This window comes from Methanoregula sp., from assembly GCF_028712425.1.
GTDB lineage: Archaea > Halobacteriota > Methanomicrobia > Methanomicrobiales > Methanospirillaceae > Methanoregula.
Genome location: NZ_JAQTQD010000019.1, coordinates 1 through 52331 on the forward strand (window position 1 = coordinate 1; position 52331 = coordinate 52331).

Genomic DNA, 52331 nt, shown 5'->3' on the forward strand with positions numbered 1-52331 from the left:
GCGGCAAAAAGTATGGGTCAAGCAGCCCGGTAGTGTAGCGGTCAATCATAGGGGACTCTGGATCCTCTGACAGCAGTTCGAATCTGCTCCGGGCTATTTCTTTTCTTTAGATTTTCACGTTGATGCGGATTGTGCCTTCAGGCGATAACTGCCGACAGGAGACAGGCAAGGAAGATTGCACCAAACATCCCGCTCCCGCCGATGCTGACTTCCGGTATTTCTTGGTCCTGGATACGCGGTAACTGCGCAATTCCCGCACCCAGCAGCGTCCCGGCAGTCCCGGCCACAAAGGCCGTTACCGCGGCAAAAAGTCCTGTTCCCCCCGTGAGCAGAAGCCCGCACAGGATTGCCACAAGGCCGGGCATGAAGAGCGGGGCACGAAGACCGTAGCCCGGGATATACCGCGTAGCAAGCCAGGCAATGATGGCAACGATGATTACACCGGCTAAAACTGGCTGAAGGATCCCGCTTCCTTCAACAACATATGCCTGATACATGAGGTAGGCCGATGCTGCAAGCGGGATCACCGCACCGCCAAGGTTAAGCGAAACCACCGTCTCCCAGACGGGCTGGCGGGCAAAGGAATTTCCTGTCCCGAACAATGGCATTTCGGGGGTATCGACACGGACCATGTCCCGTTTGATCCGGTACAGGGGGATGTTCACGAGACTTCCCATGAGCATGAGGAGAACAACCGCAAGCGCTGCGATCCATGAGAAGCCAAGGCGGGTGAAGGCTGCCCCGACAAGCCCAAGGAACAGGAGCGGAATAATCAGGATAACAAGTGCGATCAGCAGCAGCAGGGCAATGATCGAGAGGGGGCCGACAGAATGCACACGAATACCGTTCATACTTCACGCGTCTCCTTGAGGGGGATTTTACAGACAATGGCTGCATGGTCCTTGTGGTAGGGGGAGAGCCAGGTGCTCTCGATGACCTCAAGTCCGAATGCGGCCAGTCGTTCAATCGTTTCACGGAATACCTCTTCAGGGCTCTTCCGGATATCCACGCTCCGTGTCTTGAGCATCAGGATCACCTTCCCATCAGGCTTGAGGAATACGCAGTTCCTGATGAGAATTTCCGCCTGGTCAGGCTGCGCAACATCCTGGTAGAGCAGGTCGACTGCCTCCATGACGGGTGCATATTGTTCCGGGCGGGATGCATCGGCCATGATCGGGACGATATTCTCCCGCCGCCGTGCCACTTCCAGCAGGTCCTGCATCGGCCGTGGGGCAAACTCAACTGCGTAGACAACCTCAACGTAATCGGCAACATGCGATACGGTTGTCCCGTTCGCGGCGCCGAGATAGAGTACTTTCATCCCCGGTGCCAGTTCAATCCCGGTGCCTGCATAATAAAGCGCTGCAAGCTTGCTCCGGAAGGGATCCCAGACCCGGGCACCAGCAAGCATCCGTTCCCCGTACACCCCGCCCTCGCCACGGGAGACCAGCACCTCACCAATCCGGATCATGATTCTTTTCCTCCCAGCCGGTCGATCCGTTCCTGGGCACGGTCAAGGAATTCAGGGACTGCTACGCCGCGATAATAGTCGAGCCGGGCTGCAATCGCAAGTTTCCCGGCGAGCGCCCGTGCAACCTTCCCCCGGAGTTCGCGGGAGGCATTGTGCACACGGCGGTGCTGGAAGATGATTCCGTGCTTAGGCGGGGGTGACCGTGTCCTCAGGTGGGAAAAGAGTGCCGTCCTTGCCCCGAGCACCTGGATAGCACTGGCCGGCAACCGGCTGAGCGGGAGAAGACCGCCCGCATGTGCCATGAGCCGGGCCGCAACCAGCCCCCCGATGAGAGCGCTGGTATTGGGCATCACGCGGTTGGCTTTTGCCGATACCTCCTTTGCCAGCTCGGTCCTTGCCGCTGACAGCTGGTCAACCTGCTGTGCCACTTTTCCCAGTGCTCCCCTGGTCTTCTCAGCGATACGCCTGACCTGGATATGTGCCGGTGTCCTGCGATACTTCCGGGAGAATGTCGGGTGCCGCACCTGGTTCCATTCTGCCACCCTCTCGGAGAGCAGGTTGATCACCTCGTCCATCTCGTCGAGGGTCCGGACCATCTGGAGGAGTTCGGTGTCCTTTCCCGCATATTCCTCGCGTACCCGCTGCTCTGCCCGCAGAAAACAGACCTCGCGGAGCAGGGAGAGATACCCGGCCCGGTCCGTGCAGGTGCCGCAGGCCACTGCATCTTCCCACCGGAGCGGAATAAAACCGTCCATTGTCGCCTGGAGTGTCTCAAGACGCTTCGCCAGCGCCGCGGGATCGCCGCATGCTGCCTGGCACCTGCCGTCTCCGGCATCCCCAAACCAGTAGGACTGCATACCGGACAGTAAGGACGCGAGGGGCAATAAAGATCGCATATTTCCCCGGGATGGATTCCGGAGGCTTACTCAATCCCCTCCGGGCGGGAGGGAGAGTTCCGGAGATGCCGGAGATCGCGGACAATAGCATACAGCAGGACAAAGAAAATGGCGAATTTCACGGTATAGAAAATAAAGGGGATTGAGGGGAGGGAATTTTCCAGCACCGAATAATCCCAGTAGGGTTTATACACAATCCCCATCAGCGCGGGGGTTTCGAGGAACATGACAACCTGGACCACGTAAAACAGCACAAGATGCCGCAGGGATCGCAGGAGAAATATGGCAAGGAACGGCGTCAGCCACACAAGGTAATACGTGGCCATTACTTTATTGCAGAGGAAAAAGACCAGGACGCTGAGCAACAGGACACAGGTCAGGGTGAGTTCAGAGGTATCCAGGTGCCGGAAATACCAGTAAAGCAGGAGACATTCTGCAAAAACCATGATGATGAGGAACAGGTTGGCAGGGGCCTGGACGTGGAAAAACGAGAAGATCGTATCAAGGTAATACACAAAACTGTGGGCCTCCGGCTGTCGCACGATATGGAAGCGGTATGTCTCGATGAACTTCTCCGTATTGAGCAGGACGAACGGGACCATGCATGCCGCTGCCGCCAGGATGGATACGGCTACTCCCTTCCAATAATTCTTCATGTCCCTTCCGTTTTTCAGGTTGGACAAGAAAAAGACGGGAAAACAGGCAAACGGGAACCATTTCAGCAGGACTCCTGTTGCTGCGGAAAGGTACGATACCATCTCCTTCCCATGGATGAAGCAGCAGAGCGAGAATACCAGGAAAAACGTCGGTATTATGTCAAACAGGATCGGGATGAAAAATGCCGTGGAAAAAGCGGTTGCGTACAGGAGCCCGGCCCGGAATGCATGGGTCTGGCCGAAGAACCGTGCTGCAAGAATATAGACGCAGGCAAGTGTTCCAAGATCGAACAGCAGGTTCATGGTCCCGAATGTGAACAGGAACCCGGTAAAGTCAGGGCTGGAAAGAAGGGGGAGATATGCAATAATCAGCGGGAGAAAGAACAATTGCGGGTATTCTGCATAGAAGCTGATATAGGGTAATCGACCATGGAATATCGATTCGGCATACCAGTAATACAGCGTCATGTCTGCGGTGAGGATGTGCTCAAGTGCCGGAAGGGCAACGGAAATCACCAGCAGCTTGACCACAAGACCGGTAAACGCCAGGATGATGAGGTCGGCTTTCAGTACCTGCCACCCGATCCCTTTGAGAGGGACACCGAAGAACCTGACGGGTGTGACTGGACTGGTCGGGACATCAGTCTCTTGTTCTGGCATGGCCTTTCGAAGATTCCGGTATCCCCACCAGCCAGCAAAAAAGATGAACAATATCCCGACAGGAACAAAGAGTTTTCCGGGCGGGTCTGTTGCAACAGCGTATCTGACAAGGCCCGACATAAGGAAAAGTGCCCCTGAAATCAGGAGGAGCCCCGGCACCCATGCAACAAACTTCCCACCTGTTTTCCAGAAACCATACAGTGTAAGGATAAATGCCCCGACGAGACAGATGGTGGCGACAAGCCATACTACCATACCGGAAATCACTTCGCCCGGCCCATGGCCGGTCAGGATGCTGAGGATTTCCTTTGATAACGGGATGAGCAGGATATCATTTCCCGCCATTACCTGGCACCGGAACATGGCCCACTGGAGAGAAAATGCCTGTTTGGAGCCAGAGGTTTCGATATACAGGGGCAGAAAGAACGCCAGGTAAGGCAGGAGCAGGAGCGGGTTCCGGTCAGTCGCCATGAGAGTATTCTCTCTATTCTTCTCTCTCGGATTGTTCATGATTGTATCTGCTTTCACTCTTGGGAGGAGAGGCGGACTATGGTATGACAAAAACACCGGTTCTTTCAGTTCTCCCTCGTCAGGCCCACGTAATCCCAAACGACCACAATATGACCGGAATCATGATCGATCCCATACAATAAACTGCCGGCAGGTTTATGAAACGCGGCACAAGACCGACTGCCGTTGCGAGGATGAGCACGAGAAAGCCGAATGGGCCGGTGAGGAGAATGCTCAGGCCAACCACGAAGGCGATCACAACACGGTTAAGGAGCAGGTTGTCAAGCCTGCCAATCCTGTGGGCAGAGCGGGAGAGCCATACAGTAATGAGGTACGCAGCGCAGGCTGCCAGAACTCCCGCTACCATCAGATCGCCCATGGAAGGCAGGGGCAGTTCGGCAAGAGCCGCTATCACGCCATTCCTCATCCGCTCAAGCGCAAAAAGGGCGGCAAGACCGATGAAGGCGTTTGCGGTGTTCGCTGCATTGGTGGCAAGGAGGTATGCCCTCCGGTCCCTGTCATACCCGATGATGGACGCAAGCACGCCGTTTGCAGAAGCCGTGGAAAGCCCCGGGAGCCATCCAACGGCAATCCCTGCTGCTGTCCCGAGGATGGATGACCGTGCCACCATCCGGTCAGGTATCCGGATACCCCGGAACTGTTGCTCCGGCACCGTCCCCTGCGATGCTGTCAGGAGCACGGAGATGCCAAACAGGCCGCAGAGGAGCGGCATCAGGATCGCACTGCTCCCGGCAAGGGTATGCCAGCCAAGGAAGGCATACCGGAGGGCAAACACGCCAAGGATTCCCGAAACAAGGAAGATCGCAAGCCCCCACAGGGGGGCATCGCTTGTCACCAGCATCCACCCAACCGCGGCTATCAGTAAGATCCCGATCCACCAGTCGAACCAGGGCTGGAGTGACGGAAGGAGAAGAAAACAGACAATAGACAGGGGCACTGCGATGACCATCGCACAGGCACTCCCGAGTGCCGCGATCCGCACCGCTTCCTCGCCATTGCCCTCGAGACAAAGCGCGTGCGCCGGGAGCACGGCAAGCGCTGTATCAGCATCCGGTATGCCAAGGAATGTTGAGGGTATTGCGTCGACAAAGGTATGGGTGATAAGGGCGGAAAAGAGGGCACATGCAAGGGCAACAGGCCCGAGCAGGGAGAGGAAAATGACCTGGAGACCGACGAGGACGCCTGCAAGGGTATTTGCATGGACACCGGGAATGATCCCGCTTATCGTCCCCAGTATCACCCCGGCGAGGACACCCAGCAGGATCTCAATCATCAATGATATATATATGGTATTGTGAATAAAAATTAACCGAAATGCATACCATCATCTCCCCGCGAATACTACACCAAGGCAATCCGCCATGAAGATCGCAGTCACACGCCTGAAAGGAAAAGAGAAGAGCGACGCTTCCCGCTGCCGTGCCTGCGGCCACGAATGCTATAGCGTCCACCCGCTCAGGTCAGAGCTGCGTGAGAAGGAGATCGCCGCCTTCATTGATGCAGCCTCCGCAGGAGAGTTCGACTGCATCTTCTTTACGAGCGCCCTGCCGGCGAAGATCATCGCCCCCCGCCTCTCAACGTCTGCACGGGTGATAGCAATCGGCCCCCAGACTGCAAACGAGCTCAGGGAATACAATGTTGAGTGCGAAACGCTCACCAGTTTCTATTCCCGGGACTTCGTGCCGTACCTGGGCGACTGGATCAAGGGGAAGCGGATCGGTATCCCCCGGGCAGATGTCCCGAACCAGAAACTCCTTGACGCGATAACAAACGCAGGGGGGACCGTCAGCGAGTTCCGGTGCTACGGGCTTGAGCCGACCGGTGAGGACCTCCCCCTTGACGATGCAGACGCAATCCTCTTCACCAGTGCCATGTCCTATACCAGGGCCCGCTGGACTCCCCGGGACGGCCTGCTTGTGATGGCAATCGGCGATATCACTGCCGCTGCCATGCGTGCCGGGGGGACGACTCCCGTCGTGGTCGGCGATGGTTCACTCGAAGGCTCCCTGGCTGCTTTGAACGCATCCCTAGGAAAGACCGGGAGTATCTGATATGGAAGTCCCCCACCTGCCTGAGGGTCCGGAGACGATCCATCTCTGGAGCAAGGCCGGGATCATCGTTGTCGACAAGCCTCGCGGACCCTCTAGCCACGAGGTAGCCGCGTGGGTGGGAAAGATGCTGGGGTGCCAGGTGGGCCACTCGGGCACGCTCGACCCACAGGTATCCGGCGTGCTGCTGGTCATGCTCGGCAACGCCGTCCGCCTTGCCCCGCTCCTGCTCCAGCACGACAAGGAATATGTCTGCCTGATGCGGCTGCACGGGGATGTGGACCGGGAGCGAATCGATAAACTCGCAGAGGAGTTCACCGGCCGGCTCTACCAGCGACCGCCCCGGAAAAGCGCGGTGAAGCGGAACCTCCGTATCCGCGAGGTCCACAAACTGGAGATTCTCGACGTGGAAGGCCGCCTCGTCCTCTTCCGGGTGCACTGCGATGCCGGTACTTATATCCGCTCGATCTGCCACCACATGGGGTTTGCTTTGGGCGTCAGCGCCCACATGGTGGAATTGCGCCGGACCCGCTCGGGCACGTTCCCGGAATCGTCGATGTATACCCTGCACGATGTGCAGGACGCAGCTGTTGCGGCACGGGAGGGAGACCGGTCCGCGTTGGAGAAGATGATTGTATCTGTCGATGCAGCCGTCCCCGAGCTGCCAATCGTGCTTGTCCGCGATGGGGCAATAGATGCGCTCTGCCACGGCGCCTCGCTTGCCGGCGTGGGCGTGGTCAATACGATGGAGTTTGCAAAAGACCAGACCGTTGCCGTGCTCTCGGAGAAGAAGGAGTTCATCTGCCTCGGAAAGGCGCTCGTGCCGTCGGGTTCTTTCAGCCCCGGCGACACCGGGCTTGTCATCGCGCCAACCACGGTCTTCATGCAGCCCGGCACCTATCCCCGTGCCTGGACAAAGTCCGACAAGGTCTACCCGTCAAAAGCGGAGAAGAAGGCAAAACAAAAAGCGGCAAAGCCGAAGTCCCCGCGTCCCGCGGGAAGATCGGGGAAGCCTGCCGGCAAGAAGTCCTTCGGAAGACCTGCCCGGAGACCGGACAACCGGGGCCAGAAGAAGAGATACCATTAAAAAAAGCCCCGGCTAACAAATAGGATACACTTTTTGCTGAGGTAGTCTAGCGGTAGGGCGCAGGCCTGGAAAGCCTGTGGTGCGAAAGTGCCTCGGGGGTTCAATTCCCCCCCTCAGCGTTTTATTATTTTTCTGGTTCGCGTGAGGGGGGTATCAGGGACACCCCCCTGGCGTTCCGGAAAAAATTCGTGCAGACCCCCCCTGCATGCGGGTGGGGGGGTATCCGAAAGACCCCCTCCCCCCTTTGGCCGGAACAGACCCCCCGTTACCAGATTTGAGTGGGCCCGGACTGGCAGTCCTCTCCCGGTACCCTCTCTGAAAAGACCCGTGCAGTATTGCGTACATCCCAGTTTTGAGTTGGGGGGTATCCGGGACACCTCCCCTCCCCTTCCGTTTTCAAAACGATCAGACCCCCACCCTGCCTGACAGGGGGTATCCCGGATCCCCCCCTTCATGTGGCTGAAAAACCGGAAAAAGGGACAACCGGACCGGATAGCGTGATACTCTTTACGTCGAGGAATACAGGTGTACAGGAAATTGGACCGGGCCGTGGGAGGTAGGGGGGTATGCGGGAGACCCCCCCCACCATGAAAATTTTAGTGGGGGGTAGCTACCCCTCCTCCAGCAGGACCCACCCCCCTCCATGCCATTTTCAAACCTGCAGGACAAGACCCCTACCCACCCCTGCCACTGAGGGAGGGGTGGGCTGGGGTCCTTTATTGCACTGGCAGCGAAACCTGTTCACCTGAACATACCGACAGAGCCCTGTTTTTCAGCCAGACCGGAAAACAAAAACGTGGAGGGGTAGCTAGCCCTCCCTTGGCGGGGGGGTGGGTAGGGGTCCCTCATGTGGTGGGGGGGTCCCTGCTGCCGGATCCGGCCCGGGACAATGAGAAGGGTGGGTACCCCTCCTGCATTTTTCCCGCACCGGGGCCCGTCAATAAACCTGCCGAAAGTTTATTGCTCTTCCAGGCAGTTTCTGGCAAAAGCAAGATACTCCGGAACGACCTCGAACCCGAGGAAATGCCTGCCTTCCTGTTTCGCCACCAGCGCGACTGTGCCGGAGCCGAGGAACGGGTCGAGAACGAGGTCGCCCGGATTGCTTGAGTACAACAGGATCTTCCGGACCAGTTCACGGGGGAGCTTCGTGGGCGTCTTCTTCTTCCCCTTCCAGTACTCGCGGTTGATCACCCAGACATCCTCGGGATAATGGTCGATCTTGTTGAACGTGTACTGTTCTGGGTCCTTTGCCACGAAGAGGATGTGATAGTGGCTGGTCACGTATTTCTTCTTCGTGAAAACACCGAACTGGTACTTCCAGATAAGGTGGTTGATGGTGGTGAGCCCCGCATCATCGATCCCTTCGAGAATGTCCCGGAGCCGGTTCCACCCGGAAAAGATGTACATGCTGCCGGCCGGAGAGAGAACACGGGCCGCTTCAGCGATCCACTGGCGCGTGAACTCACCGTACTCTTCTTCCGGCACCTCGCGATAGCCTTCGAGGACATTGGCCCCCTTCCGGTTGTAGTTCAGACGCTGGGCCTTAAAATCGATGGCAAACGGCGGGTCGGTGACGATGAGGTCGACCGTGCCATCCGGGATGCGGGGGAGAAGTTCGAGCGCGTCGCCCTGGTACAGGGTATCCGGCCGGAACGCGCCGGGCTTCTTCATTCAGCTCTTCCCGCCGGCGTCCCGCCCCATCTGGAAGGCCTTTGCATTGATCTCGACCATCTTTTTCGGGACCAGCCGCTTCACTGCTTCGAGCAGGCTCTCCGGTTTTAACGGTATCCAGCGGGAGGCCGCCCCGAGCATCACGACGTTCTGGGAGAGCGGGCTCCCCGCCTCGGTTGCGATGCGATCTGCCTCGACAAGACAGAGGCCGTGTTTTTTGAGTGCGGCGATAATCTCATCCTCGGTCGGGGGAGTGAGTTTCTGGGTATAGACTGAGGTCGGTATGACAAGGTTCCTGCTCACAACCGCAGTTCCCTCCTTTTTCAGGTAATGGGAATACCGCAGCGCCTCCAGGAAGTCAAACGAGATCAGGAGGTCTGCCTGCCCGGGGGCGATGAGGGGGCCGTAGAGGCCGTCGATCCGTATGTGGCTCTCCACGGACCCGCCGCGCTGGGCCATGCCGTGGGTCTCCGCACCCTTGATCTGCCTTCCCTCGATGAGGCTGGCCTCGCCGAGGATATTAGATGCAAGGATCGTGCCCTGCCCGCCTATCCCGACAATCAGGATGTCGTAACTGCCGGTCATTTCTTCCCCTCCTTTGAGATAGCCCCCACAGGACAGAGCTGGGCGCAGACCGCACATCCCATGCAGAGATCATTGATCCGCGCTTTCTCATCGGCGAATTCGATCGCGGGGCAGCCGAACCGGACGCAGGTCCCGCACCCAGTGCAGGCCTCGGCATCGACCTCGTAGCGCCCGCGTTTTATTCCCATACGGCGGGCAGTGATGACGCACATCTGCTTGGCGATGATGACCTTGACGCCCTTCCTCTTCTTTGCCTCGGAGAGGACATTCACCATCCCGGTGACATCGTAGGGATCAACGGTCTCGACAAAGGTCGCACCGCAGGCCCGGCAGATGGCATCGAGCGAGATGGCCGGGGTTTCCACGCCACACGCCGTCAGGCCGGTGTTCGGGTTCGGCTGGTGACCGGTCATGGCCGTAATCCGGTTGTCGAGGATGACAACAGTCATGTTCGCTCCATTGTAGACCGCGTTCATCAGGCCCTGGATGCCGGTGTGCAGGAACGTGGAGTCCCCGATGGTGCAGACCACGTCGCGGGTCTCGCCCGAGTGCGCAATCCCGCTCGCGTTCGTGATCGACGCGCCCATGCAGATGGTCGTGTCCACGGCCCCCAGCTGGAGGCCAAGGGTATAGCACCCGATGTCGCTTGGGTAGATCGCATCGCGGAAGACTTTCTTGATCGCGTAAAACGCCCCGCGGTGAAGGCAGCCCGCGCAGAGGATCGGGGGACGGACCGGCAGGTCCGTGACGGGCGCGGGCGCGGCAAACGGGCTCTTTTTGAGGAAGCCGGCCTTCTCCATGATGCCCGCAACTGCCTGCGGCGATAACTCTCCTTCGTAGGGCGCATACCCGTTCTTCTTGCCAAAGACCGGGACCATGCCTGCCACCTGGCGGACGGCCTCCTCTACTTCCGGCGCCAGCTCTTCAATAACCAGGACCTTTTCGTGCTTTTGGACAAACACCCCGAGCCATTCCTCGTCAATCGGGTATGCCCCAATCTTCATGAAAGAGACCGCATCCGACAGGAGTTCCTGCACGAACGTAGCCCCGATACCGCTCGCGATGATCGCGGTCTTCCCGCGGACCTCGTACCGGTTCAGGCCGAGTTCGACGAGCCGTTTCCTTATAGCGGGTTGTTTCTCGTTGAGTTTCTTGTGGAGGACACGGGTATGGGCCGGAATGACAACGTACTGGCGGGGGTCCTTTTTGAACTCACCCTTCCGCGTGCTCTTTATTGCGTCGCCCAGTTCAACATCCCCCTTCGAGTGGCAGATACGCGTCGTGGGGCGGAAGATCACAGGGATGCCGAACTCCTCGGAGAGGGCAAACGCACGGGGGATCATGTCGTGCGCTTCCTGAACTCCCGCTGGGTCGAGGCAGGGCACCCGCGCAAAGTGCGCATAGCACCGCGTATCCTGCTCGTTCTGGGAACTGTGGGCGAACGGATCGTCCGCGCTCAGGATAACAAGCCCCCCGGTCACACCGGTATAGGCGCTCGTCATCAGCGGATCGGCAGCAACGTTCAGGCCCACGTGCTTCATGGTGCAGATGGCGCGGACGCCGCACCATGCCGCAGCAAGCGCGTTCTCCAGCGCCACTTTCTCGTTCACCGACCATTCAAGGTAATACGGCCGTTCCGGCTGTGCCCGCAGCGTATCGATCACTTCGGACGACGGCGTGCCGGGATAGCCGCAGACAAAGTCCACGCCCGCTTCGAGGCATGCATGCGCTATCGCTTCATTCCCGAGGAGATACTTCCGTTCCATGATCCCAGTTCCGTATAATTACCGTGGTCTTTTTACACATATCCCTATCTAAAGATCCCTTACAGAGATCCGCTATGTCCGCTTGTGGATTCACAACCTATAAAAACTCCGGTGGAGTAGTAATTAGGGTAAAATCCAGCCAACTATCGGGCCCGTAGCATAGCCAGGTGGTGCGCCCGGCTGATAACCGGGAGGTCATGAGTTCGAATCTCATCGGGCCCATCGCATTTTCATTGTTTTTGCTGTTTTTACCATACCTTTACAGCAACGAGACCTGTCGGTCTTTTTCATAAGAATGAAAAAAGGGGGGGCGCAGGATCATTCCTGCTGTTTCTTCCCGAACACGTACCCGATGACAACCTCCAGCGAGGCAAGAAGGGCCTCCTCGTTCTTGAGATAGTCGTGCATTGCGCGGTAGAGCATGAACATGACATCATACCCGTAAAGCTCCAGCGCCTTCTGCGGAGTAACGGGATTGAGACAGGAGTCTGTTAAAAATCCGTCAAAACTGTACATCAGTTCAAAGAAATCCCCGTCCTCCGAGAGGACACAGAACTGGTCGACAACGGGCATCGAGGGATTGTCGGGGCGGAACGCGGAGGGCTGTTCCGACTTCCCGAGGACAATCATCTTCTGGGGATAGTACTGCGGGTCGTAGATCTCTCCCTTGGTGTCCTGCTTGCCCCTCCTGAGCATATTGAGGCCGACCTGTTTCACGACCGGCACCGCCGACGCTGCCATCTTTTTTAAGAGCCGCGCCTCGTTCTCCTTCACCTTCCCCGCGAGCGCCTTCTCGTTCTCCTGCAGTGCGTCAATCTTCTGCATGAGGGCTTCAAATCCCTTCTCGATATCGTCCATTCTCAAAAACTCCCCGGGTAACTGTCTGTATCGAAGATAAGAAATGTTCATGCCCGGGCTATAAAACGACTCCTTTCCGGTTCCTGATCATATCCATGACACCAGAAGTGCCGCAGGAACCGGCGACAGGGCGCTCGCAGGAAATTTTGGTATTCCCCCAAACTTTATCCGCGATCACCGATAACCAACAATAGATGACACCGGTCGACGGGCTCGAACTGGCGCCACGGAAGGTCGCGTTTCTCCGCTTTCTTTCGGAACGGGGCGGCAGTGTGCGGACAACGGAGATCGCCGCCCACTTCGGCGTTGATCCCTCGACAATAACCAAGATTATCGGGGAACTGGCGGAGACGGGATACCTGCACCATACGCCTTACTATGGCGTCAGCCTCACCGATGAGGGAAAGAAGTACGCGGGATTTTTAGTGAAGCGTCACCGTATCCTGAGCCTTCTCCTTGTCAGGAACGGGCTCTCCTGCGAGGATGCCTGCCGGGAAGTCTCCCGGTTCGAGAGTTTCATCTCCCGTAATGCCATCGACACCATGTGCCGGGCCATGGGCCACCCGCAGCAGGGCGCCTGCGGGGAGATCACCCATGACGACGGGTGCATGGCTGACAATGCAGGGCATGAACACGGGAAGAAAGGGAGCGTGCGCTCATGAGCCCGTCCATGATATCGGAGCATATCCCGGACCTCGACCTCATCACCAGCTGCGCCGAGCGGCAGGATTCGGTCTTCTCACGGGCAAGTCCCTGGACCAAGCTCATCCTGCTCATCCTGGTCGTCCTTGTAATCACCCTCACGGCGAACCTCCTCGTCCTTTCTGCCATATATATCGGCATTCTCGTATCCTGCTTTGCTGCCGGACTCCCCATGAGAAAGATTATTGCCTGGTATGCCATGCCCGTGATCTTCGTTCTCTCGCTTGTGGGGATCCTGGCATGGACAGAGCCTGGCATCGCGCTCATCTCCATCCCCCTCGGCGGATTTGTTCTCACGCTTACCGACCAGGGCGTTCTCCTCGTCGTCACCCTGCTATTGAAGGCGCTCATCTCGGTCACGTTTTCGCTCTTCTTCCTCATGACAACGAAGTATGCCCACTTCTCGGCCATGGTCTCCCGCATCTTCCCGTCACCGCTCGACCAGGTCTTCCTCCTTGCCTACAGGTTCCTCTTCCTGACCCTTGCCATGGCCGCATCCCTCTTAAAGGCAGTCCGCTCGCGGGGCGGGGGGCTCATCCGGTCCATCCGGGTCCAGGGGCGCCTCTTTGCCGGTATCTTCGGCCTTGTCTTCATCCGTTCCTTCGAGCGTGCGGAACGCGTTGAGAAAGCGATGGCGGCACGGGGGTATAACGGGTCATTATCCGCCCACACGAAGATACCGGCGCCGGGGATTGCCGGATATTTCCTGATCTGCGCAGGGTGTTCTGCAGTACTTCTGCTGCTCTGGATCTCCCCGCACGCGGCGGGAGGGTGGTGAACCATGACGATCATGCGCCACGATCCCGACCACCTGCACTGCGAGCATGGCGATCCCTCGCGCGAACTGATCCACGTTGACTGCGCCAGCCACACGTATCCTGACGGGAGCGTCGGGATCCACGAGATGTGTTTCCATGTCTTACAAGACGAGATCGTTGCCCTGTGCGGCCCCAACGGCTCGGGCAAATCCACGCTCATCGAGCACCTGAACGGCCTGCTCCTTCCCACGCAGGGGGATATCGTAATCAACGGCAGGTCGGTCACCCGCGGGGAACGCGAGGGTCTCTGGAAAGAAGTCGGGGTGATCTTCCAGCGTTCCGAGGAGCAGTTGTTTGCGCCCACCGTGCTTGACGATGTGATGTTCGGCCCGCTGAACCTCGGCATGGCACCGGATGATGCGAGGGCGGCAGCGCTCGAAGCGCTTGAGGCTGTCGGTGCCGCAGGGCTTGCGGGAAAACTGCCCAATTACCTGAGCGGCGGGCAGAAGAGGCTTGTCTCGATTGCCGGGATCCTCGCCATGAAGCCGCGGATTATTGCCATGGACGAGCCGACCTCCGACCTTGATCCCGTCCACAGTGCCCGGATCGAAAGCCTCATCGCGGACCTGAAAACACGGTATGGCATCAGCGTGGTGATCGCAACCCACGACCTCGAACTCGCGGCCCGGATCGCGGACCGGATCTGCCTTGTGAAAGACGGGGCGGTCTTTGCCGAGGGGAGCCCGCGGGAGGTCTTCTATGACTCCGCACTTATCGGTGAGGCGGGGCTGAAACAGCCGGATACGGTCATGACATGGCTTGAGTACTGCAGATCACACGGCGGGCCGCGGGAAGAGCGGCCCGTGACAAGGGCCGAGCTGGTGCAGTTGCTCGGGGCACATCCCGGCAGGGAACCGGAACAAAAGGACAGGGAACCGTAAAGTTTGGTGTTATACCAAACTTTTGCCCGGGTTTTTAAGCTCCCCGGGATAATGGTTGATCAAGGAAGGAAACCTTCACCCGGGAGAAAAGAGAGCCATGGCACACATCCATCTCGAAGACGGGGCATTTTCGCTCACCTGGGTCCTTGTCTGGTGGCTCCTTGCCCTCGTATGTATCGGGATCGCGCTCTGGATCTTACGGTCTAAGGGGCGAAAGGATACCGGCAGGATCACCCTTGCCGCGTTTGTGACCGCAGCAGCGTTTGCGCTCTTCCAGGTCAATATCCCGCTCTTCGGCGGAGTCCACCTGAACCTCACCCCCCTTGTCGGCATCCTTGCCGGGCCGGTGCTCGGCTCGCTCGTGGTGCTGGTCATCAATATCCTCTCGGCAGCCATCGGCCACGGGGGATGGGGGCTTGTCGGGGCAAATGTGCTCGTGAACCTTGCCGAAGTCCTCGTTGCCTTTGCTGTTTTCCGGGGATCACGTACGTTCCTTCCCGATCTCTTCTCCCGGGCAGGGATTGCTACATTTGCCGGACTCTTCACGGGCAATCTCATCATGATCGGGATCATCCTGGTCTCCGGAGTCCAGGGAGTCACCCAGTCACCAGAACAGGTCCTTGCCGGCCTTTCTCTCATTGTCGCGGTGAACATGGGAGTTGCCGTGATCGAGGCGCTCCTCTCGGGACTTATCGTGCGGTATATCGGGAATGTCCGGCCGGACCTCCTGGGGGAGCAGAAAGGATGAGCGGGCCAATAGAAAAGCGGGGACCAATTCTCTTCTTCCTGATCGCAGCCATCCTCATCGCCGCCGCGATCCTGGCATTCCAGGCAACCGGGCCGCAGGGCATTGAGGAGCGGTTCCATGCGGCCACCGGCCTTTCCCATGGGGGGCATGAGGAAGAGGACGGGCACGGAGGCGATGGGGGAACGGGGATAGCCGTTGAAGGAGACCTGGTGCTGTACGCGATCGTCCTCTGTGGCCTTGCACTCGCCTGCATGGCGCTGTATTATCATTATCGGATATAAGCAGGGAGCTTACGCCATCTGCCCGGAGGTCAGGTCACCCGCTCGCCCAGGAAAAAGTACTTCCGGTCTTTTTTCAGAACAACACGCCCTTCATATCCCGCCGGCAGGTCTTCATTGATGACGATACCCTGGTAGGAGGGGGACCGGGCCATGACGGACCCTTTCCGGATCGTTTCCGTGACGATGAACGAAACCTCCCGCCCAAGCCAGGGCCGGTTTACCTCTGCATAGACCTGTTCGGAACAGGACAGCATGATGCGGGAGCGGTCCTTTTTAACAGAATCCAGGATGTCCTTTTCCTGCGAGAGGGGAGTGAACGGCCGTTTCGAGTACCGGGTCACGTTCACCTTGTTGGGCAGGATGCGGCGGATGAGGTCGAGCGAGGCGGAGAAGTCCTCCTCCGTTTCCCCGGGGAGCCCGGTGATCATGTCGGTCATCACCGTGATCTCCGGGTAGCGTTTCCTGAATGCGGCGATGATCGTACAGAAGTCCCGGACTGTATACTGCCGGCCCATCCGTTCAAGGATGGTATCGGACCCGGACTGTACCGGGAGGTGGACGAACCGGAAGATCCTCTCTGAAGAGAAAGATTCCACGATCGCATCGAGATCATGCCGTACCGTTGCAGGATTCATCATCCCGACACGGATGCGGTAGTTTCCCGGCAGGTCACCGATACCGTTCAACAGGCCGGCAAGCGACAGGCCGATGTCCTTTCCATAGGAACTGACATCCTGGGCCGTCAGCTGGATCTCCGCTGCACCACATGCGGCGTAAGCAGCTACCTGCCGGCGGATCTCGTCCGGCAAAAAACTCCGGAGCGGGCCGCGTGCCTTGCGGGTGATGCAATAGGTGCAGGTGCCGTTGCACCCCTGTGCAAGCTGCACAATCCCCACGCTCCCGGCAGCAACCGTGCCCACCCCGCGATACCACTCCTGGATTGCGTCCGGGGAGATGAACCCGGGATTGCAGACAGAGAGGATCGCCTCCTTCTGGACCTGCGGCATGCAGCCGGTGACATAGAGTTCCCGGTCCCGCAATGCCGAAAGCCGGCGGAGCATCCGCCTCTCTGTCGGCCCTACCACGGTACAGGTATTCACGATGACGATATCGGCGTCGTCTGCCGAATCCGAGATTGTGCAACCATGGCGTTTCAATACCTCGGTGAGTTTGGCTGTATCCCCGAAATTATACCGGCACCCGTAAGTCTCGATACAGACCCTCCGGTTGCAGAGCCCGGGCGGGATGGTCTCATATTCTCGGGATTTCCGGTTACCTGCCGCCATCGTTTCGCCATATGATGTTTCCGGGCACAACACTTAACCGATTGCACCCGTAACCTGTTTACCATGTTACGGATCGGGCTGCTCGGCTGCGGCAATATCGGGCATATCATTGCACGTCATGCAGGCCGGTTCACGATCAAGGCGGTCTATGACCAGGTTTATGAGCGTGCACGCGAGATCGAGGCGATCTCCGGTGCAACCGCATACCAGGAATTCGATTCGTTTATCGGGGCCGAATTCGACATCGTGGTCGAAGCAGCGTCAGTCAGCGCAGTCAGACGGCATGCGCCGGATGTACTGGCCCACGGGAAGGATATGGTGATCATGAGTGTCGGCGCCCTGACCGACCCGGGGTTCCGGAACCTGGTCCGTGCCAAGGCACGGGAAAACGACAGGAAAGTCTACATTCCCAGCGGGGCGATCTTCGGACTCGACAACCTCAAGATCGGGAAATTATCGGCATTCAGTAAGCTCCTGCTCCGGACAACCAAGAGTCCGGCAGCACTGGGAATCGAGGCAGACGAACGGCGGCAGATCTTTGCCGGGAAGGCCAACGAGTGTATCAAGTCCTTCCCGAAAAATGTCAACGTATCGGTTGCCATGAGCCTTGCTGCCGGGATGGATGCCGATGTCGAGCTCTTCGTTGATCCCGCGGTGGACCAGAATGTCCACGAACTCTTCATCGAAGGGGACTTCGGCGAGACCTATATCCGCGTCACCAACATGCCCAGTCCTGACAACCCGGCAACCAGTTACCTTGCCGCACTCTCCGTGCTCTCGCTTCTGGAAAAGATGGACGATCCGATTGTTATCGGAACATAAGGGATGAAGGGGGAATTGTCTTGACGGTTCTCGATGAATTGCTGGGTTTCCTCAGAGAGGACACTCCTGCGGGCGACGTGACATCAGACGCGGTCATTCCCGATATCACCTGCACGGCCGCTATCCGGGCGGAACAGGACGGCATCCTTGCAGGGATCGAGGAGGCGACGCTCCTCTTCACCCACTTCGGTGTCGCGGTGACGGGAGGAAAGCGCGATGGCAACACGGTACGAAGGGACGAGTCCGTTCTCATTCTTTCGGGAACCGCGAGAAACATCCTCCTTGTCGAACGGACCGCGCTCAACATCCTCGGGCGGATGAGCGGTATTGCTACCCGCACAGCGGCCATGGCGGCAATCGTGAGACGCACAAACCCGGCGTGCCGGGTGGCCGGCACCCGGAAGACATGCCCCGGCTTCCGGCGGTTTGACAAGAAAGCCGTGCAGATCGGCGGCGGCGATCCCCACCGGATGAACTTAAGCGACGGTATCCTGATCAAGGACAACCACCTTGCTCTGGTACCACTGGAAGAGGCGATCAGGAAGGCGCGGGCACACTCGGCCTACAAGAAGATCGAGGTCGAGGTTGAATCGGCAAACGATGCGGTTCTGGCTGCACGAGCCGGCGCTGATATCATCATGCTCGACAACATGACGCCGTTGCAGGTGCAGGAGACGCTTGCAGTACTCCGGAAAAACGGGGTACGAGACCGCGTCGTCATCGAGATCTCCGGGGGAATCGACGAGGAGACGCTGGCGGCCTATGCGGCCTGCGGCGTGGACGTGATCAGCATGGGATCGCTCACCCACAGCGTGCGGAACTTCTCCTTCAGCCTTGAGATCCGGCCGGTCACCACCACCTGAACTGATTTTTCCCTTTTTATTCCTTCACCCGCGAAATCCAGGAGAGAAACCATTATCAGGGGTCATCCCAAATGGGAGGTTGTTGAGGGAGCGATGCTGGAGAATGGGGCGGCACCCACGGTACCGGAACCAGCAGGGCCGGCCAGTGTGGAAGACCCGGAGGTGATCGAAGAGCGGCGGAAGCACCGCGTCCGCGGCCTGATCGCCCTGCTGAAGGATCCCAACCTGAATTACCGCTGGAACGCAGCGGAATTGCTCGGGCCCGAGCGCGACCCGGAGGCAGTGGGCCCGCTCATCGAAGCGCTGAAAGACCCGTATGTCGATGTCCAGTGGCTTGCCGCAAAGTCGCTGGGGCAGATCGGCGACAAACGCGCCCTTGAGCCCCTGCTGGAGGCATCGGCATCCGGTGACAAATGGCTGAGGGCAGGTGCCGCGTGGGGCCTCGGGAAACTCAACGATCCAAGGGCGGTTGACCGCCTGCTTGCCCTCCTCAAGGATCTGAAGGCCAAAGTCCGGAAAGAGGCCGCATGGGCGCTCGGGGCAATCGGGGACACGCGGGCAGAGCCCGGCCTGAAAGAAGCTCTCAATGATCCCGATGCGGGCGTCCGCGAGGCAGCGCAAAAAGCGCTCCTTGCCATCGGTGCGAGACCGGAAGAACCGACCGTCCCTCCGGGGCCGGCATAATCACCTCCCCATGCCATAACGATCCACGGGCTCTTTTCCGGTCAGGGAACCGTTGTAACCCGTAAGTCCCCGGCATTACTGATCACGATCTCCTTTTTTCCCCGGTACGTTTCGACAATTCCGAATGCCCGTACCGTGTCGTTCCGGTGGATGACAAGCCCCCGGGCTGCGGATTCCGGGATGAAGAGTGTTGTGTTTGCAACGAGAAGGGAGAGGTGCCCGCCATTCTCGATCAGGTTCACCCGGGTAACAGTCCCTTCGATAACAACCAGTTCGCCATCCGGTGAGTCAGCGGAGAACGGCCGGGCAAACGGCTGCTTGCCAACGATGGTCAGGGCACTGTTTGCCGTGATGACTACTGCCGCAACTCCCACGAGCAGGAGAAGGGCGACACGTTCCTGGCGCATGAGCATGAGATATTGTATAAAAATTAAAGTATAAATAACCGACAAGTTGATATGTTAACGGTGTTAACATCACTTTCATGCAACCAGCAACACTACCACCATCCTCAAAGACGGTGCTCCAGATCCTCGACGACGGCGGGTCGATGACCCACAAGGACATTGTCGAGAGAAGCCGCCTTGCGCCACGGACCGTCCGCTATGCATTAAAGAAACTCAAGGAGCGCGGCCTCATCATCGAGAAGTTCAACTTCCGGGATGCCCGCCAGATCATCTACCAGAACAGGTCTTCCTACGTGGAAAAGCCCCAGAGTGCATTTGCATGACCAAGCACTGCTGTACCCTGATGCACTGCGACACTATGGTCAGGAACCTCCTGCCCCCCATGCGGGCCGAGATGGTCTTCCGCCTGGTGCAGAAGCAGGGGCTGAGCCAGAGCGACGCGGCAAAAAAACTTGGCGTCACGAGAGCGGCAGTCTCGCAGTACCTGAGCAGGAAACGGGGTGCAGGAGAGGTCGAGATCTCCTCGGAACTTGACCTGATGATCGACCGCTGGGCGCTTGCCGTAGTCACGGGGGAGAGCGACATCAACCTCTGTGATGTATGCCAGTGCGCCAAAAAGTAGAATCCTTCCGGACTTTTCTTACCAAACCTTTCCGCTCTGATGGTGCGGCCCTGACCGGTTACCTCCTCCTGCGATAGTACCCGTATCCCAGGAGGGCGGCAACAACCAGCAGCGCTGCCGCGATCTTCATGTAATCCGTGCCGGGACCGGGTGCCCGTACACCGGGATTCCAGTCATCTTCAAACACGGACGCGAAATAGCCGGCAACTCCGGGATGGTCGATGATTACACCGGCCTCCCGGTTGAAATTCGGGGAGTTGCTGTTCCAGTTGATGCTGCTGACAAGCACTTTCCTCCCGTCGACAATGACGCCCTTGTTGTGGATCTTTGCGAGCCGGCTTGTCTCAAGGTCTGCCAGCCGGCCTTCGAGCGGAAGATCTTCAGCCGCTGCAATGCGGTTGATGATTGCAACCATCTCGTCATTGTCATTTTTCCCCTCGGTATTGTACCAATAGGAGTCAAGGAGCACCCGAACACGGACCCCGCGTCGCGCGGCATCGACTGCCGCAGCGAGGAAGGGATTCAGGGTGAACCGGGTCTCGTTCGTGATGTAGGCTTCCTCGATATCGATACTCTTCTCTGCTGAGGCGATCAGTGCCGTCACCTGGCTGCTGGTGTCGGGCGCAAGGACAGGGCGGACGGTTGCACCGGTAAACGTCCGCGGGTGAAATACCGGGATGTGCGTTTCCGTGGAGAGCACTTCGTGCCGCCCGGGCCTGCCGGAGTAAGGGACAACGGAAGGGCTCCGCAGGTCCTCCTGGAATACCGTGACGAAGTATGCTGCCGTTGCAGGATCATACAGGACAACGCCCCACCCCCGGTTCCCCGAGGTGCCTTCCGGTGCAAACCCGTTGTACTTGAAGTTCTCGCTCACGAGAAGGACTGTCGTCCGGTCGATGACAACATACTTGGCATGATCATACCGGTACGGGGCATGTGCGGTCCCTGTCGACACCATTGCATAGACAGGCACCCCGCTCTGGTTCAGGTCCCACAGCGCCGCCTTCTCTTCTTCACCAATGCCCCCGACCGGTCCACCCTCGACAAGGACGGTTACAGCAACACCCCGCGCCCGGGCGCGGGCCAGCGCATCCGCCATGGCCGGGCTCGAAAATTCGTACACGTTGAGCAGGATCTCCTCCGATGCATTGCCGATCACCGACATGAATACCTCATCCGAACAATCCGGGGAGACAAACGCCGTTACGGTAACGCCGGAGAACTCTGCCGGAAGGAAGCGGGACTGCCCGAGCATGAGTGGGCGCGGGTCCCAGGTCCCCCCTTCAAGAAAGTGCACCTGCCCTTCGCGTGCCGCAACATCACGGGGCCAGGCAACACTCTGGACGAGCCGTGCTCCATCGTACAGCATGAGCGAGTCGTTGGCATTAGCCATCCGCAGGGATCTGCTGCTGATCACGCCCGGGACTGAATCCGAAGAGTCCTGCCACTCGAAATCGGGGAACCTCCCGTGGCTCTGGAGATATGCTGTCCCGTTCCGCGCAATGGTCAGGGTACCGGCAATGGAACTGCCCGGGGGAAAGCGGAACCCACTCTTTTCATCAGATACCGTGATCCCGTCCAGCGGGCCGTCTCCCGAGAGGACAAGATATTCGTCGGGATCACCTGCAAGGTAGGGGTCCGGGCAGAACTCGGTGATCAGGACCGAGCCTGCTGCACCCGCTACTGCGGGAATGACAAGAAGAACCATGAGCAGGGGAAGCCAACGCATAACAGGAGTATTTGACGCCAATAAGTATATAATATTTTAAATATTTTTTTCTGGAGGATGTGTTTGATGGAGAGGGGAGAGCGGGAAAGAGCGCTGGTCGTGAAACTCGGGGGGAGCCTGTACGACAGCGTCCCGTCGCTCGTTCCCGCGCTCTCCGCATCTCCGCGCCCGCTCCTCATTGTCCCGGGGGGAGGGCCCTTTGCCGATGCTGTCCGGCAGGCAGATCCTGATGATGAGACTGCACACTGGGCGGCCATCGCTGCAATGAACCGTTACGGGATGCATGCAGCGTCTTTTGGCCTGCCTGTCACAGAACAGCCTGCCCTGCCCGAAAAGACGACAGTCCTCCTTCCGCTGCGCTGCCTCAAAGAGCGCGATCCTCTGCCGCATTCCTGGGACGTCACCTCGGATACCATTGCCGCGTGGGTGGCAGCAGAGCTCGGCCTCGATCTCCTCCTCCTCAAATCCGTGGACGGGATCCCCGCGGCACACGGGATTCTCGAACGGGTGAGCGCGGTAGTGGAGACCGATATCGTCGACCCGCTGTTCATCCCCTTTGTTCTGGAAAACACGGTGGAGACCTTTATCCTGAACGGGAGAGCCCCGGATCTCCTTGCACGATTCCTCCGCGGCGAGCCGGTCCCTGGCACGCGGATCAGTACAACCTTTTAAAGGATCCAAAAGAGATAGTATAGGAATCCTTGGAGGAGCCAACAATGTCAGATAAGAAGTGTACGTCCTGCAATGCTCCGCTTGCAGAAGAGGGCGCAACCGAGTTCGGGTGCCCTGCGTGCGGTGTCGAGATCAGCCGGTGCTACCGGTGCCGGGAGCAGAGCATCCCCTATACCTGCCCCAAGTGCGGATTCGGGGGACCGTAAGTCATGGGCAGTGTCGCAGTCATCATGCGGGTCATGCCCGAGTCGCCTGAGGTCAACCTCGAAGAGCTCAAGAAAGCCTTAAAGGAGAAGCTCCCCGGCATCCAGGATGTCAAGGAAGAGCCCATCGGCTTTGGCTTAAAGTCCATCAAGTTCGCCGCCATTGTCAACGATGCCGGTGGCGAGACGGACATGCTCGAAAAGACAATCGGTGCAATACCCGGTGTCGAGCGGGCAGAGATCGTCGAAGTTACGCTGACATAACCAGTCAGCTATTCTTTTCTTACTGCTGTTCCTGTTCCAGCGTTTTAATAATCGAATCGGTACTTGCGCGGATCTTTTCCACGGACTCGCGGAACGCGATCACTTCCGGTTCATCGAGCCTGATGGTTATCGGAAACACGCCATCGCGGTTGATGCGGGCAGGAACACCGATACAGATGTTGCCGATGCTGTGGACTTCCTTGTGGATGAAGGCAGAGACAGTGAGGATCCGGTTCTCGTCAAGCAGGATTGTCCGCACGATGGTGGCAATCGCTTCCCCCGGCCCATAGACCGTGGAACCCTTGTTCTGGATAATGCGGTGGCCGCTGCATTTCACGGATTCGATGAATTCCCTGACCGGAAGGTGCGAGAACTCCGGCAGGTTCGAGATCTTGATGCCGCCGATGGTCGTCGCAGACCAGAGGGGGACGAGGCTGTCGCCATGCTCCCCGATAATACGGGTATGGACCTCACTGACATGGACATGGAAGTAGGACGCAATCAGGGCTTTTAAGCGCATCGAGTCCAGGTGGGTGCCAAGACCGAAGACCTGGTGGGGTTTTAACTTCGAAAACCGCAGGGCAACGCTGGTCATAACATCGACCGGGTTGGTAACCACAAAGAGCTTGGTGTCCGGGGCGACCTTCCCGATGGTTTCTGCAATCGGTGCCACGATCCGTGCATTTTCCAGTGCAAGGTCAAGCCTGTCCTGCCCCGCTTTCCGGGGGACACCGGCAAGGATTACAACGATATCCGAACCGGCTGCGTCGTGCAGGTCGGTTGTCCAGGTGACACGAACGTCTGTACCCCGTGCTGCAAACGAGTCCATCAGGTCCTGCGTTATCCCCGTCAGGAAGGCTTCGCGCCCGGGCCTGCCATGGAGCAGGATCTCGTCGATATGCGGGATCGATGATATGGCATGGGCTGCAAACATCCCGACGTTGCCTGTTGCGCCGACAATGGTCACTTTAACCATGATAATCGTAAGAGTGGGGACATGTTCTCGGTCGACTGTACGTTTCTGCGTTCACCAAAGCATTCGTCCTCCGCCCCGTTACCCCATGGGCGCCGGATGTCTGCGGTAAGTCTGCTCCCTTCCGGGCCTGAACCGGTCCCCGCAGCAACAGGTCGCCATTCCCTCCGGAATTTTGAACACTGGCCATCGACCTCATGGGACGAGGTTTCAACGTCAGAACACACAGGCTCCCACAGGCCGTTGCAGCCTCGGTCAAACTTCGCCCCCCGCGTACCGACGGTTTCGGGTAACAAGTGACGCCGAGCCACCCGGGCTAGTCCCCATATACTTTTATCCACCGGCCAATAAAGGCTTGTTACCTTACGCGGGTTGCGGGTGACGGAACGCGGTTTCCCGTCACGGGATGAAGACCTCCCCACCGACCCGGTCCAGCCATTCTTTCTGGATCTTTCCGGTTGCCACAAGATCCTTCTTCTCGAAAAGATCGAGTGCAGTCAGGGGCGGCGATCCGGGAACAAGTACTCGCGAAAGCTCGCGGAAATCTCCCTGGTAGACTTCGATGACCTGCTCGCCTTCCGTCTCGGCGATCTTCACCGGCTCTTTCACCACCGGGTGCTTTGCCATATCCTCAATCTGCTCGAAGATCCGAATGCGGCCGACAGAGAGATACTCCCGGTTCACTTCGAGATTGAACGCGGACCAGAACGCCGACGCGTACCAGGCGTCGTTCATCACTACCCGGGGAACGCCCAGGCAGGCTGCCACAAGGCCGAGAGTCCCGACACCGGAACAGGCATCGATGAAGTACGGCACCGGCGGGCTCCCCACGCGCTGCTGCACGGAGCGGATCTTCGGGTAACCGGCCCGCGGGAACTCGATATGGACAAGCGACTGCTGCTTGTACATCACCAGCGGACCCGCTGGAAGGGGGAAGACATCGGCCCGTACATCGCACCCAGCAAGCAGCTCGTAGACCCGGGGGACCGTGCTCACATCAGCGGTGGCAAGCCCCGGCACAAAATCGCCGGTCCTGACAACACCGCGCAGCTCGGGAACTTCCCGCATGAGCCGCTCCGCAGTATTCTTTGTCACCCGGGGGGAGAGGAGGACAAGCGATTTTTCAGGAAGGAACGGCGGCCGGTCTATCGCAAACCCGGGGTGGATAAGGGGAGACCCGGCCGCGATCAGCGGATCGGCGGGTTGGAGATCTCCCTCCTTTACCATGACAACCCAGATATGGGCAAAGACCTCATCGATGAACCGCTTCCCGCAGGAGCAGGGTTCGCCATACTCCATGGATGGGAGGGGGAGGCGTTTGTCCAGCATGCGCATGCTGCATTCCGCGCAGGGAAGAAAAACCGTTGGCAGCGATGAAAGGATGTCCCGTGCGGACTTCACGCAGTCGCTTGCGCACACGGGACACTTCATGGTGCTTTCTATCAAAGTCCCGGAATACAAAGGTTTTCATATCGTATTCCGTAAAAAACCCGTCAGCGAACAACCTGTTGGACAAGAACAGGAAAAACCGGGCAGTGGGCCCGAAGGGATTCGAACCCATGACCGCCCGGTTATGAGCCGGGCGCTCTAACCGGACTGAGCTACGGGCCCCAAGCGCCCCCCACAGGGCTCGAACCTGTGACATTCGGATTAACAGTCCGACACTCTACCAACTGAGTTAGGGAGGCACGCGTCTTCGCGTCCTAATAGATTCTTTCTGAGTACTTTTAAAGGTAACTATAAGGTCGTAGGACCGGTGATCCAAGACGGGGATGCGGGGTATTACCCTCCTTTTATTCCTCGCGTTTCATCAATCCGATCAGACGGATCAGCTCGTCAAGATCCTCGTTCAGGTGCGCAAAGAGTTCAACGGCCCGGGCCGTTGCCACGGCACCTTCCGGAGATGCGCGGATGTACCCCAGCTGCTCCAGCACATGAAGGGAATACCGGATGCGGTGCGAAGGTTCCCGTAACAGTTCGGAGAGCTTCATGATCCCGATCGGCTGGTGATCCGCCACGGCGCGGGCAACCTCAAGATGGCGGCTGATCAGTTCGACCTCGTCCTTCATCTTCTCAAGCATCTTCCCTCACCCATCCACAATGGCCCGGCTTACTCCGGGTTATCCACATCTTCCTTTTTCCCTGGTTGCTGATGAAGCCATGCCTTCGTCAGCTGGTACCGCTTCCGGAAATCCAGCGAGAGGATTGTCGCAACGATCAGCATGACGGCGATCAGGGGCAGGCGGTAGGATTCAAGACGCTGCGGCAGAAGGAATAAGAAGAGGACGGATACGGCGACAAGAAGAATGATGATGTTCAGTTCCACGGCAAGGTGATAAAACTTCCACCGGAACTGGTCTTTCGCATTCTGGTCCATCGCAACAATTGTGCTTCCGGAATAAAAGTACTTGACGTTTCACCGCACATATACCGGGCAGATGGATCCACTTTCCGAGGCAATCAGGAAGAGCGGGGCGGATGCGTACGTGATGTATGCCAACTCGCGCGACGCGGACATGCGCTACATGACGAAGTTTGTGACAAGCGACCCATTCGTCTTTTTCCGGAAAGCAGGAGGCAGGGACACGATCATCATCTCCCAGATGGAGATCGGGCGCGCGTCCCGTGAATCGCCTGCGGCAGTGATGACCCGTGCCGAGGCCCACCTGCCGGAGATCCTGAAAAAAGAGAAAGACCCGCTCCGTGCAACGGCGAAAATGATTGCGGGCCAGGCCGGAAAGAAGATCCTCGTCCCCCCCCAGTTCCCGGTCGGGCTAGCCCGGGCGCTGGAGAAGCACTGCACCGTGATCGTAGATTCCGGGACGGTCCTCTCCATGCGGGCAGAGAAGTCACGGGTCGAGATTGCCGCAATGCGCCGCGTCCAGAAGGTGACCGAGACGGCACTTGGCATCGGCGTGGACCTGATCCGGAAGTCCACGGTAAAGAAAGGCATCCTCCACCGCAAGGGAAAGCCCCTCACCTCGGAAGATATCCGCTTCGCCTTGCACACCCATCTTCTGTCCTGCGGTTGTGCAGCAGTTGACACCATCGTTGCGTGCGGGGAGGACACCGCAATCCCGCATGCCACCGGCACCGGACCCCTGCGGGCAGATGAGCCCATCATCATCGACCTCTTCCCGGTCGAAGAGGCGAGCGGATATTACGCCGATATGACCCGCACGGTCGTCAAGGGCGAGCCCTCGGACGAAATCCGGGAGATGTACGATGCCCTGTGCGCTGCAAAACACCTCGCCACCTCGATGATACGCCCGGGCGTTCCCGGGGCCGCTGTCTACCAGGCTGTCGTGGACTATTTCAAAGACCACGGGTACGAGAGCGATACCCGGGGATTCACCCACAACCTCGGTCACGGCGTGGGATTGCAGGTGCATGAGCTGCCAACCGTGGGACCGGCAGGAAAGGAGCTGCGTGCCGGGAACGTGATCACCATCGAGCCGGGCCTGTACTATCCCGGTACCGGGGGAGTGCGGCTCGAGGACATCGGAGCCGTCACTGCAAAGGGCTTCTCCAACTTCACGCACTTCTCCGAGGAGCTGGTCCTGTGAAGGACGACATCCTGGAGAACTACCGGACCGCCGGTTCCCTTGCATCGCGGATCCTCCGCGAAGGTGCGCAGGGGATCCGGGTCGGGGCCTCCTATCTCGATCTGGTCGAATCCATTGAAGCGCGGGTGAAGGAGGAGGGGGCAGCACTTGCGTTCCCGCTTAACCTCTCCTTAAACGAGGACGCTGCCCACGACACGGCTTCGCCGGGCGACGAGCGGGTCTTCCATAAGGGGGACGTGGCCAAGCTCGACCTCGGGGTGCAGATCGACGGCTACATTGCCGACACCGCTGTGACGGTCGACCTCGGAAACAACTCGCTGCTGCTCGACGCATCGAAAGAAGCCCTTGAAGCAGCGATCCGGGCAATAAAACCCGGTGTGCATGCCGGGACACTGGGGGCCGCCATCCAGCAGGAGATCGAGAGGAGAGGGTATCGCCCCGTTTCCAACCTCACCGGCCACGGGCTGGGCCAGTACGTCCAGCACGGCCCTCCGACTATTCCCAATGTCGGTACGGGTGGGGGGACCGTAATTGAAGAAGGCATGGTCTTTGCCATCGAGCCGTTCGCGACAACGGGAAGTGGTCGCGTAGGGGAGAAATCACGGGCAGAGATCTATTCCCAGATCTCAAATCGCCCCGTACGCATTCCGGCAGGCCGCACTATCCTGGAAAAGATCCGGGACCGCAGGGGGCTGCCATTCTCCCGCCGCTGGCTTTTGGAGAAGAAACTCGATCTCGCCCTTCCCGCGCTCGTCCGGTCGGGGACCCTCCATGCCTACCCGGTCCTTGCCGACATCCCCGGTTCGCTTGTCTCCCAGCACGAGCACACCATGATCGTGACTGCCGATGGCTGCATCGTTACGACCCGGTGAGAACCAGACAAGAAACCTTATGCATGCCGGCGCCGATTAATTAAGGTTACAGCCATGTCCGGAGACTCTGACACCCTGCGTATTATGGAGATCGTGCTGACTGCCGAAATCTTCAACCAGAACCCCGAACTTGACATCAACGACATCACGCCCCTCTGCCGCGATGTCTTTGGTGCCACCGGTTCCGAGATCAAGCGTCCGGTCTATGTCAGCGACGGGCTGATCAAGCGGGCCCTCTCCATTGCCGACGCCCACACGAAACTTGTGGCAAATCCCTTTATTTCGTACGAGGAGTTCGGCCAGCGGCTGAAAATTACAGCCCTCGAACCGGCCGGGCAGTGGTTCCTCAAGCAGGGGGGAAAGCCATTCCTCCAGAAGAACCCGGCGCTTGCCTTCTATTTTGAGAAGATAGGAGGGTCCAACGGGGTGTCCTACAAGGACATCCGGAAGACAAATCCCCCGTTCGAGGACACAAAAGCCCACCTGGACGCACGGATCTCCCGGCTCATCAGCGAAGACGAGAAACTCCGGGGAGCGCTTGACCTCGTCATCCTCAGCGCACCGGACGAGATCGAGCAGCATATCGACGACCTGGTCTGCACGGACGGCCAGATTGCCATCATCGACAAGATCCAGCACGCCCTCGACCACCGCGACTTCCTCCAAAGGCACCGGATCTACGAGATCGGCAAGCTCCTCTTTGTCGGGCCGCCCGGCACCGGTAAGACCTCGCTTGCCCTTGCCATGTCGCGCACCATGCACATGCCGGTCCTCGAGGTCCGCCTCTCGATGGTCACCTCGCAGTACCTTGGCGAGACCTCGAAGAACATCGACCGCATCTTCGACCTCGCAAAACAGCTCTCCCCGGCGATCCTCTTTGTCGACGAATTCGATTTCGTGGCAAAGAGCCGCACCGCCGACGACCACGGCGCCATGAAGCGGGCGGTTAACTCGCTCTTAAAGAACATCGACCGGATCAACCTCATCCGGAACGGCGTCCTCCTGATCGGTGCAACGAACCACCCCCAGCTCCTGGACGAGGCAGCCTGGAGGCGTTTCGACGAGGTCGTTGAGTTCGCCCTTCCTGACGAGGAGATGCGGAAGAATATCCTGAAAAAAGTCACCGCAACCCTCCACTGCGCCGTCGATTATGCAGCCCTCGCAAAGAAGACCGAAGGGTTCTCCGGTTCAGACCTCCGCATGATGATCAAGGAGGCAATCCTCTCGGCGCTCATGGACAAGAGGAACGATATCCGGGAGAGCGATATCGAAAAGGGTATCGCCATGGTCCGGAACCGCGAGGCGATCCGGCACCAGAACTGGTTATAACATGAAGATCACGCTTCTTGGCACCGGTGACGCAGTCGGCACTCCCCGCATCGGGTGCGACTGCTCCCAGTGCACCCATGCGCACCAGTCCGGCGCGACACGTCTCCGCACGTCGCTGTTGATCGAGAACGAGGGAAAGCACCTCCTCGTCGACTCCTCGCCGGATTTACGGCAGCAACTCCTGCGCTGCGGCTCGCCCCATATCGATGCCGTCATCTGGACGCACGGGCACTATGACCACTTCATGGGCTTTGGCGAGTTCTACCGGGTCCAGCAGATCCCCCCGGTCTATGCCGCACCGCAGGTCCTCTCGTACTGCAAGGAATTCTTCCGGTTCCTGAATTTCCCTGCGATCCCCGTCGATCCCTATATCCCGTTCACCCTTTTTGGGATCACGATCACTCCCTTCATGGTCAAACACCCCCCGGCCTTCACCACCGGGATGCTCTTTGAGACCGGGTCTGCAAAAATCGGGTTCACGTCGGACACCAACCGCGATATCCCGGAAAAGAGCCTTGCCCTTCTCTCCGGCCTGGACCTTTTACTGCTCGATGCGCTCGCCCCGTCCCACTACAGCATCGCAAAGCACATGAACTACCTCGATGCCTGCACCCTTGCCGGGGAACTGGCCCCCCGCGAGTTCCGCTGCGTACACCTGAGCCACCATATCCCCTGGGACCTCCCGCACACGGCAAAAGACGGGGATACCTTTACCTTCCCGTAGGCTCTGCTCGAAAGGGCGTTTTTGCCGACCCATACCTTAATGATTTTCAGGTGCCCAACCATAGGTGCATGATTGTAAAAGTACTCGAGCTCGAGAAGGACAAGGTGCGGCTCATCATCCAGGGGGAGGGGCACACGTTCATGAACGCCCTTGTCGAGGAGATTTTAAGCGATCCCGATATTGACGTCGCCCGCTACAATATCGAATTCCAGTTCTCGGACCCGGAACTGCTCGTCACGACAAAGAACAAGAAGAAACCCCTGCCCATCATCAGGAAGGCCTGCAAGCGGATCACCGGCCACTGCGACGAGCTCCTCAAGGGCATCAAGAAAGCAAAGGTATAATACCGGGTCCTTTTTTTTGAATACTTTTTTCTCCGGATTTTTTATCTTCCCTCGGATGGCTTTGCCTGGCAGCACGGGCAGGCAGGAAAGAAACAACAGCAAAAAAGGTATTGGCCGAAGGCTTATTCCGCCCGCTCGGTAAAGACGATGGACCCCGAAATACGGGAGATCCTGATCTTCACTTTCTGGCCGGGTTTGGAATTTGCCACGTACATAATATAGCGGCCCATCTTGACAACCCCGTCGCCCCGCTTCGAGACGGACTGGATCTCGACGTCCATGACCTGCCCCTCTTCGAGGTTCTCCGAGACCGGTTCGGTCCGGGCTTTCCGCTTCCGGATCGGGCGGTGGCTCCCGCAGGCATCGCACCGGAGGAGCGTGACCCGGTCGTCCTTGACAAGCCGTGTGTCCGGCTTGCCGCATTCGGAACAGATTACGAAGTCATCGACATAACTCTTGAAGATGGCCTTGATGAGCTGGATCTCGAACTTGCCGTTGAAGATTGCGCGGTTCCCGTCAATCTTGCCGCTGGTACCGAGTTCGCCGAGCAGGAACTTCATCAGGTGGTCAGGGTCCCGGCGGACCTTCCCGACGATGTCTGCGAAGTTTTCGAGCACGGTCGTCTTGCCTTCCACGTAGGCCTTTGCCTCGGGGACAACAAACCGCTCCGAGGACTCGGTCCTCTCCGTGATGGAGGAGTATGCCTTCTTGAGGAGTTTTTCGTACGGGTCCGTCATAGTGTATATAGAAAGGCGATGGCGGACAAAAAGGCTTTCTCAAAAAAATAAAGTCGTCAGCCGGCGGGTCCGCGGGGATCTGCCTGCTTCCCCGGGCGCAGGCGTCGGACGGTTGTGGTTCAGGTCGTGAGGAGGTCCTTGACCAGTATCTCAATCAGTTCGCGGTTCTTCTTCTCGTTCTCGATGTTCTTCTGGTGGATGCCGCTATTCCCCACGCATTTCATGCCGCGGGCCTCGATCCACTTCTGGAAGACTTCAGCGGTCTGTCCGGGTTTTCCCCCGTGCGTACAGAACGCCGTTGCGCGCTTGCCCTCGCACCCTTTGAGCGCGTCTATCGCCGCATGGATCGCTGGCGTTGGCTTGAACGCCCAGACCGGCGAGCCGAACACCAGCTGGTCATAACCCGAGACATCGATCGAGGCGGGTTCAACGGCTGCCGTCTCTTCACCGCGGGCCATCTTGCACCGGACCAGGAACCCGGTCAGCCGGCCGTATTCCGTCCTGTCGGTCACCTCAACCAGTTGCCCCCGGCACGCCTCCGCGATGTGCTGGGCCACGTGGCGGGTGTTGCCGGTCTCGCTATGGTAAATGATGCAGACGTTCATTGGTGTAGTATTGGACAGTCACAAGGAAAAAGCATCGATAAGGTTGTGTCACAAACAGTGAGAGAAAAGAAAGGAGATTATTTCTTGAATCCCAAGGGACCGCGTTAGCGCTTCGAAGACCGAACGGTCTTCTCATGCTTCGGGGCGAAAGCCCCTCAGCATCTCCGAGCGGAGAAGAAAATAATTCCGTCAGGAATTATTTACGGAACCCCGAGGGTTTACCCGAGGGGTGAAGGAAATAATTTTGTTAAAAATTATTTCCTGAATTGGGGCATCATGCCCCGGACTTCCTTCCCGACTTCCTCGATGAGGTGCTCCTCGTCTGCCTTGGTGAGGGCATTGAACATCGGGCGGTTGACCTGGTTCTCTAGCATCCATTCGCGGGCGAACTGGCCGGTCTGGATCTCTTCGAGGATCTCCTGCATCGCCTCGTATGCCTCGGGGCCGATGACACGCGGTCCGCGCGTGAGGTCGCCGTACTGCGCCGTGTTGCTGATGGACGAGCGCATGTTCGTCAGCCCGCCCTCGTAGATCATATCCACGATCAGTTTCAGCTCGTGGCAGACTTCGAGATATGCCATCTCGGGTGCATACCCGGCATCGACCAGGGTCTCGAACCCTGCCTTGACGAGGGATGTGCAGCCGCCGCAGAGGACGGCCTGCTCCCCGAAGAGGTCCGTCTCGGTCTCTTCGCGGAACGTGGTCTCAAGGACGACGGCACGGGTTGCACCGATGCCCTTGGCATATGCCAGCGCAATCTTGTGGGCCTTGCCGGTGTGGTCCTGGTGGACCGCAATAAGAGCAGGCACGCCCTTGCCCTCCTCGTACTGTCGGCGGACCATCCTGCCGGGTCCCTTCGGCGCAACCATGATGACATCGACATTGGCCGGTGGGACGATTTGGCCGAAGTGGATGTTGAAGCCGTGCGAGAACATGAGGCACTTGTTCTCTTTGATATGGGGGAGGATCTCGGATTGGTAGATGGCCCCCTGGTGCTCGTCCGGAAGAAGGATCTGGATGATGTCGGCGGCCTTTACCGCATCGGCGACCTTCATCACTTTCATGCCATCCTTCGTTGCGGCGTCCCAGCTCTTGCCGGGGCGCAGGCCGATGACGACATCGAGCCCGCTGTCCCGTAAGTTCAGCGACTGCCCTCTGCCCTGCGACCCGTAGCCGACAACAGCGATCTTCTTGCCTTTTAAGACGCCGAGGTCAGCATCTGCCTCATAATATTTTTTCATCATAGATGATCCCTTTCATATCAGCAACAAAGCACATAAATATTATATGAAAAAACTAAAGAGTCACACGAAAAACCCCATGGATGCGATGACTTATTACCCGCACACCATCTGATCAGACCACCGATAAATCATTCACCAGAGAACTGCCGGACATCCAGGCCTCGTCACCAGACGTCCGGATCAACTTAACGCGGGTCGGCGTAAAGAACGTCAAGAAGCTCGTGGAAGTGCACCGGGCGGGAAAACGACCAGTGATCTTCATCTCGAATTTCGATGTCTATGTCGACCTCCCCGGCAGCCTCAAGGGCGCCAACCTCTCGCGCAATTTCGAAGTTATCGATGAAGTCCTCCAGCAGGCAATCGATGGCGACGTCAACCAGATCGAACAGCTCTGCAGCGTAGTTGCAAGGAAACTCCTCGACCGGCACGAGTATGCAGACCGCACGGAAGTCCTGATGCGCAGCGAGTTCATGGTCAAGCGCGAGACCCCGATCAGCAAGACAGCCTGCCACGAGGTCGTCATGGTGCATGCACGGGCCATTGCCCGCCGCACGTTCCGCGCCCCGATCGTGAGAAAGAGCATCGGGGCCGAGGTCACCGGCATGACCGCCTGCCCCTGCGCCCAGAACATCATGAAGGAGCGCGCCAGCCGGGTTCTCGAAGGGCTTGACGTCTCCAAGGACAAGATCGATGCGTTCTTCAGCGAGGTCCCCATGGCCACCCACAACCAGCGCGGCAAGGGATTCCTGTGCATCGAGACCGACGACGACCAGCACGTTGACCTTGAGAGGGTCATCTGGATTCTCAAGGAATCGATGAGCAGCGGTATCTACGAACTCTTAAAGCGCGGCGATGAAGGAGCTGTTGTTCTGGCCGCGCACAAAAATCCCCGGTTCGTGGAGGACTGCGTACGGGAGATGGCACGAAAAGTACTGGCCGAGTTCGAGTACCTTTCCGGGGATTCCGTGGTCACGATCAAGCAGACAAACGAGGAGAGCATCCACCAGCACGATGCGTATGCCGAACGCAAGGCCACGATTGCCGAATTGGTCGATGAATTGAACGGCGAAAAGCACGAGAGCGGTTAAAAACGATAAAATCTTTTTAAAATAATTATAATGGTAAAAAATTCGCATTTATTTTCGCGTTTGTCTTACTTTTTCGTCGAATATTCCAAAACCCCCAGTTTTTGACAGACGCGGCGAAAATAACGCAGATTCAGGCTTTTTTCCGGCGGGAACTCATTTCATAAAGATTATAAAACGGATGGATCAAGATAAGGATGAACGTACTTTGTACGCTCACCAATCTCTAGAGATGAGAGATGTATAGAGTTAATTTTGTACAGAAATTAGAACAACATAACATGAGGCGATAATATTGTCGAAAGTTGTAGAGATTTCCCCAACCACAAGACATGAGGGACACTCCAAGCTGACGCTCAAGGTCAATGACCAGGGCATCATCGAGACCGGCAACTGGTGTTCGATCACCCCGGTCCGCGGAGTAGAGAAGCTTGCAGTCGGCAAGACCCCCGAACAGGTCCCCAAGATTGCATCCCGCGTCTGTGGTATTTGTCCGATTGCTCACTGTCTTGCCGCCACGGAAGCCATGGAAGCTTCCATCAAGTGCGAGATCCCGAACGATGCAAAGCTGCTCCGTCAGATCCTGCAGCTCGCAAACCGGCTCCACAGCCATGCGCTGCATGACATCCTGATCCTGCCCGACTTCTATATCCCGGGCACTGAGACCAAGATCAACCCGTTCACAGCAGAAGAGCCGGTGCGCACCGTTGCAAAGCGCATCCAGCGCCTCCGTGAGATCGGCCAGACCATCGGCCAGATCGCAGGCGGCGACTGCATCCACCCGCGGAACACCCGCATTGGTGGTATGTACCGCAATGTTTCCGAGCAGGCCAAGACCAAGATGTACGACCTGGCAAAGGAAGGACTCGTCCTTGCCCACGCCCAGTCCGAGTTCATGATCGCGGTCATCCGCAACTACCACAAGAGAGACTTCGTGGACGTTGGCGGCATGAAAGTCCCGATGCCCAAGGACCTTGGGTACCACAGCCAGGGTTACCTAGCAACCCACCCATTCTACGGATCCTCGAGCCTCGAGGAGTGCCCCACCTGGGACCCCCGCCGGTTCAAGGAAGCCCGCCCGTGGGACTGGTACATGGGTGAGATGACTGTCGACCTCGAGGAGCCCCGCTACCCGATCGGCGGAACGACCAAGGCAGGAACCAAGGTCAACCCGCAGATGGAGGCCTGCACCGGCATCCCGATGTACGACGGCCAGCCCGTTGAAGTCGGCCCCCGCGCCCGCCTTGTCACCTACAAGAACTTTGACGAGAAGGGCACCCTGGGCCAGAACGTTGCCCGTGAGATGGAATACCAGGACTCCCTGTACGAGATGCTCGACTGCATTGACGAGCTCAACACCGCCGGCAAGGTTGTTGCAGACTACATCCCCAACGGCGACGGCTCTCTCGGCTGGGCATCCAACGAGGCACCCCGTGGAACCGATGTCCACCTTGCCCGCGTCAAGGACTGGAAGGTCCAGTACTTCAGCATGCTCGTCCCGACCACCTGGAACTTTGCAACCTGCAGTGCAGCCCTCCGTGGCGCACCATGGCAGCTTGCCGAGGTCATCATGCGCGGGTACGACCCGTGTGTATCATGTGCAACCCACATGGTCGTACTGGACGAAGACAACAAGTTAGTGGCTCAGAAGCTCATCCAGTGAGTTGCCCCTGATGCTGTATTCGGAGATCGTAATCGTGGGGTGCGGAAACCCCCTGTTCGGCGATGACGGCTTTGGCCCCGCGGTGATCGAGGAGATGGAGAAGCTCACACTTCCCGACAATGTAACAATACTGGACGGTGGCGCTGGCGCCCCGCACTTTATTTTTAATTTCCTCGACCCCGGTGTGACGAAGAAGCTCATCGTTGTTGACATTGCCGATTTTAATGCACCACCCGGGTCGGTATCGAAGATGCCCGGCAAGGAACTGAAGCCGGGCGCCTACATAGATCCCCATTCCTGGGACGGTGTCGACCAGCTCTGCCGTATCAGAGACCAGATCGATACCACCGTTGTCCTGTGCCAGCCGGCAAAGGCGATCAAGAAAGGGGATGCCGAGGTCGAGATGGGACTTTCAGATGCGGTCCAGAACGCGATCCCGAAAGCAATCCAGGTGATACTCGAATCAATTGGAGTGGATTATGGGACTACTATCAATCTTCAAGAAGAAGGACGCGAGCGCAGAGCCGCAAAAGCCCGCTAGCGTAGCATCAAAACCAGCAGAAACTAAAAAGGAGGTTAAGCCTGTGGCAGACAAGATTACATTAGGCTACACCCACCTCAGTGGGTGCACTGGTTGTACTGTAGCATTAGCAGACAACTATGCCGGATTATTAACACTCCTCGACAAGTACGTCGACCTTAAGTATATGCCGACACTTGCAGACGCAAGGCACATCCAGAAGGTAGACGTCTCGTTCGTCGAGGGTTCAGTCTGTATTAACGACAAACTTGCAGTGGAGGAGATCAAGGAGACCCGTGAGAAGTCAGCAATCGTGGTCGCCCTCGGTGGCTGCGCCTGTTACGGCAACATCACCCGGTTCTCCCGCGGCGGCCAGCAGAACCAGCCGGCCCACGAGGCATACCTGCCGATCGGCGACCTGATCAAGGTCGACGTGTTCATCCCCGGATGCGCACCGACACCCCAGATGATCCGGAACGTCGCGGTCATGGCATACCTGCTCCTCAAGGGAACCAAGGAACAGAAGGACCTCGCAACTGCATTCCTCACCCCGCTCATGAAGCTGACCGAGAAGAACGAGGCATGCTTCTGCGAGCTGATGACCCAGGTCATCAACCAGGGCCTGTGCATGGGTTGCGGAACCTGTGCGGCAGCCTGCCCGGTCAATGCAATCACGATGGAGTACGGCAAGCCCCAGGGCGAGCGCGACCTGTGCATCAAGTGCGGCGCGTGCTACAGCCAGTGCCCCCGGAGCTGGTTCAGCTTCGATGTGGTTGAGAACTACGAGGCGATCAACGAGGCCATTATGGCGGCACTCCAGTGAAGGTGATTAACATGGGAGCAGAACTCGGTAAATACAAATCAGTCATCTCAGCCCGGAGCACCGACAAGGAGCTTCTCAAGCACGCCCAGGATGGCGGTATTGTTTCCTCGCTCTTTGCATTTGCACTCGACGAGGGCATCATCGACGGTGCCATCGTTGCAGCAAGCAAGGAGTTTGCAGCAAAGAACCCCTCCAAGGTCATCATCGACAGCAGCAACTTCGACATGATCGAACCCTGGAGACCCATCCCGGCGATCGTCAACACCAAGGCTGAGCTGCTTGCAGCAGCAGGTACCAAGTACAACATCAGCCCGAACGTTGCACTCTTAAAGGAGGCAACCCGTGCATTCGGCCTGGACAAGATCGGTATCGTCGGCACCCCGTGCCAGATGCAGGCTGTCCGCAAGGCACAGTTGTACCCGATCGGCATGAGAGATGTCGGCGCGAGCATTGCGCTTGCAGTCGGTATCTTCTGCATGGAGAACTTCCCCTACCAGAGCATCCTCCAGCTCGTGGAAGACCACGCTGCGATGAAGCTCGAGTCCGTCAAGAAGATGGAGATCGGCAAGGGCAAGTTCTGGGTATACGGCAAGCGCGGACAGGTCGTCCAGCTTCCGCTCAAGGTGACCCACAAGTACGAGCAGCCCGGCTGCCACGTCTGCCTTGACTACGTTGCAAACCTCGGTGATATCTCCACCGGCTCTGTCGGCAGCCCCGACGGCTGGAGCACCGTCTTTGTCCGCTCGAAGATCGGTGACTCGGTCTGGGCCAAGGCAATGGCAGCAGGCGTCTTCGAGACCCAGCCCATGGAGAAGGTCAAGCCCGGTCTTGAACTCGTGACCAAGCTCGCAAACGAGAAGATCACGAAGAACAAGGCAACCCTCGAGGCCCGCAAGACCTTCGGTGTCGGCAAGGCACTCAGGAACCCCTACATTTAAAACTTTTTTTTGGTGAAGGTCATCAGACCTGAACCACGAGAAGAACGCGCTAGCGTTCTTCGAAATTGCGAGGGTCATCAGACCCGAGAAACTAGAAGATTCCGAAGGATTCTTCGCTGTCGTGAGGGTTTGAAGAACCCGAGCGATGAGATGACCCGCCTGTTTTTCTTGCGTTGCTTTTTTTCTCCAGGATTATTTCCTGTCCCGGTCAGTCGGCAGAAGTCCTCTCCCATAGATAATCCTATAAGTTCACAATTGTAATCTCGTTGTTTAACATGAAATGTTCAGTCTGCAATGCTGACCTGCTCATGGGTGAGCGATTAACCGTATCGATTGACTACTGCCCGAAGTGCCGGGACATCTTCCTGACCCATGACAAGCGGATTGACTGAACAGGAGCTGCCTGATGCCGGTACTTGACATCAGTACGGTCTCAGGGCTTTCCGGCAGGGAAGCAGAAGAAAAGATCCATCAGGACGGGTACAACGAACTCCCCACGGCAGACCGGCGGGGTTTGTCCCGGATCATTTTCGAGGTCATCCACGAGCCGATGTTCCTCCTCCTCGTCACAGGCGGGCTTCTCTATTTTGCTCTCGGCGATGTAACCGAGGGGGTCATGCTGATGAGTTTTGTCGTGCTTGTCATCGGCATCACCATCTACCAGGAGCGCAAGACCGAGCGGGCGCTCGAAGCGTTAAAAAACCTCTCCAGCCCCCGTGCCCTTGTCATCCGGGACGGGGTACAGCAGCGGATCCCCGGCCGCGAGGTAGTGACGGGCGATTCTGTCATCCTTTCGGAAGGCGACCGTGTTCCGGCCGACGGACAACTCGTTATCGCCAACAACATATCCATCGATGAATCGCTGCTGACCGGGGAATCGGTCCCGGTCCGTAAGATCGCGTGGAGCGAAGGGGTACAAAAAGCCCGGCCCGGGGGGGACGACCTGCCGTTCGTCTGGTCGGGGACGCTGGTCGTGCAGGGCCAGGGACTCGCCCGGGTTACGGCAACCGGCGCCCGCACCGAGATGGGGAAGATCGGCACGGTCCTCAAAAAAGTCGAACGGGGCGAGACGCGGCTGAAGACCGAGATCGACAAAATCGTCCGGACCGTCGCCCTCATCGGACTCCTGCTCTGTGCAATCATCGTGGTTGTTTACGGCCTGACCCGGTTCACCTGGATCGAAGGGCTCCTTGCCGGCATAACGCTTGCCATGGCAATCCTGCCGGAGGAGTTCCCGGTCGTCCTGACCATCTTCCTCGCACTTGGCGCGTGGCGGATCTCGCGGCGCAATGTCCTCACCCGGCAGATCCCTGCTATCGAGACACTTGGGTCTGCAACCGTGCTCTGTGTGGACAAGACCGGCACCCTGACCGAGAACCGGATGTCGGTTGCACGGTTCTCTGCAAACGGGGTGACCTGTGACTGCGCAGCCTCCGGCACCAGCACGGTGACGGATGCCCACCATGAAGTTGCGGAATACGCCATCCTTGCCTGCAAACAGGATCCCTTCGATCCCATGGAGAAGGCGCTCCATTACCTGCGGGACGGCGACTTCGGGAAGACCGAGCACATCCATGCGAACTGGACGCTCGTGCAGGAATACCCGCTTTCCCCGGAGCTCCTTGCCATGTCCAATGTCTGGCGGTCCCCGGACGGCGACCGGTACATCATCGCGGCAAAGGGAGCGCCGGAAGCGATCGCTGACCTCTGCCATCTCCACGCTACTGCTGCACAGGAACTTGCCGATTCCGTCAACAGCCTCGCAACCGATGGCCTGCGGGTCCTTGGCGTAGCCCGGGCCTCGTTCTCCCTCACCAGCCTTCCCCGGGAGCAGCACGACTTCACGTTTGAATTTGCCGGTCTTGCCGGGTTTGCCGACCCGGTCCGGCCACAGGTTGCCGATGCTGTCCGTGAATGTTATGCTGCTGGTATCCGGGTCATCATGATCACCGGTGATTACCCGCTCACCGCCCAGAACATCGCCCGCCAGATTGGGCTTGTGGACGGCTCCCGCATCATCACGGGCCCGGAACTGGATGCCATGGACGACGGGAGACTGCAGCAGGAGATCCACTCCGTCTCCGTTTTCGCCCGCGTTGTCCCCGAGCAGAAACTCCGCATCGTGAACGCCCTGAAAGCGACCGGGGAGGTTGTTGCAATGACCGGCGACGGCGTGAACGATGCCCCGGCCTTAAAAGCCGCAGATATCGGGATCGCCATGGGCGGGAGGGGGACCGATGTTGCCCGCGAGGCGTCTTCCCTCGTCCTGCTCGACGACAACTTCACCTCCATTGTCGCGGCTGTCCGGCTCGGCCGGCGGATCTTCGACAACCTGAAAAAGGCGATGGCCTACATCTTCTCGATCCATGTCCCCATTGCCGGTATGTCGCTCATCCCGGTCCTGCTCAACATGCCGCTCGTCCTCCTGCCGGTCCACGTGGTCTTTCTCGAACTGGTCATCGACCCGGCGTGCTCGATCGTGTTCGAAGCCGAAAAAGAGGAACGGGATGTCATGGACCGGCCGCCGCGGAAAAAAGACGAGGGGATCTTCACCCGGCGCACCCTCGCGCTCAGCCTGTTGCAGGGATTTGTGGTCCTTGCCGTGGTTCTTGCAGTGTACGGGAGCGCCCTGTACCGTGGGCTGGATGAAGGGGAAGTGAGGGCCCTGACATTCACGACCATCGTTGTTGCCAACCTGTGCCTGATCCTGACGAACCGGTCCTGGACGGAAACCATTGTTACCTTGCTGAAGATTCCCAACCGTGCGCTGTCATGGATCTTTGCCGGTACGCTGGTATGCCTCCTGCTTGTCCTGTTCATCCCTGTCCTGCAGAACCTGTTCCGGTTCTCCGCGATCAGTGCAGCAGATTTTGCAGTCTGCATCATTGCAGGGGGTGCGGGTGTTTTCTGGTTTGAAGGTTATAAGGTCCTCGTCCGGGAGAAGAGAGATTTCATGCATGGAACAGGAGAGAAAGACTGATTTCTGCTGAAACGACAACCGGGAATGACTCGTTCATGAACAAATGGGTCATGAACAAATGGAGATTGATCAGAGGGGCGCAAGACCAGAGAAACGACAAGAATCCGAAGGATTCTTTGCTATGATGAGGGATTAAATCCCGAGTCACGAAAAGAACGAAAAAAATTTCCAATGATTTACAACGAATCGCACCCGCAGGCATCCCCCTGCCCATTGTACCATTTCTCTTTCAGCCATAACGCCACGTTCACGAGCCCGATCAGTACCGGCACCTCAACAAGCGGGCCGATGACTGTTGCAAACGCTGCCGGAGATGCAATACCGAAGACCGCGATGGCGACCGCGATGGCGAGTTCGAAGTTGTTGGACGCAGCAGTGAACGAGAGCGACGCGGACTTCCCGTAGTCAACGCCGAGGCGCCAGGACATCCAGAAACTGGCAAAGAACATGATGACGAAGTAGATGAGCAGCGGGATTGCGACCCGGACCACGTCGAGCGGGACATTCACGATATACTCGCCCTTCAGCGAGAACATGACGATGATCGTGAAGAGCAGGGCGATGAGCGTGATCGGGGAGATCTTCGGGATGAAGGACTGCTCGTACCATTCCTTCGACTTCACGCGGAGCAGGGCGTACCGCGTTATCATCCCGGCAAGGAACGGGATGCCGAGGTAGATGAAGACGCTCGTCGCGATCTGGAGGATCGTGATGTTCACCTCGGATCCGGCACCGATACCGAGCAGGGGTGGCAGGTACGTGATGAAGAACCAGGCATACACCGAGTAGAAGAAGACCTGGAAGAGTGAGTTGAGCCCCACGATCGTTGCGCAGTACTCACAGTCGCCACCGGCAAGGTCGTTCCAGACAATAACCATCGCGATGCACCGGGCGATCCCCACAAGGATCAGGCCGTACATGAAGAACGGCTGGTCGCGGAGGAAGACCACGGCGAGGACAAACATCAGCACCGGGCCCACGACCCAGTTCTGGACAACGGAGAGACCGAGGACCTTCGTGTCGCGGAAGACGTTCCTGAGTTCCTCGTACTTCACCTTCGCGAGCGGCGGGTACATCATGAGGATGAGCCCGATGGCAATCGGGATCGACGTTGTCCCCACCGAGAGGCCGGTGATCATCGCGGGAACACCGGGCGAGAAGTAGCCGATAGCGATACCGGCCGCCATCGCAAGGAAGATCCAGAGCGTCAGGTAGCGGTCAAGAAATGCGAGTTGTTTTATTCCTGTCATGGTTTGGTTCACTCCCCGGTTTTCAGGATAGTTTCAAGAATTTCTGTTGCATCCCGGACCAGGGCCGGGCATTTCGTGACGAAAATTTCCTCATCCCGCGCCTGCGCATACTCCTCCGGGTTGCTCAGGTTGTACCCGAGCAGCTCCGTGCAGTTGATGGACCCGTTCTTCTTCGTGAACTCAGCGATGAACTGACGTGTCAGCGCCCGCGTCTTCCCGGTTGCTGCGTCGTCACCTTCCACGCACTTGCCATACTTCAGGCCGATGACCATGATCGCGCCGGAGACCGCCCCGCAGAGGTTCCCGGTCTTCGATAATCCTCCCCCGAAGCCGCAGGCAATCTTCTTTGCCGTATCCGGATCAAGCCCCAGTTCCCCGGAGAACACAGAGAAAACGGATGCCGAGCAGGTGAACCTCTTCAGGAACAGGCGGTGGGCATCATCGGCTTTGGACATGTCAATTCTCCCGGAATATTGTCACGGTATTGCATTAAACAAACGCCTTACCGGGCAATCCGCTCTTCGATAACCTTCTCAAGGTCTTCGATAAATGCCTTCATTCCTTCACCGGCTTTTGGGTTTACGGCATTCACCGACCGCACGAACTCCCGGATATGGATCAGTCCCGACACTTCCTTGTCGCAGGTCTTCCCGAGCCGGGGTGCCCGGCAGAAGTGGCAGATCCGAAGACCGTAGTGCCGGAGCTGTTCTTCGCTGATCTGTGTCCCGGGAAGTTCCGCGCTTGCCGCAACGGTAGAGCCACAGGGAGATCCCCGGAGTACCCTGACAGTTTCAATTGTTCCGTTGTTCCGGACGTTCACATCGAACTGCGGCTTCCCGAATACCTTTGCGAACTCGTTGATCTCCGGTACCCAGGTATTGTCCTCAAGCGAGCACATGGTCGGAGGTGCAATGATATCTTCGTTGATCGCTTTCGCCTGCCGGAGGAACCCGGGGCCGAAACTGACGCCAAGGATAACCGGCTTTTTCTTCTCAATGACCGCGAGCGCGACATCAGGGTGGCGGACATAGGAGATGTAGAGATCGCACTCCGGGAGGGCGAGTTCGATATCATCGGCAATCGGGCTCTGGATGAAAGGCGCCGGTATCCATTCCGTGGGGAACTTCTCCCGGATGATCTCATATGCCCGGTCGCCGAACTTCCCATCGCTTACAATGCCGATCTTCACAGAAACTCACCTCACCCCGCAAATGAACCGTAGATCAACCCGGCAATCGTGCAGAAGAACACGATCAGCAGCACATAGGCGATGGTCTGCTTTGTCCCCATGAACTTCCGGACCACGAGGATACTCGGCAGGGAGATTACCGGGTCCGCGAGCACGTACGCAAGCAGCGGCCCCTTTGCCATACCGAGGTCAAGGAACATCTTTGCCATCGGGACCTCAACGAGTGTCGGGAAGTACATGAAGGTCCCGAAAAGCACGGCGATCAGGTTGGCCATGACCGTGTTATCACCAAGATACAGGCCGAGGAAGTCCTTCGGCAGAAGGGCGCTGATAACCCCGGCGGCTAAGATGCCAATGAAGAGCAGGGGGAAGATCTTCTTCATGAAGGACCAGGTCTCCTCCAGCCATGCCTTCTGCTCATCCTTCGAGAACCATGTCCGTGCCTCGATCACTATCAGGAGGAGGAGGAGCGGGAGGAGGAGGAACCGGAGCGGGATGCCGATAATCCGGTTCTCCATGAAGATCGCCCAGGTGCCCGCGAAGAGGATAGCAACCAGTGTCGCGATAAACAGAACAACGTGCTTCTGGCTCTTCCCGCTCTCCGGTATATCGGCCGGACCGCACGCGCAGGCAATGGGGGCCGGCGCCGGTGTGGTAGTCTCTGCAAAGAGCTTCGAGATGATCAGCCCGATCATGACGGCGAACGTGACGGAGAGGACGATACGGGCGATGGCAAAGTCAGCCCCGATCACGCTCCAGGTGAATGCAACAGCGAGGATATTGGTTGCAGGAGCCGTGTAAAGAAAGGCGATGGCCGGCCCGATCCCCGCGCCTTTCTTCTTGATCCCGGCAAAGAGCGGGAGGATTGTGCAGGAGCAGACCGCGAGGAGGAGCCCCCCGATGACCGCGACCGGGTATGCCTTGTATGCCGGCGACTTTTCTCCAAGATACTTCGTGATCGCGTCCTTGTTCAGCAGGGCATTGATTGCGCCTGCGATGAAGAACGCGGGGATGAGGCAGGTGAGGACGTGCGCCGAGAGATAATCGACAAGCGCCGTAATGCCCCCGGTAACACCGGCCAGGATCAGGTCTTCGTACACGATGTGATGCTCCCGTTGTCCAGGATCGCCCTGACAACTTTTTCGATCTCCTCGAACCGGACTTCGGCCATACCATTCTTCTCAATCCCCAGTTCGGTGGCGATGATGTGGACATCCGGGGCAAGGCCTGCAGCAGAGAGTTTTTTGGTTGCACAACAATCCGTACACCCGTCGAGGACGATGAGGCGGTCAGATCCAGCCGCCTCTGTCCGCAGGGATTCTGCAGACTGTTTGCAGTTCATGCACTGGAACATTCCCGGCTTTCGCTGCATCAGGATCATCCCGGCCTGGGTCGTGAGTTTTCCGGTATTGGATACGCCGGAACAGGTTACCAGTGCAGATGTCATGATCTCCCTTTCCTTTCCTTTAACAGGTCCCGTTGCACCCGCAGCCAGATCCGCTGTCTTTCCGGCCGGACTTCTTCCCGGAAGGCGCGGCATTCTTTACGCGCCCCTCGCCCTTCCAGCAGGCGGAAACAACCTTCTCGATGTCTTTATCAGTATAATTCTTCGAAGGGCCCTTTGCAATTCCCATCTCTGTCAGGACCAGGTGCTGGCCCGCAGCAACGCCCTGCGCCCCCGCAATCTTCTTTGCGCAGAGCATCGGGCAGCCGTCAAGGATGACGACCTCATCGGCATTGAGGGCATTTGCAATCAGGTTCTCTGCACCGATCCCGAGCAGGGCAACGCAGGCGATGCTGCCATACCCCTCTTCGGTCAGCTGCAGGGCTGCAAGGTTTGTCAGTTGTCCGACATTCGCCTGTCCCGCACAGGGAAAGATGATCCGCTTCGGTTCGTTCGCCCCGCAGGAGCAGGTTGGTTTCTCAGTCATGGTATCACTCCGCCAGCATTTTCCTGATCTCGTTCACATCGGGAACCCGGCCTTCCACCCGCACTTCGCCATTGATGAAGAGCGCCGGTGTCATCATCACGCCCCGGTCAACGATCGCGTCGATGTCATCGACCTTGATGACCTCTGCCTCCATCTTCAGTTCGTTCACTGCCTGTTCAGCATTCGAAAGGAGCCGCTTGCATTTTGCGCAGCCGGTCCCGAGCACTTCAATTGTTGTCATGGTCTTTTTCACCGTCATTGTTTGTTCGTTCTGGTCACGTTCCGGTACTCTTCCATGAGTGCTTCGGCGTTGTGGTTCTCGACCGCGGGCGGGACGTAGTTGTACACCTTCACCCGTTTCATGAGCGCCTCGCGAATCGCGGTATCGCTGGTCAGGCCCTCTGCCCTGACCGTGGTAATGCTCTGATCAAGCATCGTGATCCCGGTCATGATGCCGTTGATCTTCACCTGCCGGATTCGCCGGAGGGCATCCGCAGCGCAGCACGGTTTGTCTTCGTTTTCCATCTCCTTTGCTCCACAACATATCCCGATGTTTCAAATTTTGTTGAAACAGCATGCACAGGGCAAGGTTATATATCTTGTTATTTCAGATTATTTTGAAATGAAACGCGTGACCGGATCCTGCTGCAGTCCGAAACGGAGGAGCGCTCCCGATTATGAAGAGATGGAGATCCCCGAGCAGATCCAGAAAGATCTCGAAGCGTGCGGAGGTTTTGATGCGCTCACCAGGAGCATTCCCGCCCGATCGGAACTCGAAGAAGAGGCCCGGATCCATCACGCGCTCGCTGACCCGCTCCGGCTTACGATTCTCTATCTCATCAGGGATCAGCCGCTCTGCGTCTGTGTCATTAACCGGTTCATGCGCCTGGCAAACTCCAAGCTGTCCTATCATCTCACGATCTTAAAGGAAAGCGGCCTGATCGAAGGCGAGAGCCACGGGAACTGGATCATTTATTCCATCACCGAATGCGGGCGCCGGTTGATGCACTGCAGGGTGGGGGGGTATGATCGGTCCTGAGCGCAACACGGGGGGGTGGTATGCCGGACACCCCCCTCCTCATTTTTGGGAGACGGGCATTATTGCACACGGATTATGGATCATGGCTCCGGCGGAGAGAGGGCATCACTATCCTGCTCAAACCCGGGTGAGGGTGGGTCTCTTCCACTCAATGGGGGGAGGGGGCTCCGGGACACCCCCCCCACCCCAGGAGGGGGGGCGTATGATCGATTTGAAACAAAAGCAGGTGGGGGGTGTGCCGGTTCATTCGTCCGCAGCGGGTACGAGAGGTGGATGCCCGATTGCACGTGATACGATCTCCAGGAGGAGGAGCCCGTAACGCGGGCTGCAGTCACACCCTCCGGTGGTTTGTTCTCATACCAGCCGGTTGACCGTCAAAACAACAATTCCGGCCGGGTATGCGCAGGGAAAACCACCGGGAAAAACCTGCAATGGCTGGTCCGCTGGAAAGACAGGGACACATGGAGGACTCCCCCCGCCCCGGCATCCCGGGTGAAAAACAAACCGGTAAAAAAGGAGAGATTATTCCCGTATTGTTACATACCACGGGATGATCGTGCGTTCCGTCTTCGCATCAGCTGGACAAACTGCGGGTTCCGCGGACATTCGTACGGGTTAATCCCGTGCGCCGGGTCCCATTTCCCTTCATTCGGGTTGAACCGGGCCGGGCACGATATTTCCTCAACGTGCTGCGAATGGATTCCGGGGACCATCTGTTTTAAGATGTGTTCACAATCCGTGCAGAATGCATGAATACTCATTGTCATGACCTGTTGTACATGTTCGTCGGGCATTGCCTGGCAGCATATCCGGGCGGTGTTCATGGATGCTTTATACCACCCTTTTGCCAGAAGACCGGATTGCCGGAAAAGATGGGTATGATTTATGGAATCGCCGGAACAGTAACCGGGATTCACAGGAGTACATTGATAAACGGAGGAGACTTTTTAGAAGTGTTCGTATCTTTCAAGGCGGATCCGGTGTGAGCCATTGCATAACAGTATACCAGAATTCACCGCATCACTCCAAATCCGTAATGGAACGGGGAACAATAAGTAGTTTTAGCTTTGCGCGCAGGTGCTGTGGCGAAGCGGAGATCGCCGGAACAAGAGACCGGTACTCCATAAAGTATTCATACTTTCCTACCGATAATTCTCGATTACCGTACGTAAGTTACAATCACAGGTTATCGATGCACAATGGCTCTTCTCATATCATGTAGTATCCCCGGTACCCGGGTTCCCGGGACAGGCAGGAAGACAATCCCGCCGGTCCCTGTGACCGCTGGCCAACGGTGCCTCACACCGGGGACCGGAATGTACAAAAACCAGATCATACAGTGTTTTCCGGGGTGCAGCTGCCCATGAAGCCGGACCAGAACAGGACAAAGAAATCCGCGATGAAACGGGTAACTCCGGTTGTTCCTTCAGACAATGTCGGGACCCTTCTTTCCGGCATGGCGCAGACCGGCTTCCAGGGGAGGAAACTGGGAGAATCCGTCGCGATCTGGCGGCAGATGCTTGCCGATCCTGACTGCACCATCTTCTTCGGACTCTCGGGTGCGATGATCCCCGCGGGGATGCAGCAGTGTCTCATCGAGATGGTGAAACGCCACTATGTCGACGTGATCGTCTCGACGGGGGCAAACATCTTCCACGATACCTGCGAACACCTCGGCGTCTGCCATTATATCGGTCACCACCAGACCGATGACCACGAGCTGTACAAGCGTGGCATTGACCGGATCTATGATGTGTTTGCCTTCGAGGAGGAGTTCCGGACGGTTGACCGGGGCATAGCGTCCTGGTCTGCGTCCCTTGCGCCGTTCCGCGGCTCTTCGCGGGAGTTCATCTCCCGGCTCGGGAAGTGGCTCAGCGAGGAGAAGCCCGGCGCCGAGTCGCTGACCTCGGTATGTGCAAACGAGAAGGTTCCCATCTTCATCCCCGCGCTTGCCGACTCGTCTATCGGCATCGGGCTCCTCATAGCCCGGCGCCGTGGGCTGGACATCAATATCGACCAGATCGCAGACGCGGATGAGATCACCTCCCTTGTCGAGGAGGCAAAATGTACCGGCGTGATTTATGTTGGCGGCGGCGTTCCCAAGAACTTCATCCAGCAGACGCAGGTGATCGGATCGATTCACGAAAAGGACCTGGGGGGGCACAAGTACGCGATCCAATACACGACCGATTCGCCGCAGTGGGGCGGGCTCTCCGGCTGCACCTTCGAGGAAGGGATCAGCTGGGGCAAGGAATCGGCAACAAGCAGCCAGGTGCAGGCCCATGTCGATGCAACCATTGCCCTGCCCCTTGTCATATCCGCCCTGGTTGCAAGCGGCGCAAAGCGGGTGCGGCGCTCCCGGGGGAAAAAGAAGGTCGTGTACCGTCAGGGTATCGACTGATTCTTCTCTATTTTATAGTGATTCATCGTTCCCGGCTACGACGGTGAATGCGTCACGGGAACCGGCTTTTGGGATTTTTGCGGCATGTGGGGTCTGCCGGCCAGTCAGGCTCCCGTAAACCTGAAATCCCCTTAAATCGTTCCGTTTTCGAATCGGAGGTCATTTTGGAAAACCGGTCTCCGGAGGATCGCACTTTTTGGCGAATTAGAGTACAGTGCTTTTGAACGAGTCGATTTCCGAGGATATTTCCCCCTACAGGGGCGGATATTGCCCCGGAAAAATGACAGTATAGGAACTCCCGGTTTGAGGTTCTGCTTACGATCCAGAGATTGGGGTATGCGGGGGACTGGCGAGGGGGGTTGTACGAGCGGATAATTTCAGATGACCCCAAAATAATAGACTGTAAGAACAGTGTTCCTGCCGGACGATCATTATATGATCGTCCGGCAGTGTATGCACATTAATCAATCTCCTGCGGTGTGAATGTGAAAATCGTGCGCTCAATATACCGGTGTCAGGGGAATATCGACAGATGTATGACCCCTTAGGCCCCTTTATGGCCCCATTCTCCTACGGGGGTTGTTTTAATTTTTTTGAACGTACTTTGTTTTTAAAAATCTTTAGAGAAAGAAAATCTATTGTGGCCCCTTAGGCCCCTTTGTGGCCCCTTTGCTTAAGGTATAATATGTGCCTTTTCCTGTAACACTTCCGGGCTTTTCGAAAATTCCTTTATCGACGAGTTCTTTCAGGTCGCGGCTGGCTTCGCGTTTCAGGATTTCAGTCACTTTCTGATATTCTGTATTCGTTATCCGCCCCTTCTCCTTCACAAACCTAATAGCCTTCATCTGCCGTTCGGAGAGTCCAAGGTTCATCATAGTCGATTCTGTCAGCCAGTCTCTCCAGAGAGTGACTACGAACTGTCCGCCGCGTTGTTCGAAACCCGGTTCCGGAAGACCAGCCTCTCTGCAATACGTGATCATATCGAGCGTTCCGGTACCGGCCTTCTCGATATAATGCGTTAAGTACAAAGGATGGGCGATGAGGGGGTTGCGGGGAATTGAGGGATGCTCTACCTTGAGGCTGTCGGGTGTTAGGTCCGAAGGCAGGACTCCCGGGTTCCACACTTCAATACGGTCTGCGAAAACCATGACCTGAACCGCTGCTTTAGACGTGTAATCCCGATGGACAACAGCATTGACAAGTGCTTCATGAATAGCAGGGACCGGAATCTCGTAGCCGGTATCGCTGGCCGGTGTTTCATCACGGGGAAAAACACGGCGATCGAGTTTTGAAAGAACAAAATCTGCAGCATCGTCCACTTGGTCGAAGAGCGTCCCGATAAAAATCTGATACGAGGGAATTGGTTTCTCTATCTTTGTGCCCCGGAAGCTCAGGCATTTGATCTCTGCTGCAGGTAAAAAGCTGTGGCTGTTTTTCCCGAAGAGAAGTACCGCTGCATGCGTGGGTAGTGATCCATCAAGAAGGTTTAAATGGGATAGGACCCTCTCTGTCGGTGTGCCAGCCCGGAGGGGAAATTTCCGCTCTTTCTTTGAGACCGAAAGGAACCAGGCGATTTTTTCCGGAGAAATATCATCGATCGATGCACCGGTACATATCGATTCTTCAAATGGCTTGTGTCGCAGAAGGCCATTCTCGCTGAGATACTGGACAAGCGCTGCATAGACCTGAGTTTTCAGATCCGAAACATCTGTGAAACGTCGCCGTATTACCTGTCCTGCGGCATTGTTAATGAGGGCAGACATCTTATCGTGTCTTCCCGCGTCGTCGGTACCGTGCACGAAAATGAGCCGATGTTTGCATTGCTCAGTTGCGCGATCAAATTCCCGTTCGGTCGGAGATAGTCCTTCTGCATCTTCAGGACCGTAGTGTTTCCCGTAAATTCCCAGGTATATTGTGCAACGATTGACTTCATCAAGATAGATTTCATCAGGCCGGTGATCTGCAGCAGGAAGATCCTCGAATAGAAACGTATGAAAGAACTGTTTCAGAAGAGGATCGCTATGAATGAATTCACGGATTGAACGGCGTTCATCACTGAATTCCTTCTGTACGCTGCTGATGAAGATGCTTATCATATTGTTGTCCTGCTTGTTGTTGTCGTTATTGTTGTCCTGCTTGTGATCATCCTGATCCGGAAGTCAGAGGATTTTGCTGATATAAATGAGAGATATTGAGTGGTTTATGTAAATATCCTTTTAATTCACCGAGCAAACATCTCGTCCTGATCAGAGTTTTACATATTTAGTATAGTCTAATCACAACATTCCATAGACATTTTTCAACCAGAGTATCCTGAGTTTTTAAAGATAGATATGATCGTCTCTCAGCTCTTCAGGATAATGCGGAGATGGTATGGGCGTTGTGAAACTGGAATTATTGCAGCAACTCCATTCAGGATAACCAAATCCATTTAACATTTTTGCGCACTCCAATTCCAAATTTCCGTGCCCCGATTTTCCTGAATCCCGCGTAAATCTCTCCAATTTTGCTTTTCAAAATTTATTCATCCAAGCAGATAGCCTGCCAGGTTCTACTATTGTATGTCAAAGGGGCCCCGATGACACTAGACAAAATCGAAAGGAGGTCCGGAGGATCTCCTGCAACGTCGTTTGGACCGGGAAACAGTCGAAGAACCCTCACGGGTTCTTCTCCTCTTCCTGGTCGGAGAGGTCATTGACCTCGACGATGAGAAGGGAGGCGGAGCCGACCTTCGAACAAAACCAACAGAACAAACAAAGGAGGAAACAAAAATGGCAGATTTCGTACAGAAAACCGTAGTAAAGTCGGCGGTCCGCAAGCTCGCGGCCCCGATAGAAAATGTGGCAGCGTTCAACACGATCATCCAGTCGGTCACTACCGACAACCCGTTTGCCTGCACAGCCTATG

59 protein-coding genes, 5 tRNA genes and 1 other RNA gene are annotated in these 52331 nt (G+C 57.5%); 33 read left to right on the forward strand and 32 right to left on the reverse strand.

The window, feature by feature from the left end; all coding sequences use genetic code 11:
* Positions 1–23 precede the first annotated feature (23 nt).
* Positions 24–96 (forward strand) — tRNA-Gln (locus PHF39_RS10295).
* A 41-nt stretch (positions 97–137) separates the two neighbouring features.
* Here PHF39_RS10295 and PHF39_RS10300 read toward each other — a convergent pair.
* The 5 genes from PHF39_RS10300 to PHF39_RS10320 all read right to left on the reverse strand — a co-directional run bounded on the left by PHF39_RS10300 (position 138) and on the right by PHF39_RS10320 (position 5487).
* Positions 138–851, reverse strand: coding sequence for a DUF1614 domain-containing protein (locus PHF39_RS10300; RefSeq protein ID WP_300223653.1), 714 nt, complete (start codon positions 849–851; stop codon positions 138–140).
* Positions 848–1471 (reverse strand): fibrillarin-like rRNA/tRNA 2'-O-methyltransferase, encoded by a 624-nt coding sequence (locus PHF39_RS10305; RefSeq protein ID WP_300223655.1) that lies wholly within the window; start codon positions 1469–1471, stop codon positions 848–850. The genes PHF39_RS10300 and PHF39_RS10305 overlap by 4 nt, the downstream gene beginning before the upstream one ends.
* The gene (locus PHF39_RS10310) at positions 1468–2328 is read right to left on the reverse strand and encodes an RNA-processing protein (RefSeq protein WP_300223657.1); all 861 of its coding nucleotides are present in this window, start codon (positions 2326–2328) and stop codon (positions 1468–1470) included. Before PHF39_RS10310 ends, PHF39_RS10305 begins: the two co-directional genes overlap by 4 nt.
* A gap of 65 nt (positions 2329–2393) precedes the next feature.
* Positions 2394–4211, reverse strand: a complete 1818-nt coding sequence (locus tag PHF39_RS10315) for a hypothetical protein (protein ID WP_300223658.1) — start codon at positions 4209–4211, stop codon at positions 2394–2396.
* Between the two features lie 61 nt (positions 4212–4272).
* Positions 4273–5487: a tripartite tricarboxylate transporter permease gene (locus tag PHF39_RS10320; RefSeq protein WP_300223659.1), complete on the reverse strand. Its 1215-nt coding sequence runs from the start codon at positions 5485–5487 to the stop codon at positions 4273–4275.
* Between the two features lie 88 nt (positions 5488–5575).
* On the opposite strand from PHF39_RS10320, the gene PHF39_RS10325 reads away from it, so the two are divergent.
* From PHF39_RS10325 to PHF39_RS10335, 3 genes are all read left to right on the forward strand, one after another.
* Complete coding sequence (locus PHF39_RS10325) at positions 5576–6265, forward strand: uroporphyrinogen-III synthase (protein WP_300223660.1); 690 nt, start codon at positions 5576–5578, stop codon at positions 6263–6265.
* A gap of 1 nt (position 6266) precedes the next feature.
* Complete coding sequence (locus PHF39_RS10330) at positions 6267–7349, forward strand: RNA-guided pseudouridylation complex pseudouridine synthase subunit Cbf5 (RefSeq protein ID WP_300223661.1); 1083 nt, start codon at positions 6267–6269, stop codon at positions 7347–7349.
* A gap of 35 nt (positions 7350–7384) precedes the next feature.
* Positions 7385–7468, forward strand: a tRNA-Ser gene (locus PHF39_RS10335).
* A gap of 838 nt (positions 7469–8306) precedes the next feature.
* Here PHF39_RS10335 and PHF39_RS10340 read toward each other — a convergent pair.
* From PHF39_RS10340 to iorA, 3 genes are read right to left on the reverse strand one after another with little or no spacing between them, the layout of a single operon-like run.
* Complete coding sequence (locus PHF39_RS10340; RefSeq protein WP_300223662.1) at positions 8307–9020, reverse strand: site-specific DNA-methyltransferase; 714 nt, start codon at positions 9018–9020, stop codon at positions 8307–8309.
* Positions 9021–9605: an indolepyruvate oxidoreductase subunit beta gene (locus PHF39_RS10345; protein WP_300223663.1), complete on the reverse strand. Its 585-nt coding sequence runs from the start codon at positions 9603–9605 to the stop codon at positions 9021–9023.
* A complete protein-coding gene (iorA, locus tag PHF39_RS10350; RefSeq protein WP_300223664.1) occupies positions 9602–11371 on the reverse strand; it encodes an indolepyruvate ferredoxin oxidoreductase subunit alpha in 1770 nt (589 codons plus the stop codon). Before iorA ends, PHF39_RS10345 begins: the two co-directional genes overlap by 4 nt.
* A gap of 148 nt (positions 11372–11519) precedes the next feature.
* Between iorA and PHF39_RS10355 the strand changes: the two genes are divergently transcribed.
* A tRNA-Ile gene (locus PHF39_RS10355) sits at positions 11520–11593 on the forward strand.
* Positions 11594–11689: 96 nt separating this feature from the next.
* Here PHF39_RS10355 and PHF39_RS10360 read toward each other — a convergent pair.
* Positions 11690–12229: a hypothetical protein gene (locus PHF39_RS10360; protein ID WP_300223665.1), complete on the reverse strand. Its 540-nt coding sequence runs from the start codon at positions 12227–12229 to the stop codon at positions 11690–11692.
* A gap of 194 nt (positions 12230–12423) precedes the next feature.
* Between PHF39_RS10360 and PHF39_RS10365 the strand changes: the two genes are divergently transcribed.
* The 5 genes from PHF39_RS10365 (at position 12424) to PHF39_RS10385 (ending at position 15659) form a co-directional block, all read left to right on the forward strand.
* The gene (locus tag PHF39_RS10365) at positions 12424–12891 is read left to right on the forward strand and encodes a metal-dependent transcriptional regulator (protein WP_300223666.1); all 468 of its coding nucleotides are present in this window, start codon (positions 12424–12426) and stop codon (positions 12889–12891) included.
* Positions 12888–13709, forward strand: coding sequence for a CbiQ family ECF transporter T component (locus tag PHF39_RS10370; RefSeq protein ID WP_300223667.1), 822 nt, complete (start codon positions 12888–12890; stop codon positions 13707–13709). The genes PHF39_RS10365 and PHF39_RS10370 overlap by 4 nt, the downstream gene beginning before the upstream one ends.
* A gap of 3 nt (positions 13710–13712) precedes the next feature.
* The gene (locus tag PHF39_RS10375; RefSeq protein ID WP_300223668.1) at positions 13713–14630 is read left to right on the forward strand and encodes an ATP-binding cassette domain-containing protein; all 918 of its coding nucleotides are present in this window, start codon (positions 13713–13715) and stop codon (positions 14628–14630) included.
* 97 nt (positions 14631–14727) lie between these two features.
* Positions 14728–15378, forward strand: coding sequence for an energy-coupling factor ABC transporter permease (locus PHF39_RS10380; protein ID WP_300223669.1), 651 nt, complete (start codon positions 14728–14730; stop codon positions 15376–15378).
* On the forward strand, positions 15375–15659 hold the full coding sequence (locus PHF39_RS10385; RefSeq protein WP_300223670.1) for a hypothetical protein: 285 nt from the start codon (positions 15375–15377) through the stop codon (positions 15657–15659). The genes PHF39_RS10380 and PHF39_RS10385 overlap by 4 nt, the downstream gene beginning before the upstream one ends.
* Before the next feature lie 29 nt (positions 15660–15688).
* Here PHF39_RS10385 and PHF39_RS10390 read toward each other — a convergent pair whose 3' ends face one another.
* Positions 15689–16945, reverse strand: coding sequence for a radical SAM protein (locus PHF39_RS10390; protein ID WP_300223671.1), 1257 nt, complete (start codon positions 16943–16945; stop codon positions 15689–15691).
* A 63-nt stretch (positions 16946–17008) separates the two neighbouring features.
* Here PHF39_RS10390 and nadX point away from each other — a divergent pair, with 63 nt between their 5' ends.
* From nadX to PHF39_RS10405, 3 genes are all read left to right on the forward strand, one after another.
* Positions 17009–17767, forward strand: coding sequence for an aspartate dehydrogenase (gene nadX, locus PHF39_RS10395; protein WP_300223672.1), 759 nt, complete (start codon positions 17009–17011; stop codon positions 17765–17767).
* Positions 17768–17781: 14 nt separating this feature from the next.
* Positions 17782–18630 carry a carboxylating nicotinate-nucleotide diphosphorylase gene (gene nadC, locus PHF39_RS10400; protein WP_300223740.1) on the forward strand — a complete coding sequence of 283 codons (849 nt, stop codon included), beginning with the start codon at positions 17782–17784 and terminating at the stop codon, positions 18628–18630.
* 93 nt (positions 18631–18723) lie between these two features.
* Positions 18724–19314, forward strand: a complete 591-nt coding sequence (locus tag PHF39_RS10405; protein WP_300223673.1) for a HEAT repeat domain-containing protein — start codon at positions 18724–18726, stop codon at positions 19312–19314.
* Positions 19315–19355: 41 nt separating this feature from the next.
* Here the strand turns inward: PHF39_RS10405 and PHF39_RS10410 are convergent, their stop codons facing one another.
* The gene (locus tag PHF39_RS10410) at positions 19356–19727 is read right to left on the reverse strand and encodes a hypothetical protein (protein ID WP_300223674.1); all 372 of its coding nucleotides are present in this window, start codon (positions 19725–19727) and stop codon (positions 19356–19358) included.
* A gap of 71 nt (positions 19728–19798) precedes the next feature.
* Here PHF39_RS10410 and PHF39_RS10415 point away from each other — a divergent pair, with 71 nt between their 5' ends.
* Positions 19799–20044: a helix-turn-helix domain-containing protein gene (locus PHF39_RS10415; RefSeq protein ID WP_300223675.1), complete on the forward strand. Its 246-nt coding sequence runs from the start codon at positions 19799–19801 to the stop codon at positions 20042–20044.
* Complete coding sequence (locus PHF39_RS10420) at positions 20041–20343, forward strand: helix-turn-helix domain-containing protein (protein WP_300223676.1); 303 nt, start codon at positions 20041–20043, stop codon at positions 20341–20343. Before PHF39_RS10415 ends, PHF39_RS10420 begins: the two co-directional genes overlap by 4 nt.
* A 58-nt stretch (positions 20344–20401) precedes the next feature.
* Here PHF39_RS10420 and PHF39_RS10425 read toward each other — a convergent pair whose 3' ends face one another.
* Complete coding sequence (locus PHF39_RS10425; RefSeq protein WP_300223677.1) at positions 20402–22072, reverse strand: phospholipase D-like domain-containing protein; 1671 nt, start codon at positions 22070–22072, stop codon at positions 20402–20404.
* A gap of 66 nt (positions 22073–22138) precedes the next feature.
* Here PHF39_RS10425 and PHF39_RS10430 point away from each other — a divergent pair, with 66 nt between their 5' ends.
* Genes PHF39_RS10430 through PHF39_RS10440 form a run of 3 tightly spaced genes read left to right on the forward strand, consistent with a single transcriptional unit; the run spans position 22139 to position 23211 of the window.
* Positions 22139–22744 carry a uridylate kinase gene (locus PHF39_RS10430; RefSeq protein ID WP_300223678.1) on the forward strand — a complete coding sequence of 202 codons (606 nt, stop codon included), beginning with the start codon at positions 22139–22141 and terminating at the stop codon, positions 22742–22744.
* 44 nt (positions 22745–22788) lie between these two features.
* Positions 22789–22950: a zinc finger domain-containing protein gene (locus PHF39_RS10435; protein ID WP_300223680.1), complete on the forward strand. Its 162-nt coding sequence runs from the start codon at positions 22789–22791 to the stop codon at positions 22948–22950.
* A 3-nt stretch (positions 22951–22953) separates the two neighbouring features.
* Entirely contained in the window at positions 22954–23211 is a 258-nt protein-coding gene (locus tag PHF39_RS10440) for an elongation factor 1-beta (protein WP_300223682.1), read from the forward strand.
* Between the two features lie 19 nt (positions 23212–23230).
* Here PHF39_RS10440 and PHF39_RS10445 read toward each other — a convergent pair whose 3' ends face one another.
* The 7 genes from PHF39_RS10445 to PHF39_RS10475 all read right to left on the reverse strand — a co-directional run bounded on the left by PHF39_RS10445 (position 23231) and on the right by PHF39_RS10475 (position 26561).
* Positions 23231–24187 carry a malate dehydrogenase gene (locus PHF39_RS10445; RefSeq protein WP_300223684.1) on the reverse strand — a complete coding sequence of 319 codons (957 nt, stop codon included), beginning with the start codon at positions 24185–24187 and terminating at the stop codon, positions 23231–23233.
* Between the two features lie 13 nt (positions 24188–24200).
* An RNA gene (gene ffs / locus PHF39_RS10450) (signal recognition particle sRNA) lies at positions 24201–24511 on the reverse strand.
* Between the two features lie 72 nt (positions 24512–24583).
* Positions 24584–25615 (reverse strand): hypothetical protein, encoded by a 1032-nt coding sequence (locus tag PHF39_RS10455; RefSeq protein ID WP_300223686.1) that lies wholly within the window; start codon positions 25613–25615, stop codon positions 24584–24586.
* A 105-nt stretch (positions 25616–25720) separates the two neighbouring features.
* Positions 25721–25795: transfer RNA gene (locus PHF39_RS10460), tRNA-Ile, on the reverse strand.
* A gap of 4 nt (positions 25796–25799) precedes the next feature.
* A tRNA-Asn gene (locus PHF39_RS10465) sits at positions 25800–25872 on the reverse strand.
* 105 nt (positions 25873–25977) lie between these two features.
* The gene (locus tag PHF39_RS10470; RefSeq protein WP_300223688.1) at positions 25978–26265 is read right to left on the reverse strand and encodes a hypothetical protein; all 288 of its coding nucleotides are present in this window, start codon (positions 26263–26265) and stop codon (positions 25978–25980) included.
* A gap of 29 nt (positions 26266–26294) precedes the next feature.
* Positions 26295–26561: a hypothetical protein gene (locus PHF39_RS10475; protein WP_300223690.1), complete on the reverse strand. Its 267-nt coding sequence runs from the start codon at positions 26559–26561 to the stop codon at positions 26295–26297.
* Between the two features lie 61 nt (positions 26562–26622).
* On the opposite strand from PHF39_RS10475, the gene PHF39_RS10480 reads away from it, so the two are divergent.
* The 5 genes from PHF39_RS10480 (at position 26623) to PHF39_RS10500 (ending at position 31019) form a co-directional block, all read left to right on the forward strand.
* Positions 26623–27750 carry a Xaa-Pro peptidase family protein gene (locus PHF39_RS10480; RefSeq protein ID WP_300223692.1) on the forward strand — a complete coding sequence of 376 codons (1128 nt, stop codon included), beginning with the start codon at positions 26623–26625 and terminating at the stop codon, positions 27748–27750.
* Positions 27747–28622, forward strand: coding sequence for a type II methionyl aminopeptidase (gene map / locus PHF39_RS10485; protein ID WP_300223696.1), 876 nt, complete (start codon positions 27747–27749; stop codon positions 28620–28622). Before PHF39_RS10480 ends, map begins: the two co-directional genes overlap by 4 nt.
* Positions 28623–28676: 54 nt before the next feature.
* On the forward strand, positions 28677–29951 hold the full coding sequence (locus PHF39_RS10490; protein ID WP_300223698.1) for an ATP-binding protein: 1275 nt from the start codon (positions 28677–28679) through the stop codon (positions 29949–29951).
* A 1-nt stretch (position 29952) separates the two neighbouring features.
* Positions 29953–30675 (forward strand): MBL fold metallo-hydrolase, encoded by a 723-nt coding sequence (locus PHF39_RS10495; RefSeq protein WP_300223700.1) that lies wholly within the window; start codon positions 29953–29955, stop codon positions 30673–30675.
* A gap of 68 nt (positions 30676–30743) precedes the next feature.
* The gene (locus tag PHF39_RS10500) at positions 30744–31019 is read left to right on the forward strand and encodes a DNA-directed RNA polymerase subunit L (protein WP_300223702.1); all 276 of its coding nucleotides are present in this window, start codon (positions 30744–30746) and stop codon (positions 31017–31019) included.
* Positions 31020–31141: 122 nt separating this feature from the next.
* On the opposite strand, the gene PHF39_RS10505 is transcribed toward PHF39_RS10500, so the two are convergent.
* From PHF39_RS10505 to ilvC, 3 genes are all read right to left on the reverse strand, one after another.
* A complete protein-coding gene (locus PHF39_RS10505; RefSeq protein ID WP_300223703.1) occupies positions 31142–31756 on the reverse strand; it encodes a translation initiation factor IF-2 subunit beta in 615 nt (204 codons plus the stop codon).
* 119 nt (positions 31757–31875) lie between these two features.
* Positions 31876–32361 carry an NAD(P)H-dependent oxidoreductase gene (locus tag PHF39_RS10510; protein ID WP_300223705.1) on the reverse strand — a complete coding sequence of 162 codons (486 nt, stop codon included), beginning with the start codon at positions 32359–32361 and terminating at the stop codon, positions 31876–31878.
* A 254-nt stretch (positions 32362–32615) separates the two neighbouring features.
* On the reverse strand, positions 32616–33605 hold the full coding sequence (ilvC, locus tag PHF39_RS10515) for a ketol-acid reductoisomerase (RefSeq protein ID WP_300223707.1): 990 nt from the start codon (positions 33603–33605) through the stop codon (positions 32616–32618).
* Positions 33606–33697: 92 nt separating this feature from the next.
* Here ilvC and mptA point away from each other — a divergent pair, with 92 nt between their 5' ends.
* The 7 genes from mptA to PHF39_RS10550 all read left to right on the forward strand — a co-directional run bounded on the left by mptA (position 33698) and on the right by PHF39_RS10550 (position 41614).
* Positions 33698–34693 carry a GTP cyclohydrolase MptA gene (gene mptA / locus PHF39_RS10520; protein ID WP_300223742.1) on the forward strand — a complete coding sequence of 332 codons (996 nt, stop codon included), beginning with the start codon at positions 33698–33700 and terminating at the stop codon, positions 34691–34693.
* 292 nt (positions 34694–34985) lie between these two features.
* Positions 34986–36353, forward strand: coding sequence for a coenzyme F420 hydrogenase subunit alpha (frhA, locus tag PHF39_RS10525; protein ID WP_300223709.1), 1368 nt, complete (start codon positions 34986–34988; stop codon positions 36351–36353).
* Positions 36354–36363: 10 nt separating this feature from the next.
* Positions 36364–36894, forward strand: a complete 531-nt coding sequence (gene frhD, locus PHF39_RS10530) for a coenzyme F420-reducing hydrogenase, FrhD protein (RefSeq protein ID WP_300223711.1) — start codon at positions 36364–36366, stop codon at positions 36892–36894.
* Between the two features lie 43 nt (positions 36895–36937).
* Positions 36938–37696, forward strand: a complete 759-nt coding sequence (frhG, locus tag PHF39_RS10535) for a coenzyme F420 hydrogenase subunit gamma (protein ID WP_300223713.1) — start codon at positions 36938–36940, stop codon at positions 37694–37696.
* A gap of 11 nt (positions 37697–37707) precedes the next feature.
* Positions 37708–38634: a coenzyme F420 hydrogenase subunit beta gene (gene frhB / locus PHF39_RS10540; RefSeq protein WP_300223715.1), complete on the forward strand. Its 927-nt coding sequence runs from the start codon at positions 37708–37710 to the stop codon at positions 38632–38634.
* 275 nt (positions 38635–38909) lie between these two features.
* Positions 38910–39026, forward strand: a complete 117-nt coding sequence (locus PHF39_RS10545) for a zf-TFIIB domain-containing protein (protein WP_300223716.1) — start codon at positions 38910–38912, stop codon at positions 39024–39026.
* Positions 39027–39040: 14 nt separating this feature from the next.
* Positions 39041–41614: a cation-translocating P-type ATPase gene (locus PHF39_RS10550; RefSeq protein WP_300223717.1), complete on the forward strand. Its 2574-nt coding sequence runs from the start codon at positions 39041–39043 to the stop codon at positions 41612–41614.
* A 176-nt stretch (positions 41615–41790) separates the two neighbouring features.
* Here PHF39_RS10550 and arsB read toward each other — a convergent pair whose 3' ends face one another.
* Genes arsB through PHF39_RS10590 form a run of 8 tightly spaced genes read right to left on the reverse strand, consistent with a single transcriptional unit; the run spans position 41791 to position 46509 of the window.
* The gene (gene arsB / locus PHF39_RS10555; protein ID WP_300223719.1) at positions 41791–42864 is read right to left on the reverse strand and encodes an ACR3 family arsenite efflux transporter; all 1074 of its coding nucleotides are present in this window, start codon (positions 42862–42864) and stop codon (positions 41791–41793) included.
* Positions 42865–42872: 8 nt separating this feature from the next.
* Positions 42873–43319: a C-GCAxxG-C-C family protein gene (locus tag PHF39_RS10560; RefSeq protein WP_300223721.1), complete on the reverse strand. Its 447-nt coding sequence runs from the start codon at positions 43317–43319 to the stop codon at positions 42873–42875.
* Positions 43320–43366: 47 nt separating this feature from the next.
* Positions 43367–44053: a DUF166 family protein gene (locus tag PHF39_RS10565; RefSeq protein ID WP_300223723.1), complete on the reverse strand. Its 687-nt coding sequence runs from the start codon at positions 44051–44053 to the stop codon at positions 43367–43369.
* Positions 44054–44064: 11 nt separating this feature from the next.
* Entirely contained in the window at positions 44065–45153 is a 1089-nt protein-coding gene (locus PHF39_RS10570; protein ID WP_300223725.1) for a permease, read from the reverse strand.
* Positions 45138–45500 carry a putative zinc-binding protein gene (locus PHF39_RS10575; RefSeq protein WP_300223727.1) on the reverse strand — a complete coding sequence of 121 codons (363 nt, stop codon included), beginning with the start codon at positions 45498–45500 and terminating at the stop codon, positions 45138–45140. The genes PHF39_RS10570 and PHF39_RS10575 overlap by 16 nt, the downstream gene beginning before the upstream one ends.
* Positions 45501–45519: 19 nt before the next feature.
* Positions 45520–45984 (reverse strand): putative zinc-binding protein, encoded by a 465-nt coding sequence (locus PHF39_RS10580; RefSeq protein WP_300223729.1) that lies wholly within the window; start codon positions 45982–45984, stop codon positions 45520–45522.
* Between the two features lie 4 nt (positions 45985–45988).
* Entirely contained in the window at positions 45989–46225 is a 237-nt protein-coding gene (locus tag PHF39_RS10585) for a thioredoxin family protein (RefSeq protein WP_300223731.1), read from the reverse strand.
* A gap of 14 nt (positions 46226–46239) precedes the next feature.
* Positions 46240–46509 (reverse strand): hypothetical protein, encoded by a 270-nt coding sequence (locus PHF39_RS10590; RefSeq protein ID WP_300223733.1) that lies wholly within the window; start codon positions 46507–46509, stop codon positions 46240–46242.
* Positions 46510–46606: 97 nt separating this feature from the next.
* On the opposite strand from PHF39_RS10590, the gene PHF39_RS10595 reads away from it, so the two are divergent.
* Positions 46607–47023 carry a metalloregulator ArsR/SmtB family transcription factor gene (locus tag PHF39_RS10595; protein ID WP_300223734.1) on the forward strand — a complete coding sequence of 139 codons (417 nt, stop codon included), beginning with the start codon at positions 46607–46609 and terminating at the stop codon, positions 47021–47023.
* 536 nt (positions 47024–47559) lie between these two features.
* Here PHF39_RS10595 and PHF39_RS10600 read toward each other — a convergent pair.
* Positions 47560–47817 carry a hypothetical protein gene (locus tag PHF39_RS10600; RefSeq protein ID WP_300223735.1) on the reverse strand — a complete coding sequence of 86 codons (258 nt, stop codon included), beginning with the start codon at positions 47815–47817 and terminating at the stop codon, positions 47560–47562.
* A 66-nt stretch (positions 47818–47883) separates the two neighbouring features.
* Between PHF39_RS10600 and PHF39_RS10605 the strand changes: the two genes are divergently transcribed.
* Both PHF39_RS10605 and PHF39_RS10610 read left to right on the forward strand, forming a co-directional pair.
* Positions 47884–48009, forward strand: coding sequence for a hypothetical protein (locus tag PHF39_RS10605; RefSeq protein ID WP_300223736.1), 126 nt, complete (start codon positions 47884–47886; stop codon positions 48007–48009).
* A gap of 377 nt (positions 48010–48386) precedes the next feature.
* On the forward strand, positions 48387–49424 hold the full coding sequence (locus PHF39_RS10610) for a deoxyhypusine synthase (RefSeq protein ID WP_300223737.1): 1038 nt from the start codon (positions 48387–48389) through the stop codon (positions 49422–49424).
* A 635-nt stretch (positions 49425–50059) separates the two neighbouring features.
* Here the strand turns inward: PHF39_RS10610 and PHF39_RS10615 are convergent.
* Positions 50060–51520, reverse strand: coding sequence for an ATP-binding protein (locus PHF39_RS10615; RefSeq protein ID WP_300223738.1), 1461 nt, complete (start codon positions 51518–51520; stop codon positions 50060–50062).
* Positions 51521–52331 lie beyond the last annotated feature (811 nt).

Coding starts and splice junctions, on each gene's coding strand:
- PHF39_RS10435 (WP_300223680.1), top strand. CDS start 22,789: ATGTCAGATAAGAAGTGTACGTCCTGCAATGCTCCGCTTGCAGAAGAG.
- PHF39_RS10330 (WP_300223661.1), top strand. CDS start 6,267: ATGGAAGTCCCCCACCTGCCTGAGGGTCCGGAGACGATCCATCTCTGG.
- PHF39_RS10375 (WP_300223668.1), top strand. CDS start 13,713: ATGACGATCATGCGCCACGATCCCGACCACCTGCACTGCGAGCATGGC.
- PHF39_RS10320 (WP_300223659.1), bottom strand. CDS start 5,487: ATGATTGAGATCCTGCTGGGTGTCCTCGCCGGGGTGATACTGGGGACG.
- PHF39_RS10405 (WP_300223673.1), top strand. CDS start 18,724: ATGCTGGAGAATGGGGCGGCACCCACGGTACCGGAACCAGCAGGGCCG.
- PHF39_RS10305 (WP_300223655.1), bottom strand. CDS start 1,471: ATGATCCGGATTGGTGAGGTGCTGGTCTCCCGTGGCGAGGGCGGGGTG.
- PHF39_RS10550 (WP_300223717.1), top strand. CDS start 39,041: ATGCCGGTACTTGACATCAGTACGGTCTCAGGGCTTTCCGGCAGGGAA.
- PHF39_RS10310 (WP_300223657.1), bottom strand. CDS start 2,328: ATGCAGTCCTACTGGTTTGGGGATGCCGGAGACGGCAGGTGCCAGGCA.
- PHF39_RS10340 (WP_300223662.1), bottom strand. CDS start 9,020: ATGAAGAAGCCCGGCGCGTTCCGGCCGGATACCCTGTACCAGGGCGAC.
- PHF39_RS10505 (WP_300223703.1), bottom strand. CDS start 31,756: ATGACGGACCCGTACGAAAAACTCCTCAAGAAGGCATACTCCTCCATC.
- PHF39_RS10500 (WP_300223702.1), top strand. CDS start 30,744: ATGATTGTAAAAGTACTCGAGCTCGAGAAGGACAAGGTGCGGCTCATC.
- PHF39_RS10415 (WP_300223675.1), top strand. CDS start 19,799: ATGCAACCAGCAACACTACCACCATCCTCAAAGACGGTGCTCCAGATC.
- ilvC (WP_300223707.1), bottom strand. CDS start 33,605: ATGATGAAAAAATATTATGAGGCAGATGCTGACCTCGGCGTCTTAAAA.
- PHF39_RS10545 (WP_300223716.1), top strand. CDS start 38,910: ATGAAATGTTCAGTCTGCAATGCTGACCTGCTCATGGGTGAGCGATTA.
- PHF39_RS10365 (WP_300223666.1), top strand. CDS start 12,424: ATGACACCGGTCGACGGGCTCGAACTGGCGCCACGGAAGGTCGCGTTT.
- PHF39_RS10470 (WP_300223688.1), bottom strand. CDS start 26,265: ATGCTTGAGAAGATGAAGGACGAGGTCGAACTGATCAGCCGCCATCTT.
- PHF39_RS10490 (WP_300223698.1), top strand. CDS start 28,677: ATGTCCGGAGACTCTGACACCCTGCGTATTATGGAGATCGTGCTGACT.
- PHF39_RS10615 (WP_300223738.1), bottom strand. CDS start 51,520: ATGATAAGCATCTTCATCAGCAGCGTACAGAAGGAATTCAGTGATGAA.
- PHF39_RS10495 (WP_300223700.1), top strand. CDS start 29,953: ATGAAGATCACGCTTCTTGGCACCGGTGACGCAGTCGGCACTCCCCGC.
- PHF39_RS10590 (WP_300223733.1), bottom strand. CDS start 46,509: ATGGAAAACGAAGACAAACCGTGCTGCGCTGCGGATGCCCTCCGGCGA.
- iorA (WP_300223664.1), bottom strand. CDS start 11,371: ATGGAACGGAAGTATCTCCTCGGGAATGAAGCGATAGCGCATGCATGC.
- PHF39_RS10425 (WP_300223677.1), bottom strand. CDS start 22,072: ATGCGTTGGCTTCCCCTGCTCATGGTTCTTCTTGTCATTCCCGCAGTA.
- PHF39_RS10510 (WP_300223705.1), bottom strand. CDS start 32,361: ATGAACGTCTGCATCATTTACCATAGCGAGACCGGCAACACCCGCCAC.
- PHF39_RS10575 (WP_300223727.1), bottom strand. CDS start 45,500: ATGACATCTGCACTGGTAACCTGTTCCGGCGTATCCAATACCGGAAAA.
- PHF39_RS10480 (WP_300223692.1), top strand. CDS start 26,623: ATGGATCCACTTTCCGAGGCAATCAGGAAGAGCGGGGCGGATGCGTAC.
- PHF39_RS10445 (WP_300223684.1), bottom strand. CDS start 24,187: ATGGTTAAAGTGACCATTGTCGGCGCAACAGGCAACGTCGGGATGTTT.
- PHF39_RS10300 (WP_300223653.1), bottom strand. CDS start 851: ATGAACGGTATTCGTGTGCATTCTGTCGGCCCCCTCTCGATCATTGCC.
- PHF39_RS10455 (WP_300223686.1), bottom strand. CDS start 25,615: ATGAAGTGTCCCGTGTGCGCAAGCGACTGCGTGAAGTCCGCACGGGAC.
- nadX (WP_300223672.1), top strand. CDS start 17,009: ATGTTACGGATCGGGCTGCTCGGCTGCGGCAATATCGGGCATATCATT.
- PHF39_RS10560 (WP_300223721.1), bottom strand. CDS start 43,319: ATGTCCAAAGCCGATGATGCCCACCGCCTGTTCCTGAAGAGGTTCACC.
- PHF39_RS10595 (WP_300223734.1), top strand. CDS start 46,607: ATGAAACGCGTGACCGGATCCTGCTGCAGTCCGAAACGGAGGAGCGCT.
- PHF39_RS10475 (WP_300223690.1), bottom strand. CDS start 26,561: ATGGACCAGAATGCGAAAGACCAGTTCCGGTGGAAGTTTTATCACCTT.
- PHF39_RS10360 (WP_300223665.1), bottom strand. CDS start 12,229: ATGGACGATATCGAGAAGGGATTTGAAGCCCTCATGCAGAAGATTGAC.
- PHF39_RS10385 (WP_300223670.1), top strand. CDS start 15,375: ATGAGCGGGCCAATAGAAAAGCGGGGACCAATTCTCTTCTTCCTGATC.
- PHF39_RS10325 (WP_300223660.1), top strand. CDS start 5,576: ATGAAGATCGCAGTCACACGCCTGAAAGGAAAAGAGAAGAGCGACGCT.
- PHF39_RS10610 (WP_300223737.1), top strand. CDS start 48,387: ATGAAGCCGGACCAGAACAGGACAAAGAAATCCGCGATGAAACGGGTA.
- PHF39_RS10390 (WP_300223671.1), bottom strand. CDS start 16,945: ATGGCGGCAGGTAACCGGAAATCCCGAGAATATGAGACCATCCCGCCC.
- frhB (WP_300223715.1), top strand. CDS start 37,708: ATGGGAGCAGAACTCGGTAAATACAAATCAGTCATCTCAGCCCGGAGC.
- PHF39_RS10420 (WP_300223676.1), top strand. CDS start 20,041: ATGACCAAGCACTGCTGTACCCTGATGCACTGCGACACTATGGTCAGG.
- PHF39_RS10580 (WP_300223729.1), bottom strand. CDS start 45,984: ATGACTGAGAAACCAACCTGCTCCTGCGGGGCGAACGAACCGAAGCGG.
- PHF39_RS10370 (WP_300223667.1), top strand. CDS start 12,888: ATGAGCCCGTCCATGATATCGGAGCATATCCCGGACCTCGACCTCATC.
- PHF39_RS10345 (WP_300223663.1), bottom strand. CDS start 9,605: ATGACCGGCAGTTACGACATCCTGATTGTCGGGATAGGCGGGCAGGGC.
- PHF39_RS10430 (WP_300223678.1), top strand. CDS start 22,139: ATGGAGAGGGGAGAGCGGGAAAGAGCGCTGGTCGTGAAACTCGGGGGG.
- arsB (WP_300223719.1), bottom strand. CDS start 42,864: ATGACAGGAATAAAACAACTCGCATTTCTTGACCGCTACCTGACGCTC.
- frhD (WP_300223711.1), top strand. CDS start 36,364: ATGCTGTATTCGGAGATCGTAATCGTGGGGTGCGGAAACCCCCTGTTC.
- PHF39_RS10380 (WP_300223669.1), top strand. CDS start 14,728: ATGGCACACATCCATCTCGAAGACGGGGCATTTTCGCTCACCTGGGTC.
- PHF39_RS10585 (WP_300223731.1), bottom strand. CDS start 46,225: ATGACAACAATTGAAGTGCTCGGGACCGGCTGCGCAAAATGCAAGCGG.
- PHF39_RS10600 (WP_300223735.1), bottom strand. CDS start 47,817: ATGCCCGACGAACATGTACAACAGGTCATGACAATGAGTATTCATGCA.
- PHF39_RS10410 (WP_300223674.1), bottom strand. CDS start 19,727: ATGCTCATGCGCCAGGAACGTGTCGCCCTTCTCCTGCTCGTGGGAGTT.
- PHF39_RS10440 (WP_300223682.1), top strand. CDS start 22,954: ATGGGCAGTGTCGCAGTCATCATGCGGGTCATGCCCGAGTCGCCTGAG.